Origin of the sequence: Streptomyces sp. NPDC058650, assembly GCF_042717315.1 — a bacterium.
Lineage (GTDB): Bacteria > Actinomycetota > Actinomycetes > Streptomycetales > Streptomycetaceae > Streptomyces.
The window spans coordinates 73549-114507 of the sequence record NZ_JBHXRL010000004.1 but is presented as its reverse complement, the minus strand read 5'-3'; the positions used below and the strand labels follow the sequence as shown (position 1 = coordinate 114507).

Sequence of the window (40959 nt, the reverse complement as noted above, 5' to 3'; positions counted from 1 at the left end):
CATAATGCCCGAGGTAACCCTCGGCGGTGTTCCCCTCTGGGGGGGGCCCCCGGGGGGGCCCCCCCCCCCCCACCACCGGCTGGGGGGCTATCGCTGAGCGAGGGCTCAGTTGGCGAGCGCGGCCACGCCCGCCTGGGCGAACTTCTCGTCCAGGTCGCCGGACGGGGCGCCCGCGACGCCGATGCCCGCGATGGGCGCGCCCTTGGCGGTGACCGGGGCGCCGCCCGCGAGGAAGAGGGTGCCGGGGATGTCCTTCAGGTTCGGCGCCTGGGCGAGGCGGCCGGCGAGGACGGAGGTCGGGGCGTTCCACGAGACGGCGGTGTACGCCTTCTTCTCGGCGGACTCGTAGGACTGCGGGCCGGCGCCGTCGCCGCGCAGGGTCACGAGGGTGTTGCCGTTGCGGTCGACGACGGCGACGGAGACGCGCTGGTTCTCCTTCTCGGCGGCGTCCAGCGTCGCCTGCGCGGCCTTCGTCGCGGCCTCGATCGTCAGGTGCGTCGACTGCTGGAGGTTGTCGTTGCCGGCGTCGGCCCGGACGACGGCGGCGGGGGCGGCGGCCGGGGCGGAGGCGTTCGCGGAGACCGCGCCGAAGGTACCGGCGGCGACGACAGCGGCGGCGGTGGCACCGAAGAGGATCTTCTTCATGAGGAACTCCGTGAGGTGAGGAGGCGGGGAGGACTGCGAGTCCGGGAGGGCGGGGAGGACTGCGAGTCCGGGAGGGCGAGGAGGCGGTTCGTTCGTTCGCTCTGCCATCCATCCTGTGGCCGGAACCGAGGCCTTTCGGTCCACGGTCCGGCTGCCCTCCTCACGCACACTGGAGGACGCCCGGGTCAGCCGATCGGCTGATGCCGGTCTGGTCCCTCCGGGCCAGGATGGACAGATATCCCCAGGTCAGCGACGCATGCCGGAGAGAAGGGAAGGCAGGCAGGTGACACAGCCGCCCACCGAGCAGGACCCGGACGCCCCCTGGCTCGCACGCGTCATGCACATCGCGTTCTTCCTCCTCCTCGGCGCCTCCCTCGTCCGCTTCCTGCTGCGCCACCCCTGGGAGGACCGCAGCCCCTGGATCGTCGCCCTCTCCGGCGCCCTCGCCTCCCTGTACCTCCTCGGCCCCGTCCTCGGCACCCGCGCCGCCCCGCGCCGGATCGCCTGGCTGGGCACGGTCGTCGCCGTCTGGATCGTCCTCGTCGTCCTCGCGCCCAGCTTCGCCTGGTGCGCGGTCCCGCTCTTCTACACGGGTCTGCGCACCCTCCGGCCGCGTGCCGCGCTCGGCCTCGTCGTCCTGCTCACCGCCTTCGTCGTCTTCGCGCAGGTGCAGCTCGCCCACGGCGGCTGGGACCCGAACCTGATCGTCGCGCCGCCGGCCGTCGCCGCCATCGCCACCGGGGTGTTCGTGCACTCCGACCGGCAGGCCGCACGGCAGCGGGCGCTCATCCACGACCTGATCCGCACCCGGCGCGAACTGGCCGCCATCGAGCGCCGCGAGGGCACCCTCGCCGAGCGCCAGCGGCTCTCCATGGAGATCCACGACACCCTCGCGCAGGGCCTGTCCAGCCAGCAGATGCTGCTCCAGGCGGCGGACCGCACCTGGGACAGCGACCCCGGCACCGCCCGGCGCCATGTCCGTACCGCCGAGTCCATCGCCGAGCGCAACCTCGCCGAGGCCCGCCGCTTCGTCCACGATCTCGCCCCCGCCGACCTCGCCGAGGGCGGCGGCCTCGAAGAGGCCCTGCGCGGCCTGGCGGCCCGCGAGTCGGCGGAGTTCCGGGTGGACGGGGCCGCGGTGCCGCTGCCCGACCGGACGCAGTCGGCGCTCCTGCGGATCGCGCAGGGCGCCCTCGCCAACATCCGCGAGCACGCGGGCGCCGAGTCCGCCGCCCTGACCCTCACGTACCTCGACGACCAGGTGGTCCTGGACATCGCCGACGACGGCCACGGCTTCGACCCGGCGCTCGCGCGCGACGCGGGCGAGCGCGGCGACCGGGGCCACGGGCTGCCCGCGATGCGGGTGCGGGCCCAGCAGCTAGGGGGCACGCTGACGGTCGAGTCCACCCCGGGCGAGGGCACGGTGCTCTCGGCCGCGATCCCCCTGACCCCGTGACCCCGTAGCCCCGTGACCCCATGACCCCGCGCCCCCGTGCCCCCGTGCCCCCTTGAACCACCTGACCCCTTGACCCGCTGCCCCCTGACCCCCGCCATCCCCTGACCACCGCCATCCCGCTGCCCCCTCGCTCCTGGAGTCGTGATGTCCGTACGGATCCTCCTCTGCGACGACCACGTCGTCGTCCGCGCCGGGCTGCTCGCCCTCCTCGGCAGCACCCCCGACATCGAGGTCGTCGGCGAGGCCGGCAGCGGCGAGGAGGCCGTCGCCCTGGCGGCCAAGCTGAAGCCCGACGTCGTCCTCATGGACCTCCAGCTCGGCCCGGGCATCGACGGCGTGGAGGCGACCCGCCTCATCGCGCCCACCGGCGTCCACGTCCTCGTCCTCACCACGTACGACACCGACGCCGACATCACCCGGGCCATCGAGGCGGGCGCCACCGGTTACCTCCTGAAGGCCGAACGGCCCGAGGAGCTCTTCGCCGCCATCCACTCCGCCGCGCAGGGCCGCACCGCCCTCTCGCCGCCGGTCGCGAGCCGGGTCATGGACCGGATGCGGGGCGCGGCGGGCCCGAGCCTCACCGACCGGGAACGGGACATCCTCGGGCAGCTCGGCCGCGGCCTCGGGAACCGGGAGATCGCGCGGGCGCTGTTCATCAGCGAGGCGACGGTGAAGACGCACCTCGGCCGGATCTACGCGAAGCTCGGCGTCGACACGCGCTCGGGCGCCGTGGCGGTCGCGAAGGAACGCCGCCTGCTGCCGTAGCGCTTCCCGATTCCGTAGCGCTTCCTGCCTCCGTAGCGCTTCCCACCTCCGTAGGCGCTTCCTACCTCAGTAGCGCTTCCTGCCTCCGAGACACGAGCCTCACTGCTACCGTGCGTTGCTGTCCGAACGCACGGTGTCACATCTCTCTCCGTGGGAGCGCACGTGAAGCTCGCCATCGTCGGCGGCGGCCCCGCCGGCCTCTACCTCTCGATCCTGCTGAAGCGGCAGGACCCGTCCCACGACATCGCCGTGTACGAACGGAACCCCGCGGGCTCCACGTACGGCTGGGGCGTCACCTACTGGGCCGGGCTCCTCGACAGGCTGCGCGCGGGCGACCCCGAGTCCGCCGCGGCCGTCGCCGAGGCCTCCGTCACCTGGACCGACGGCGTCGCGATCGTCCGCGACGAGCGGACCGTCCACCGCGGCGACGCCGGATTCGGCATCGGGCGGCGGCGGATGCTCGCGCTCCTCGCCGACCGGGCCGAGGAGCTCGGCGTACGGGTCGCCTTCGAGCACGACGTGACCGGGCGGGACGCGCCCGAACTCGCCGACGCGGACCTGGTCGTCGCCGCCGACGGCGTCAACAGCGTGCTGCGCGAGGCACACGCGGACCACTTCGGCAGCGAGGTCACCGCGGGCCGCAACCAGTACATCTGGCTCGGCACCACCAAGGTCTTCGACTCCTTCAGCTTCGCCTTCAAGGAGACCGAGCACGGCTGGATCTGGTGCTACGCCTACGGGTTCAGCGGCGAGCGCTCCACCTGCGTCGTCGAGTGCTCCCCCGAGACCTGGACGGGCCTCGGCCTCGACACGAGCGGCGAGACCGACAGCCTGCGCCTCCTGGAGAAGCTCTTCCACGACCTCCTCGACGGACACGAGCTGATCGGGCGGGAGCGGGCCGACGACGCCGCCCAGTGGCTCACCTTCCGCACCCTCACCAACCGGGTCTGGCACCGCGGCAATCTGGTCCTCCTCGGCGACGCCGCCCACACCACGCACTACTCGATCGGCGCGGGCACCACCCTGGCCCTGGAGGACGCGCTCGCCCTCGCGGACGCCCTGCGCGCACCCGAGGCGCTGCGCACCCCCGCCGGCCTCGACACCGCCCTCACCACGTACGGGAAGCGCCGCCGCGCCGAGCTCGTCTCGGCCCAGAGCGCGGCCCGGTACAGCGCCCAGTGGTACGAGAACCTGCCCCGCTACATGCGGCTGGAGCCGGCGCAGATGTTCGCGCTCCTCGGCCAGCGCCACTCGCCGCTGCTCCCGCACGTTCCGCCGCAGCTGTACTACCGGATCGACCGGGCCGCCGGGCAACTGGAGCCCCTGCGCCGCCTCAAGCGCTGGCTGGGCCCCCGCGTCGCCCGCGCGGTCCACGGCCGCCGCTGAGCCCGCCCCTGGTCGCGCGTCACACGTCCCGGCGGTGGACCGCGATCAGGGCCACCGCCACCGCGCCCAGCGACCAGGCCGCGTACACGGTCCACGCCCCGGCCGTCGTCCACGGGTAGTCCACCGGCACCGGCGACTCCCCCACCTGTGTGAGCCGCCGCCACGCGCCCTGGGGCAGGGCGTGCAGGAACGTCGCCGACCAGCGGCTCCGGTCGTCGACGAGCGCGGGCAGCAGGAGCAGGACACCGGTGACGGTGACGATCGTCGTCGACGTGTGCCGCAGGAGCGCCCCGAGGCCGAAGCCGACGAGCGCGCACACCGGGGCGAGCAGGGCGGACGCGGCGACGGCGGCGGGCACGCCCGGGTAGTCGATCGGCATGCCGACGCCCCGGCCGGAGAGCACGGCCTGCGTGGCGGCGAAGGAGACGGCGGCGACGAGGACGCCGTACACGAGCATGACGCCCGTGAGGACCAGCGTCTTCGCGGCGGTCACGGCCCGCCGGTCGGGGACGGCCGCGAAGGTCGTACGGATCTGGCCGGTGCCGTACTCGCCGACGATCACGAGCGCGCCGATGGAGCCGGCCGCGAGCATGAACACCATGGCCCCGCCCAGCGTGAAGGCGTCCCGCATCGCCCAGATGGGCACGAACAGGTCGCGGATGCCCTGCGCGTAGTGCGGGTAGTTCCGGTAGTCGGCGAAGGTCGCGTTGAGGTTGACGGCGAGCACGGCGAACGCGCCGACGCCGAAGGCCCAAGGGGTGGAGCGCAGGGACCACAGCTTCATCCACTCGGCGGCGAGCAGATCACGGAAGCGGGCGCTCATCGGTTTTCTCCCTTCTTCTGGAACTCGACGCTGTCGGCGGTGAGTTCCATGAACGCGTCTTCCAGGGAGGAGGCCCGGAAGGTCAGTTCGGCGAGCGCGGTGCCGTCCCGGAAGGCGAGCACGCCGATCCGGTCCGTGCCCATCCCGGTCACGGTGAACGCCCCGCCCGCCCCGTCCGGGGGCCGTACGCTCGCCCCCTCGCGAGTCAGGGCGGCGGCGAGGCCCGGCGCCGCGGCCGGGTCGGCGGTCCGTACGGTCACCCCGCCGCCGGAGCCGCGCGCGGCGAACTCCGCCAGGCTCTCCGCGGCGATCAGCGTGCCGCGGCCGATGACCACGAGGTCGTCGGCGGTGTGCTCCATCTCGCTCATGAGATGGCTGGAGACGAACACCGTGCGCCCCTCGGCGGCGAGCCGCCGGAACAGGTCGCGCGCCCACAGCACGCCCTCCGGGTCGAGGCCGTTGACCGGCTCGTCGAAGAGCAGGACGGGCGGGTCGCCGAGCAGGGCGGCGGCGATCCCGAGCCGCTGGCGCATGCCGAGGGAGTAGCCGCCGATCCGGCGCCGGGCCGCGTCGGCGAGCCCCACCTCGTCGAGGACCTCGCCGACCCGGCGGCGCGGGATGCCGTTGGTGCGGGCGAGGGCGGCCAGGTGGGCGTCGGCGGTCCTGCCGCCGTGCACGTCGTGCGCGTCGAGCAACGCGCCGACGTGCCGCAGCCCCCGCGGCAGGTCCCGAAACCGCCGCCCGTCGACGGTCGCGGTCCCGGAGGTGGGCTCGTTCAACCCCAGGATCAGCCGCAGAGTCGTGGACTTCCCGGCCCCGTTGGGCCCCAGAAACCCGGTCACCCGCCCAGGCCGCACACGGAAACTGAGCCCGTCGACGGCTGCACGACCGCCGCGGGCGGGGCCGCGACGGTCGCGGGCGGAGCCCGGACCGTCGAGGCCGGAGGCGGGGCCGCCTCGGCCGGAGACGGAGCCACCTCGGGCGGAGGCCCGGTCACCTCCGGCGAAGGCCCGGTCGCCTCCGGCGAAGGCCCGGTCGTCCCCGGCGAAGGCGGGGCCACCCCGGGCGGAGGCCCGGTCACCTCCGGCGAAGGCCCGGTCGTCCCCGGCGTAGGCCGGGCCGCCCCCGCCGGAGACCCGGCGGGTCTGGCCGGGGGCCGAGCCCTCACCACCGGAGCCCACACCGCCCCAGGCGGAGGCCGAGCCCTCCCCGGCGGAGGCCGCACCGCCCCCGGCGCAGGCCGGGCCGTCCCCTCCGGAGCCCGGGCCGTCCCCTCCGGAGCCCCGGCCGTCCCCTCCGGAGCTCGGGTCGTCGTCTCCGCTGCCCGCGCGGCGGGCGAACAGGCGGTTCACGGGGCCGAAGGCGCCGGCCACCGGGCCCGAAGGGCCGATTCGGCGGCGGTCGTGGCCGTAACGTTTGGTCAGTTCTCGGACTTCGATCACCCGGCCAACGGTGCCGGGACGGCACCCCCGCCGGCATCGGCCCGCCGGCCACAAACGGGCCGGTGGGGTGGCCCGGGGGCGTACGCCCGGAGGCCGATGCCCGGTCCCCCTCCCCCTGCCTACGATCGGGCCATGCCCGCCACCGCAGCCGCCACCACCACGACCGCCGCCTCTCCTTCCGCCGCCACCCCGGCCGAGCGCGCGTCGGCGGTCCTGGCGTGGTGTGTGGCCGCCGCCCACCCCTTCGTCCTCTTCTTCGGCGTGCAGGCCGGGCCGTTCCGCTCGACGGAGCTCCGTCTCTTCCTCACCACCGTCGGCATCGGCATGCTCCTGCCCCTGGCGCGGCGGAGACCGGAGGCGGCGCTCGGGCTGCTCCTCGTCGGGCTGTTCGCGGCGGCGACCACCTGGCCGGCCCCCGAGCTGCTGTACTTCCCCGTCCTCGCCGCCGACGCCTGCGTCGGGTGGCTGACCGTCCGGCGCCCGCTCCGGGGCGCGGTGCCCGCCGCCCTGGCGACGCTCGCCGTGCAGCTCGGGGCGGCGACGTACACCACCTCCGGCCGGAACGTCTTCGTCACCACGGCCCTGGCCCTCGCCCTCGCCCTCCTCACCGCCGGGCTGCTCGGCCGTTCGGTACGCGAGCGGCGCGCCCACGCGACCGAGCTGCGGGCGCGGTCGGAGGCGGAGGCCGTCACCGCCGAGCGGCTGCGGATCGCCCGCGAGCTGCACGACGTCGTCGCGCACAGCATCGGCGTCATCGCCATCCAGGCGGGCGTCGGCCGCCGGGTCATCGACACCCAGCCCGCCGAGGCCCGCAACGCGCTCGCCACCATCGAGACCACCAGCCGTGAGACCCTCGCCGGTCTGCGCCGCACCCTGGGCGCGCTCAGGACCTCCACGAAGGACACCCCGGGGCACGCCCCCGGGCACGCGTCCTCCCCCGCGCACGCACCCGCCCCCGCACCGCTCGAACCCGCGCCGGGCCTCGCCGATCTGGACCGGCTCGTCGCGTCCACGGCCGACGCGGGCGTACGGGTCGAGGTGCGGCGGCTCGGCGCCCCCGGCCGCCCGTTGCCACCGGAGGTCGACCTCGCCGCGTACCGGATCGTGCAGGAGTCGCTGACGAACGTCGTACGCCACGCGTCGACGCCCGCCTGCCGGGTGACCGTGGACCGGAGCGAGGACACCCTGCTCGTCGAGATCACCGACGACGGCCCGCCGAAGAACACCCCCGACACAGGCGCCGACACCGAGCACGGACACGGACACGGATACGGCATCGTCGGCATGCGCGAGCGAGCCGCACTCCTCCGCGGCCGCTTCTCCGCGGGCCCCCGCCCGGGAGGCGGCTTCCACGTGACGGCCGCACTGCCCCTGCCGCTGCCGCTGCCCCAGGAAGGCCCCCGCACGCCATGACCCTGCCGATCCCGCCGACCCCGCCGACCCCGCCGATCCGCATCCTCCTCGTCGACGACCAGCCCCTGGTCCGGGCGGGCCTGCGCGTCCTGATGGCCGACAGCCCCGACCTCGCGGTCGTCGGCGAGGCCGGCACCGGCACGGACGCGGTCCAGCTTGCCCGCGACCTCCGGCCCGACGTGGTCGTGATGGACGTCCGGATGCCCGGCATGGACGGCATCGAGGCCACCCGGCTCGTCACCGCGGGCCCCGGCGCGCCCCGGGTCCTCGTCCTCACGACCTTCGACGACGACGAGTACGTGTACGGTGCGCTCCGCTCCGGGGCGAGCGGCTTCCTGGTCAAGGACATGGCCCTGGACGACATCCTCGCGGCGATCCGCGTGGTCGCCGCCGGGGACGCCCTGATCGCGCCGGCCGTCACGCGCCGCCTGATCGAGGAGTTCGCGGCCCGCCCCGAACCGGGCCCGTCGCCCGCCGCCGCCCGGTGCCGTCCGCTCACCGGTGTGACGGCGCGGGAGCGGGAGGTGCTCGTCCTCGTCGGCCGCGGCCTGTCCAATGGCGAGATCGCGGAACGGCTCCACATCAGCGCGGCCACCGCCAAGGCGCACGTCGCCCGGCTCCTCAGCAAGCTGGACGCACGCGACCGGGTGCAGCTCGTGGTCCTCGCGTACGAGGCGGGCCTGGTGCCGTGACACCATCGGTCCCGTGCTCGACATCGGCTACTCCCTCTCCCGTCGCTTCCCCGACCCTCCGCAGACCGACTACCGCCGCGCGGACGTCCACGCGCTGCGCCACGACCTCTTCTGCGGGGACGTCTACCTCGCCGACACCGAGGCCGACCGCGAGGTGTCCACAGCCTGGGGATGGGTCCCGGTCCTCGACTTCGCCTGGGCCCTGTGCGACATCGTCGAGCAGCTCGACCAGGACCCGCGCGGCAGCCGCGCCGCACAGCCGCAGTACGCGGAGCTCGACTTCACCGAGTCCTCGGACCGGATGCTCTTCGAGCGCCGCTTCGGCTGGGTCGACGTCGAGGCCGACTGGATGCCGGGCGACGAGCCGCCGGTCACCTTCAACCACGCCGAACTGCGCCGCGAGGCCCGCGACTTCCTGCACGACCTGATCGCCGACCTCACCGACATGCACGAGGGCCTCGGCGACAACCCGGCCGTCTGGTCCCTCCAGGCCCGCTTCCCCCGCCTCCCGTAGCGGGACCCCTCCTCACCCCTCCACCCGCACCCCCAGCCGGGCCGCGAGCACCGGCGCCAGGTCGAGGAGCTGCGCCGTCGAGATCACCGCGCCCGCCAGCGACTCCACCCCGCGCGCGATCTCCAGACGCTGCACGCCCCGCAGGTCCACGTCCTTCAGCCGCGCCCCGGAGAAGTCCGCCCCGGTCAGGACGCAGTCCACGAACTCGACCCTTTCGAGCACCGCACCCCCGAAGTCCGGCTCGCTCAGCACGCACCCCTCGAAGACGACGTCCTTCAGCTTCGCCGCCCGCAGGTTCAGGTAGTCGCACTTCCCACCCCGCACCACGACTCTCTCCAGCACCGCCCCGTGCAGCTGCACCCCGCCGAGCCGCGCGTCCACGAGCTCCACGTCCCGCAGCTGCGCCGCGGACAGGTCCGTGCCCACCCCCCGTACGCCGCTCAGCACCGAGTCGAGGAACCGCGCGCCCGTCAGCCGCGCCTCGTCGAGCCCGCACTCCCGCAGCGCGCAGTCCAGGAACCGCGCGCCCGCCCCCGACTGCCCCGCCAGGTCGAGGCCGGTCAGTTCGAGCCCGTCGTAGTCCCCGTCCGCCTCGATCCCGCCCTCGTACGCCACGAGGGGAGGCAGCCGCACCTCCGGCCGCCGCGCCCCCGCCACCTTTTTCTTCCTCGCCGTCACCATCCCCCCATAGTGATCCACGCCACTGACAACACCCCCGCCCCGATGTCACAAACGCGGCCCCGCCACCCGTCCCCCGTACAAGACCGAACAGCCACGGCGAGGGAGACGGACATGCGCAAGCTCACGATCATCGGCGGCGGCTTCGCGGGGCTCACCGCGGCGATCACCGCCGCCGAGGCCGGCGCCAAGGTGACCGTGCACGAGGCACACCGGACCCCCGGCGGCCGGGCCCGTACCGCCGAAGGCCCGTACGGCACCAACGAAGGCCCGCACGCCCTCTACGACGGCGGCCCCCACTGGACGTGGCTCAAGCAGCGCGGCCTCCTCGGCCCGCTCGCCCCACTGCCGCCCGCCGAGGCCCTCCGGCTCCGCTTCCACCGCGACGGCGCCCTGCGCCGCACCCCGCCGCTCGGCCTGCTGCGCCAGACCCTCCGGAGCGCCGAGCAGGCCCCCGTCGACCTGGACTTCCGTACGTGGGTCACCGGCCTCGCGGGCGAGCGGACCGCCCGCGAGGCCGCCGCCTACAGCGCGGTCGCCCTCTTCCACCACGACCCGGGCTCGCTGTCGGCCCGCTTCGTGCAGGAGCGCCTGCACCGGGCCGGCTCCCTGCCGCCCGAGGCGCACTACATCCGGGGCGGCTGGGGTCAGCTGATCGAACGGATGGTCGCGCGCGCCTGGGAGATGGGCGTACGGATCGAGACCTCGTCCCGCGTCGACAGCCTGCCGCTCGGCGACGGGCCGGTGGTCGTCGCCACCGCCCTGCCCGCCGCCGCCCGGCTCCTCGGCGACCCGTCGCTGACCTGGGAGAGCGGCCGCACGGTCCTGCTCGACCTGGCGCTGCGGACCCGGAAGGGCGACCCGTTCGCCGTCTCGGACCTGGACGCGCCCGGCTGGATCGAACGGTTCACTGCGCAGGACCCCTCGCTCGCCCCCGCCGGCCGACAGCTCGTCCAGGCCCAGCTGCCCATCGGCCCCGGCGAGTCCAAGGCGGACGGGGTCGCCCACGCCGAGCGGCTCCTCGACCGTGGCTTCCCCGGCTGGCGCGAGCGGACGGTGTGGCGGCGGGAGGCCGTGTCCCAGGGCCGTACGGGTGCGGTGGACCGGCCGGGCACCACCTGGCGCGACCGGCCGGCGGTCGACCGGGGCGACGGCGTGTACCTGGTGGGGGACCAGGTGGCGGCGCCCGGAGTGCTGTCGGAGGTGTCGTTCACGAGCGCGATCGAAGCGGTGTCGCTGGCCGTCCGCACGGAACTGCTTGACCTCAAGCGCGCTTGAGGTCAGAGGCTCTCCCTGTCAGACCACACGACCACCGCACCGCACCGCACCGCGACGACAGGGGACCCGCCATGCACGCCATCCGCCTCCACGCCTTCGGCCCCGCCGAGAACCTCACCTACGAGGAGACGACCGATCCCGTACCGGCCCCCGGCCAGGTCCGTATCCGTGTCGCGGCCGCCGGCGTGCACCTCCTCGACACCGCGCTGCGACTGGGTCACCCCGGCCCCTTCCCCGCCCCCGCCGAACTCCCCACGATCCCCGGCCGCGAGGTCGCCGGCACCGTCGACGCGCTCGGCGAGGGCACCGACCCGTCCTGGCTCGGCAAGCGGGTCGTCGCCCACCTCGGCATGGTCCTGGGGGCACCTCCGAGGCGAAGCTCTGGGGGAGGGTACGCGGAGCTCGCCGTCACCGACGCCGCCCGCCTGCACGCCCTGCCCGGGCACCTCGGCGAGGCGGAGGCCGTCGCCATGATCGGCACCGGCCGCACGACCCTGGGCATCCTCCAGTTCACGGAACTCGGCCCCGACTCGATCGCGATCGTCCCGGCGGCCGCGGGCGGCATCGGCACCCTGCTCGTCCAGTACGCGAAGAACGCCGGCGCGACCGTCGTCGGCCTCGCCGGCGGCCCCGCGAAGGTCGCGCTCGTCGAGGCGAACGGCGCCGACCTCGCCGTCGACTACAAGGAGCCGGACTGGCCGGAGAAGGTCCGCGCCCACCTCGGCGGGCGCTCCGCGACCGTCGTCTTCGACTCGGTCGGCGGCGACACCGGCCGCGCCGCCGTCGACCTCCTCGGCAAGGGCGGACAGCACGTGGTGTTCGGCTGGTCGAGCGCGGGCCTGCACGACGGCGAACCGCTGACGTTCACGCCGGAGGAACTCGCGGAGCGGGGCATCACCTCGGAGTCGGTCCTCGGCCCCGTCATGCTCCAGAAGGCGGGCGGCGACGTCCGCAACCTCGAACTCGCCGCCCTCGCCGCCGCGACCGACGGCAGCCTCCGCCCGGCGATCCACCGCTTCCCGCTGGCGGACGCGGCGAAGGCCCACCGCGCCCTGGAGACCCGGGGCACGACGGGCAAGGTGGTGCTGATCCCGTAAGAAGCACGGATCACGGACTCACCGACTCAGACACCGATGACGTCCCACGAATGCGCCTTGAACTCCTTCTGGAAGTCGGCGTGGTCCTCCCACATCCGGGCGGCGGAGCGCAGCACGTCCCAGTTGTGCTCAAGGGCCTGGTCGACCACGGGCCGCAGCTCCGGCGCCGACTCCCGCTTCTCCACGAGGCCCTTGACCGCCGAGGCGGCCTGCACGGTGTAGCGCAGGGCGCGCAGGGCCCGGGACGTGTCGTCCATCCCGAACCCGTGGTCCTTCCCGTTCGCGGGGTCGAAGAGGGGCGTCAGGCGCGCCTCGATGAAGTCGGTGATCCGCTGAAACCGCTGCTCGATATCGATATTCATGCCCCCTTCCTACAGCACGTCCTACAGCGCTCCCGCCCCACCACCACCGAGCTCCGACAGCGCCCCGTCCGTGAGGCGGTACACCGTCCACTCGTCCTGCGGGCGGGCGCCGAGGGACTCGTAGAAGTCGATCGACGGCTTGTTCCAGTTCAGGACGGACCACTCGAGGCGTTCGTAGCCGCGGTCCACGCAGATGCGGGCCAGCTCGCGCAGCAGGGCCTTGCCGTGGCCGCCGCCGCGCGCCTCCGGACGGACGTACAGGTCCTCCAGGTAGATGCCGTGGACACCGCGCCAGGTCGAGAAGTTGAGGAACCAGAGCGCGAAGCCGGCGACCTCGCCGGACTCCGTCTCCGCGATGTGGGCGAAGGCGGCGGGGCGCTCGCCGAAGAGGGCCTCGTGGAGCTGCTGAGGGGTCGTACGGACCTCGTGGAGGGCCTTCTCGTACTCCGCGAGGTCGCGGATCATGGCGAAGACGACGGGGACATCGGCGGGCGTGGCAGTACGGATCATGGGACCAGCCTGCCCCGGATCACGCCCTCCTGGCCAGCAGGATTCGCGCGAGCGCCACCTGCTCGCCGTCCAGGCCCGGCTCCCCGTCCTCGATGTCCCAGAGCCCGTTCTGCAGGACCCGGCCGAGCGTCCACGCCACCGCCCGCCGCCGGTCGCCGACGACCTCGGCCAGCAGGTCGAACCGCCACAGCATCTCGTCCGGATCGGGATCGAACCGGTCCATCAGCGCGGGCAGCAGATCGAACCCCGGATCCCCGGCCAGAGGCTTGGGGTCGATGGCCAGCCAGGGCTCCCGCTCGGCGGCGAGCACGTTGTCCAGGTGGAGGTCCCAGTGGAGCAGCCGGTCCCCCGGCTCGCCCGCCACGTCCCGTACGGCCGCCGCGCAGTCCCGCAGGACGGCCGCGTCGGCCGCGTCGAGCCGTGCGGCCGCCTCCGGTACGTCGGCGAGCATCCCGGCGGCGATGTCGCCGAGGGTCCGCAGCCCGTCGGGCGCCGGAACGGCCACGAGCCGGTCGAGCAGTCCCGCCACGATCCGCAGCGCCTCCCGGGTGTCGGCGACCGAGGACAGCGGCCGGGCGGCGTCGAGCCACTCGAGCAGCATGGTCCCGGTCCCGGCGTCGTGATCGAGCAGCCGCACCACGCCTGCCCCGTCCCAGACCCGCAGCCCGACGGGCTCCCCCTCGGTCTCGTCGTCCAGGATCTGCATCTTCAGCGCGGCGCGGGTGCCGTCCGCCACCCGCTCCACCGGCAGCACGAGCGAGGCCACCCCGTACATGGAGGGGCCGGTGACCCGCAGCCCCCAGCGGCCGAGGAACTCCTCGGCCCGCGCGGGCAGTCCGGCGACGAATGCCCGCCCCGCCTCACCGTTGTACTTGGCCTGCGAGCGCGCGAGTTCCTCAGGGACGTGAATCACGCACCGAGACTAGACACCGGCGTCGCTCAGCGCCTTCGAGAATGCGCCGGCGTCGTAGAGGGCGCCGGCGTCGTAGAGGGCGCCACCGCCGGGGAGCGCGGCCCCGTCGACGAGCACGGTCGGCGTACCGCCGGCGCCCGCGACCTCGAAGGCCTTCTCCGCGTCCGCGACCCACTGCTTGTACGGCACGCCGGGTCCTGCGTACGGGCGGGGGAGGGTCCTTCCGGAGCAACGAAATCCGCACGGGAACGACGCGGGAAGCAAGCGGGAACCACGCGGGAGGCGCACGGGAGCCGCACGGGAGCCGCCCGCTCGACCCCAGGCCGGGCCCCGCCGGGAAACCGCCGCCGAAGCACCCGTATCCACAGGCCCGAGGCCCCGGGTAACGTCCCGCCCACGCACCCGGCAGACGGACTGAGGAACGACACATGAGTACGGTCAACGGCGGCATCTCGTTCTGGTACGGGCAGGAGGGCGCCCCCGCCCCCCGCGAGCCGCTCCCCGGCGACACCACGGCCGACGTCTGCATCGTCGGCGGCGGTTACACGGGCCTGTGGACGGCCTACTACCTGAAGAAGGCCGTCCCGTTCCTCAACATCACGGTCCTCGAAGCCAAGTTCTGCGGCTACGGCGCCTCCGGACGCAACGGCGGCTGGCTCTACAACGGCATCGCGGGACGCGCCCGTTACGCCAGGCTCCACGGGCACGAGGCCGCCGTCCGCCTCCAGCAGGCCATGAACGCCACGGTCGACGAGGTCCTGGACGTCTGCGAGACGGAGAAGATCGAGGCCGACCAGCACCGCGGAGGAGTGCTCGAAGTAGCCGTTTCCCCCGCCCAACTGGCCCGTCTGAAGGAGTTCCACGCGACCGAGGCCGCCTTCGGCGAAAGGGACCGCGAACTCTACGGCGCCCGCGAGACGGCGGACCGGATCCGCGTCACCGGCGCCGTCGGCTCGTCCTGGACACCGCACGGCGCCCGCCTGCACCCGGTGAAACTCGTCAAGGGCCTGGCGGCGGCCGTGGAGTCCCTCGGCGTCACGATCCACGAGTCGACGCCGGTCACGGAGATCAAGCCGAAGCACGCGATCACCCCGTACGGCACGGTCCGCGCCCCGTACGTCCTGCGCTGCACCGAGGGCTTCACGGCCTCCCTCGCCGGCCAGCGCCGCACCTGGCTGCCGATGAACTCGTCGATGATCGCCACCGAGCCCCTCACGGACGCCCAGTGGGAGTCCATCGGCTGGGAGGGCCGCGAGACCCTCGGCGACATGGCGCACGCCTACATGTACGCGCAGCGCACGGCTGACGGCCGCATCGCGCTGGGCGGCCGGGGAGTCCCGTACCGCTACGGCTCGAAGACCGACAACGACGGCCGCACCCAGCCCCGGACGATCGAGGCCCTTCGCGACATCCTGGTCCGTTTCTTCCCGCAGCTCGCCGGCATCGGTGTCGACCACGCCTGGTCCGGCGTCCTCGGCGTCCCCCGCGACTGGTGCGCGACGGTCACGCTCGACCGCTCGACGGGCCTGGGCTGGGCCGGCGGCTACGTGGGCTCCGGCGTCGCCACCGCCAACCTGGCGGCCCGCACCCTCCGCGACCTGATCCAGCAGGACTCGGGCCAGTCGGGCCCCACGGACCTCACCGCACTGCCCTGGGTGAACCACAAGGTCCGCAAGTGGGAACCGGAGCCGCTGCGCTGGCTCGCGGTCCAGACGATGTACGCGGCGTTCCGAGGAGCGGACCGCCGCGAACTGACGGGCCACAGCGCGGAGACGGACCGCGTGGCGGTCCTGGCGGACAAGGTGACGGGCCGCCACTGACGGACGGAGGGGGGGCCGGGCCCGCGAAACTCGGGCCCGGCCCGGCCGGCCCCGACGAGCCTCTCCGTCGCCGACTCCCCGACTCCGCGATTCCGCGCCCTCCCGACTCCGCGACTCCCCACCCTCCCCGACTCCCCGCCCTCCCCCACCCCCCCGTCACTCCACTTGAATCCCGAAGTCCCCCACCAACTCCTCAAGGCCGCCCCGGTACCCCTTCCCGCCGAGGACGAAGTCCCAGTTGCCGCCGGTGCGCCGCCGGAAGGACCCGAGGACGAGGGCGGTCTCCCCGGGCCGCCCGTCGGACACCTCAAGGCGGTCGAGCTCGCCCCCGGAGTCGTCCCGCAGCCGGATCCCCGCGTCGGTGAAGGCGCCCAGATCGGCGTCGGGATTCACCTCCGGGTCCACCGCGGCCACCAGCACGAGCCGGTCGGCGCGGGCGGGGAGCGCGTCGAAGCCGACGCGTACGGCGGCGCGGTCGCCGGGAGCGGCGGCGACCATGGCCACCGAACCATCGGGTGTGGCGGGGTTGTTGAAGAAGACGAACCACTCGTCGCCGAGGACCTCATTGCCCGCGCAGACCAGTGCGCACACGTCAAGTGCGGCGGACCCCGACCACACCATGCCGAGCAGGTTGAAGTCGTCGTCGGCCTCGGCGGGCGCGGTCACGGCGGTTTCGGCGGGCCGGGCCGGCGCCGCCGCTCCACTCCCCAACCGTCCGCGCAGTCCGTGCTGATGAAGGAGGTCGACGAGCTCGACACCCGAAATCAGCGTCAACGGCTTGCCGTTGGCGAAGGCGTAGGACCCGGGCCCGAACTTCGAGGTCGTGACGAGCACGCCCTTGTTCGCGCCGGCGTCCTGCACGGTCCCGTAAAGATCGCGGACGGCGGTCGGCGGGACGGTGTTCCGGTAGCGCTTGACCTGGACGACGATCGAGCCGCCGCTGATCGGATCGGAATCCAGCGCCTCGACGTCGACGCCGCCGTCGTTGGAGCGGCGCGTGGTGACGGCCTGGAGCCCCCGGGCCCGGAACAGCTCGGCGACAAGGCCCTCGAAGGCGATCGGGTCCATGGCGAGGAGATCGGGCTCGTCCCCGTCCCCCTGCACCACGACATCCGAACCGACCTGCTCGGGCATGCGCAGCGGTGCCACGGCGACCCGCTCGTCGGGCTTGGCGGACAGCCGCCCGCCGAGGGCCCCGGTCAGGCACTCCACGGCCCCGACGAGCTCCAGGTTCAACCGGTCGAAGTCGCGCCGTCCCACGACGACGGTAGCGACGCACACCCGCCCGGCGAGCCCGGTGGCGGGATCGACCCCGCCCACGTACCCGTTGAGGGCGACGCTCTCCAGGACACCGCCGCGATCGGCGACGAACAACTCCCGCACGGCGAGGAGCACGCTCTGCGCGAGCACGTCCCGATAGAGGAGGCGCCGCTGGGCAACGGGCCGCGGCACCTCCTTGTCCTGGTCGGTACTCGGCAGGTACTTGACCCCCTTGGCGGCGGGTACGACCTCGTACGCGGGCAGGTCCCAGTCGAGGACGAACGTGCGCCCGGCAGGGTCGTAGGCGGCGGCAACCTCGCGCGGAAACCCCTCGGGCCAGGCGGTCGAGGCGAAGAGCACGGCCGAGAAGAACTCGACGACGGTCTCGGGCTCCCCCACCCGCAAGGCGTCGGCGGTCCCGGGGACGCCGTCGTTGTGCCGCCGGATCTCCACGATCCGCGCCGCGGCCCAGGAGTCGTACGCCCTCCGGTACGCGTCCAACTGCTCAAGGCGCCGGGCCTCGGCGGCCTGTGCCGCGTACCAGTCGCGCTCGAACCGCGCCCGCCCGCCGTGCTCCTGGTAGTAGCGCTGGTCCGGCATGGCCACGGGCACGCCCAACGCCCCGGGCGCGAACGGCGCCACGTCCTCACTCCGCCGCAACCCCTCCACCCCGAAGCCCGGAGCCCGGCACCCCGCGACGAGCAGCCCCTGGAGCTCGGCGACCCGCGCGTCCAGCTCGTGGGTCCGCCGCAGAGCGTCCTCGTCCCGATGCCGCCGATACGCGGCCCGCTGCTCCTTCTGCATCCGGGCGACATCCCGCTCGTACGCCCGCTGCGCCCCCTCCGCCTCCCTGCGCTGACGCAGCACGGCCTGCTGCTGCCCCTCACGCTCCCGCTGCGCAATCCGCTGCTGCTCGGCCCAGACCCCGATCAGCCCACCGGAACGCCGCCCCATCCGCACACCCCTCCCCGAACGCCACCTGTACGCCCCCGTAACGCACAAGTGTCCCGGACAAGCCCAACCCGGAACACAGGAACGCCGCAGCAGCTACGGTCCGGGTCGGAGCGCGAGCGCCCCGGCATGAGGCGCCGTCGACACCTGGTCACCCGTCCGCGCAAGAGCCCGTCTGGTAGTCGAGTCCTGGATCAGGCGGACCGCAATGCAGGATCGCGTCCCCTACCGGCCACATCGCGACGGGGACGTCGTAGCCGAGAAACACCCAGGGGTCACCCGCATCCCCCACCCGCGGCACCCCCGACTCCCCACCCCAGCCCAACCGTCCCTGACCGTCGCCGTAGATGTCACCCGTAGAAGCCGAAGACCCCAACCAAGATCGGTCGGGGGTCCTCGCCCTGGAGCCCCTGTCAGGTTCGAACCGACGACCCCCGCTTTACAAGAGAGGGTGGGCCATCATGGGCCCGAGCTGCGGGTTCGCTGGCTTGGTGCAGTGCGGCCATGTTGCCCGCTTCGTGCCCCGATTCCCCGTGGTTCCCCGCTCAACCTGGCACGGGTGTGGCACGGGATGCTGGGACGAGTCGATCAGGACACGGACTTCATCGTGTGGCCCAAGGCGACCAAACCGAGCCCGACCACGAACAGCGTTGCGCTGCCGAACCCGATGCACGAGACGAGCACCGCACCGGTTCCCCAGAGTCTTGGTTGCCGGACGTACCTTGGCAGCCGTCGGCCTGGCAGGCGTCCGAGAAGCAGAGCGTGGATGCCGAGCACAACCCCCGTGAGGCAGCCCCCACCGACGACCACAATCAGTGGCAGAAGCACCATCGCGAATGATGTTGACAAGGCTCTCTCCCTGCGGCCCACCAAGCTGCACTTGGTGCCTGACGGCCAGCTTAGAGCCGTAAGCAGCGGGGACAGAGGGCCCAGTGCTGCCCCTGCTGCCCACGGTCTTGAAAACCGTCGTGGCAGCGATGTCACCGTGGGTTCAAATCCCACACCCACCGCAGGTGAACGGCCCCTGACCAGGTAAGTCGGTCAGGGGCCGTCGTGTTGTTTGGTGCCCGCGACTGACCGTTGTTCCCTGATGCTCCCCGCTCGATCGGGCACGCCAGGGGCACGGACCCAGGAGAGCTACTCGTAGATCCGAGCGGCAGTCAGGGCACGAGCGAAGAACGTCCAGTCACCTTCGGAGGGCAGATCATGACCGAAGTTTCGGTACCACCCCGGGGAGGCATCGGTCCAGGCTTGCAGGGCCTCCAAGAACCCTTCCAGCGTTGCGTTCTCCCACTGCTGACTGTTGGCGGCGTGGTCTTCGCGAAGACGGGCTAGGAAGGCGCTGAAGGCCTCCCGATCGCCAAGATGATCGTCGGGTGCCAAGGGGCTCGTCATGGCACCCGATCCTAAGAGGGGCCTCCCAACGACACGCTCATCAGCCACGGTGATACCGGCACCGACGCGGAGCGACCACACCGGCCGGCACCACTTCGCGGCAGCAGCTGCTCCCCGCCCGCCCCTTCCCGGTGGTGCGGTCGCCTCACGCTCTCGTCATCCGTGACGGCGGGGGTACGGCGCCCGGCCCTACTCAGGCCTGGCAGTCGGCCGGCCATGCGCAAGAGGTAACCCCTCCCTGGCTGCTAGCCGTCTTTTGGTCGCCCGTTTTGGCCGCAGTCGGCGGCGCTCGTGGCTACGCGTGCCATGTGACAGTTGCCGCGCCTGAAACCCTGCTTCTGCTGCCCAACCACCCAAGCTGTCAGGCGTGCGGCCGGCGGCCGGGCTGGAGCGGGGCGTCAGACAGGAGCGCAGGCCCGACCGACGGGCCGCGCGCACCGCGCCGTGCGCGGCGAGTGCCTTGATGAGGTGGAGAAACCTGTAACAGCTCCCCCGTTGATCCTCGGCTATGCCGTGGTGAGTGCGTCGGCGATGGCTTGCATGTCCTCGGTGATGACGTCGGCCTGCGCCTCGACGAACTGCTCTGCCTTGTGGGGCTTGTTGGCGTAGCCGATCACCATTGCGCCTGCCGCGTGGGCCGCCTGGATGTCCGTGAGGGAGTCGCCGATCAGGGTGCAGCTCGTGACGTCGATGTGCATCTGCTCGGCTGCCCTGATGAGCGGGAAGGGGTTTGGCTTCATCAGGTGCGGCTGCTCGGAGGGCCGACCCACGATCTTCGTGACGTACTCCTCCAAGCCGTGGAGCCCCAGGAAGAGTCGTACGCACTCCGCAGAGTTGTTGCTCACCACCGCAACGCCTCGACCGGCCGAACATGCTGCCTGGAGTGCTTCGGCTGCTCCTGGCGTCGGCCGGCCTGCCACCGCGACGGCTCGGACCTCGGCGGCCGTGAGGGCCTGTTCGATCCTCTGGCCGAGTTCGGTGTCGGCCTCATGCGCGATGCGCAGCACCTCGATCGGGTCGTCCGTCTGAGCGGCCTTCGCGCCCGCGGCTGCATCCTGGGTGGAGAGGAGAGCAGTCAGCTCCTGTGCGACCTCGGGCGCCGGCAGTCCTGCGAACACGTCACACACAGGGCCGTCGAAGTCGAAGAGGATGACGCGGGCGTTCGCCAGGGTCTCGGTGAGCGGGTCAGCGTGCGTCAAGGTCGAAGTCCCTTCCGATGGTCTCCCAGACACTCTCGAACCACATCCGGGCTTGCTGGACCTGCTGGGTTCCGCTTGAGGACTCGCCCTCGTCGATCGAGAGGTGGAAGAGGATTGTGTCGATACCCATGAGATCGTAGATCTCGATCGTCTCGCCCTGGGCGAGAACCCTGTTGGGGCACATCGGGTAGTACCCGAAGAGCTTGAAGAACTGCGTGCCGCTGTGGACACGGACGTTGGTCCGCGTCTCGGCGACGAGGCCGAGGTGGCGCAGTTCTGTAATGGCATCCGAATGCTGCGGGTGTAGCCGACCATGATGTCGTGGTTGCGGTCCCGGAGCCGCTTGTCGTCGGCGCCATCCTCCATGCCATGCGCACAGGCGCGGCCTGCGGCACGGACATGTCAGGGACGAGTATCCGCATGATGATGCTCGACGGAGTGAGCCTGCCGATCCGGATCTTGTCGAGCGGCTCTCGAAGAGCACCATGCAGGGTCCTCCTCACCGCCTTCACCACGCTCCGCTTCGGCGAGCCATCCTCGCTCCGCCGCCGGCGTCCGGCCGGCCGCCTTCCCGGCCGAACTCGTCCCGAGCTCGCTCACCACCTGGAGACCTTCGCCGGGGTGGCCGGACAGGACGGGCCTTCTGGCACGTAGATGGCACGGCCGTGATCATGCGAAAGGGCCAGCGCCGGGGAAACATGCCCCTGCGCTGGCCCTTTGCCGTGAGCCCCCTGTCGGGTTCGAACCGACGACCCCCGCTTTACAAGAGCGGTGCTCTGGCCAGCTGAGCTAAGGAGGCAGCGAGTGCAGTGTAACCAACCCAGCCCGGGCGGCGGCCGGAAATCTCACGTGCTCTGGGAGGCTGACAGATCGGGCAGGGGCAGGTAGCGTCACTTGCGGTTCACCCAGGTGGACTAGACCTCAATCCTTCCTTTACTCGGATCGTCCGGCACGTTCCTGCCGGTGAAGGGATACACCACCATGGCTTCCGTCACTTTCGACAAGGCGACCCGGGTCTACCCCGGTGCCACCAAGCCCTCCGTCGACCAGCTCGACATCGAGATCGCCGACGGCGAGTTCCTCGTCCTCGTCGGGCCCTCCGGCTGTGGCAAGTCGACCTCGCTCCGCATGCTCGCGGGGCTCGAGGACGTCAACGCCGGCTCCATCCGCATCGGTGACCGCGACGTCACGCACCTGCCGCCGAAGGACCGGGACATCGCGATGGTGTTCCAGAACTACGCGCTGTACCCGCACATGACCGTCGCCGACAACATGGGCTTCGCCCTCAAGATCGCCGGCGTCAACAAGAGCGAGATCCGCGCCAAGGTCGAAGAGGCCGCGAAGATCCTCGACCTCACCGAGTACCTGGACCGCAAGCCGAAGGCCCTCTCCGGCGGTCAGCGTCAGCGTGTCGCCATGGGTCGCGCCATCGTGCGTGAGCCGCAGGTCTTCCTCATGGACGAGCCGCTGTCGAACCTCGACGCGAAGCTCCGTGTCTCGACCCGTACGCAGATCGCCGGTCTCCAGCGCCGCCTCGGCATCACCACGGTCTACGTCACCCACGACCAGACCGAGGCCCTCACCATGGGCGACCGCGTCGCCGTGCTGAAGGACGGTCTGCTCCAGCAGGTCGACTCCCCGCGCAACATGTACGACCGCCCCGCCAACCTCTTCGTCGCCGGCTTCATCGGCTCCCCCGCCATGAACCTGATCGAGGTCCCGATCACCGACGGCGGCGTGAAGTTCGGCAACAGCGTCGTCCCCGTCTCCCGTGACGCCATCGCCGCCGCCTCCGCCAACGGCGACACCACGGTCTCCGTCGGCATCCGCCCCGAGCACTTCGACGTGCAGGGCTCGGAGAGCGACCAGGGCCTGGCCGTGACGGTCAACGTCGTCGAGGAGCTCGGCTCGGACGGCTTCATCTACGGCTCCGCCCGCGTCGGCGGCGAGGACAAGGACCTGGTCGTCCGCGTCGGCGGCCGTGACGTCCCCGCCAAGGGCTCCACGCTCCACGTCGTCCCGCGCGCGGCCGAGCTGCACGTCTTCTCCACCTCCACGGGCGCCCGCCTCAGCGACTGACCCACGGCGCTTCGCTGAACGGCCCCGCATCTCTTGCAGATGCGGGGCCGTTCGCCTAAGAGGTCCAAGTCGTGGTTTACCCCGGAAAACCCCGGCATTCAGGGCCCGCCCACGACCCCCGCGTCAACACGGAATTCGAAAAGCCGCCTCGAACCATCCCCCGCGAGAGTGACTAAATGTCGCCATATCACTACCGGCCGCTACGCTCGCCTGCGTGACGCACACTGCCCGCCGAATCGGCCGCTCTCTCGCCCTCGTCCTGCCCGTCGTCCTGGTGCTCTCGGGAACGCTCGCGGTGTCCGCGGTTCCGTGGGCCGGCCAGGACTCCACCACTCAGCTGACGGCCTCCTCCACGGACGTCTCCGTCCGCGCCAAGTCCCGTGCCCCGCAGGATATTCTCCGCGACCAGCTCCTCGCAGAGCTTCAGGAGAAGGACCCCGGCACGGCCCTCACGCACCTCCAGCGCGAGGTCGAGAACCGGCCCTCCCTCGCCGAGCACTGCATGTCCATCGCCCGCGCCCTCGGCCGCGCCGCCGTCAAGCACTATGGCCCCTCCCGGGCCCAGTCCTTCTCCCGCCCGGTCTGCGACACGTCGTACGCGACCGGCGTCATGCGCACGAGCTGAGCCGGGAGCTGAGACGTAAGCCGAGCCACAAGACGAGCCACAAGCCGAGCACCGTCGCGCGCCCAGCCGCCGTCGCGCATCCGGCCGTCGGGCGCCCAGCCACCGTCGCGCATCCGGCCGTCGGGCGCGCGGGGCGCCTATCGTTCCCCGTATGCACACCAATCCGACGCAGGCCGTGGTCCTGGCGGGCGGCCAGGGCTCGCGGCTGCGCCCCTACACCGACGACCGCCCCAAGCCGATGGTCGAGATCCCGGGCACCGGGACCCCGATCATCGGCCATCAGCTTTCCTGGCTCGCCGCCGAGGGCGTGACCGACGCGGTCGTCTCCTGTGGCCACCTCGCCGAAGTCCTCCAGGAGTGGCTGGAAACCGCCGACCTCCCCCTCAAGGTGACGACGGTCGTCGAGTCCGAGCCCCTGGGCCGCGGTGGCGGCCTCAAGTACGCCGCCGCGCATCTGCCCTCGCCGGACCAGCCCTGGTACGCGACCAACGGCGACATCTGGACCCGCTTCTCGCTCCGCGAGATGGCCGCGTTCCACGACGAGCGGGACGCCCTCGCGACCCTCGCCCTGGCCCGCCCCCGCATCCCCTGGGGCGCCGTCGAGACCGACACCTTCGGGCACATCACCGACTTCGTCGAGTCGCCCCCGTCGCCGTTCCTCATCAACGCCGGCGTGTACGTCTTCTCCGCGGCCTTCACCGAGCTCCTCCCGGACCTCGGCGACCACGAGCGGACCACTTTCCCCCGGCTCGCCCGCGAGCGCCGCCTCGCCGGCTTCCCGCTGCCCCAGGGGGCGTACTGGCGGGCCATCGACACCGCCAAGGACCTCACGGAGGCAGCCAAGGAGCTCGCCGCCCAGCGGGCCTGAAGCCCCGGAGGAGTTCCTCCGTACGCGTACGAGAAGGGCGGCTACCGCGTATCGGCGGTGCCGCCCTTCTTCCGCTGCCCGCCTCAGCCCAGGAGGCCGCCGATCGGGTTCCTGGCGCCGCCCGTCGTCGAGCCGCTCTCCGTCGGCGTGCTGCTGCCGCCCGTCGAGCCCGTCGACCCGGTGGAACCGCCGCTCGACGTGCCGCCCGTGCTCGTCGGGGCGTCGCTGGTGGTCGGCGGGGGCGCCGGGTCCGACTGCGTCGGCGGGCGGGTGGTCGTGGAGGAGCCCGTGCTGCCGCTGCCCCGCGTGGCCGTCGGGCGCTGCTCCTGCGTGCGGGGGGCCTCCCGGGTCGTCTCGGTCGGCCGGGTCGCCTCCTCGGTCTCCTCGGTCTCCTCGCGCCCGGCGGTGGCCTCCGTCGTCTCGGAGGTCGCGGCCGGCTCGGGCGCGGTGGAGGCGCTCCTGGAGGGGGCCCGGCGCGTCGGCTCCGTGGGGAGCGGCTGACCGGGGAGGTGGTTGATCGGGTCGTCGTTGGGGCCCGGCACGGTGACCATCTCGGTCGAGCGGACCGCGCCGCCGAGGACGGAGCCGATGAGGAGGGTGAGGCCGACGACGACCGAGGCGAGGAGGGTGCTGCGGCGCGTGACGCGGCGGCGCAGGGCCCAGAGTTCGGCGCGGGGGCCGAGGGTGCGCCAGGCCTCGCCCGCGAGGCGGCCGTCGATCGAGTACACGGGGGCGCCGGCGATGATCAGCGGGGACCAGGCGGCCAGGTAGATGATGTCGGCCGAGTCGTAGACCGGGACGGTCTTCCAGCTGACGGTCAGGATGAGCGCGGCGGAGAGCAGGGCGCCGACGACGGCGGCCGCCCGCTGCCAGAGGCCGAGGACGGTGAGGACGCCGACGACGACCTGGAGGAACGCGACGGTGAGCCCGGCGCCCACGGGGTGCTGGAGGGCGAAGTCGCGGAGCGGTTCGGCGAGGGCCCACGGGTGCAGCGAGTTGAGCCACTTCACCATGGAGCCGCGCTCGCCGCCGTCGAAGTAGACGGGGTCGCAGAGCTTGCCCATGCCCGCGTAGATGGAGATGAAGCCGAGGAAGACGCGGAGCGGGAGGAGGACGACGCCGAGGTTCATCCGGCGGCCGGGGTAGTACGCGTGCCGGACGGGGTCGTGCGCCTGGCGCCGGCCGTCGCGGCCCTCTCGGCCGTCCGCCGTGTCGTCCTCGTACGGCCCGGGGGTCTCGGGCCGGAGCTCGTACACGTCGTCGTAGGCGCTCTCGGCGCGACGCATCGGCGGCAGCAGCGGCACGGCGGCCTCGGCGGGCACCATCGGGGTGGGCATGGTGTCGTCGATGCGCGGGATCGCCTGGGTGGCGCCCGCGTCGAGCCCGGCGTCGAGCCCCGCGCCCAGCCCGGCGTGTCCCGTGTGCCCGAGATGTCCATCCGGTGCACCATGGCCGCCATGCCCGCCGTGACCGCCGCGACCGACGGCCGGGTCCAGGGTGGAGACGGCGGAGGAGTCGCGTACGGCCTGGAGGAGGCCCGTCGCACCCGGCGCGGACTTCCCCGTCCACACGACGGGACGGCGGCGCGGCGCGCGCCCTCCCGCACCGGCTCCCGCACCCGCGAGTGCGGCGACGCGCGGGTTCGCGGCGAACGTCGGCGCCTGTGCCGGCGCGAGCCGCACGCGGAAGCTGGCGTGGTTCACGATCACCTGGGCGGGATCTGAGTCCACTTTGACCATGCTCAGCGCGGGCTGATCGTCGAACCCCGGCCGGGGCGTTCTGGTGTCCACACTCATCTAACCGAGTGATCTGGGTTTAGGACACTGCCTTGACAGCTCGCAAATGTCCGAGACCCGTCAAGATCAACGCCGCGGCCGAGGCCGGGTCGTGCGATGAGTGGTGCGAGGAAGTGTTACGCCATACGGCGGCGGGCCGCCTCGTACAGCACGACACCCGCGGCCACACCCGCGTTGAGCGACTCGGCGCCGCCCGGCATGGGGATGCGGACGAGGTAGTCGCAGGTCTCGCCGACGAGGCGCGACAGGCCCTTGCCCTCGGATCCGACGACGATGACGACCGGGCCGGACAGCGCCTCCAGCTCGTGGACCTCGTGGTCACCGTCGGCGGCGAGGCCGACGACCGTGAGACCGGCCTTCTGGTACTGCTCCAGGCAGCGGGTCAGGTTGGTGGCGCGGGCGACCGGGGTACGGGCGGCGGTGCCGGCCGAGGTCTTCCACGCACCGGCCGTCATGCCGGCGGCGCGGCGCTCGGGGACGACCACGCCGTGGCCGCCGAAGGCCGCGACGGAGCGGACGACGGCGCCGAGGTTACGCGGGTCGGTGATGCCGTCGAGGGCGACGATCAGCGGGTCCTCGTTCTCGTCGAAGGCGGCCGCGGCGAGGTCCTCGGGGTGCGCGTACTCGTACGGCGGGACCTGGAGGACGAGGCCCTGGTGGTTCAGGTTGTTCGTCATCCGGTCGAGCTCGGGGCGCGGCGCCTCCATGATGTGGATGTTGCCGCGGCCGGTGGCGAGGTTCAGGGCCTCGCGCACGCGCTCGTCGTTGTCGATGAACTGCTGGACGTACAGGGTCGTGGCGGGCACACCGTCGCGCAGCGCCTCGAAGACCGGGTTGCGGCCGACGACCATCTCGGACGTGCCCTTGCCGCCGCGGCGCGCGACGGGCTTGCGCTTGGCCGCGTTCCGGGCCATCGCGTTGGTGACGCGGAACGCCTTGTGGCCCTTGCGGTTCTCGGCCTTGGGTGTCGGGCCCTTGCCTTCGAGGCCCTTGCGCCGCTGGCCACCGCTGCCGACCGTCGCACCCTTCTTGTTGGACGTGCGACGGTTCCTGCGCTGGCTGTTCCCGGCCATGACTACCTGTTTCCTCTATTGCCTGCGTACACAAGTCTGTAACTGAAGTGTGCCGCCCGGAGCCCCGAGCGGCACGTCTTCTAACGGTTGCCCAGCGTCCAGCGGGGGCCGTCGGAGCTGTCCTCGATGGCGAGACCGGAGTGGCTCAGCTGATCGCGGATCGCGTCCGCGGTCGCCCAGTCCTTCCGCTCGCGGGCCGACTCGCGCTGCTGGAGCACGAGCCGTACGAGGGTGTCGACGACGCCATGGAGCTCCTCGCCGCCGCCGGACTCGTCGGCCCAGTGCGGGTCGAGCGGGTCCAGGCCGAGGACGCCGAGCATGGCACGGACCTCGGCGAGGCGGGCGATGGCCTCGTCCTTGTCGTCCGCCGCGAGGGCGCTGTTGCCCTGACGGACGGTGGTGTGGATGATCGCGAGCGCGTGCGGCACGCCCAGATCGTCGTCCATGGCCTCGGCGAAGGCCGGCGGCACCTCGGCGGCGGGGGCGACGGTCGTCCCCGCCTTCTCGGTGGCGCGCTGGACGAAGCCCTCGATACGAGCGAACGCCGACTCGGCCTCGCGCAGGGACTCCTCGCTGTACTCGATCATCGAGCGGTAGTGCGGGGTGCCCAGGTAGTAGCGGAGGACGATGGGGCGCCAGTTCTTGACCATCTCCGACACCAGCACGCTGTTGCCGAGCGACTTCGACATCTTCTCGCCGGCCATGGTGACCCAGGCGTTGTGCACCCAGTACTTCGCGAAGTCGTCACCGTAGGCCTTGGCCTGGGCGATCTCGTTCTCGTGGTGCGGGAAGATCAGGTCGAGGCCGCCGCCGTGGATGTCGAAGGCGGAGCCCAGGTACTTGTGGGCCATGGCCGAGCACTCCAGGTGCCAGCCGGGGCGGCCGCGGCCCCACGGGGTGTCCCAGTCGGGCTCGCCCGGCTTGGTCGCCTTCCACATCGCGAAGTCGCGCGGGTCACGCTTGCCGGTGATGCCGTCCTCGGCGGGCTGCCGCAGGTCGTCGATGTCCTGGTTCGACAGCTCCAGGTAGCCCGGGAAGGAGCGCACGTCGAAGTAGACGCTGCCGTCGGCCTCGTACGCGTGACCGCGCTCGATGAGGCCGCGCATCATCTCGATCATCTCGGGGACGTGCCCGGTGGCGCGGGGCTCGTAGGTGGGCGGCAGGCAACCGAGCGCGTCGTAGCCCGCGTTGAACGCGCGCTCGTTCTCGTAGCCGATGGACCACCAGGGGCGGCCCTGGTCCGCGCCCTTGGCGATGATCTTGTCGTCGATGTCGGTGACGTTCCGGATGAACGTGACGTCGTAGCCGCGGTAGGCGAACCAGCGGCGCATGATGTCGAAGTTCAGCCCCGACCGGATGTGGCCGATGTGCGGGGCGGCCTGCACGGTCGCGCCACAGAGGTAGATCGAGACGCAGCCCGGTGTGAGCGGGGTGAAGTCACGGATCTGCCGGGCGCTGGTGTCGTACAGGCGAATAGTCACCACTCCAGGGTAGTGGGCGTGTGGTAGTGCCCCGCGACCCTGTCGGCTGACGCGGGACACCTTTTTCACGGCCTCTGCCGCGATACGGGGTAGACGAGGGCGGTCGCGAGGGCGGCGAGGCCCTCGGCGCGGCCCGTCAGGCCGAGCCCGTCGGTGGTCGTGCCGGAGACGGAGACGGGTGCGCCGGCCGCCGTGCTCAGCGCCTTCTGGGCCTCGTCGCGGCGCTTGCCGACCTTGGGGCGGACGCCGACGACCTGGACGGCGATGTTGCCGATCTCGTACCCCTCGGCGCGGACGATCCGGGCGGCCTCGGCGAGGAGGGTGACGCCGGAGGCGCCGGACCACTCGGGGCGCGAGGTGCCGAAGTGGGCGCCGAGGTCGCCGATGCCGGCGGCCGAGAAGAGGGCGTCGCAGGCGGCGTGGGCGGCGACGTCACCGTCGGAGTGGCCGGCGAGGCCGTATCCGTCGGAGTCCTCCCAGAGGAGGCCGGCGCACCAGAGTTCGCGGCCCTCCTCGAAGGCGTGGACGTCGGTGCCGATGCCGACGAGCGGGATGAGGGGGATCTCAGAAGCCATCGTTGGCCCTCCTGCGGGCGAGTACGGCCTCGGCGAGGACGAGGTCGAGCGGACGGGTCACCTTGAACGCCTCCTCGTGGCCGGGCACGACGACGACGGGCGCGCCGAGGCGCTCGACCATGCCGGCGTCGTCGGTGGCGCCCTCACCGGTGAGGGCGATGGTGGCGTGGGCGTTGACCAGCGTGTCGTGGTCGAAGCCCTGCGGGGTCTGGACGGCGCGGAGGCGGGCGCGGACCGGTGTGGCGACGACCTGCTCGGGGTCGCCGGGCTTCTCGGCCGGCTCGACCTCCTTGACGGTATCCGCGACGGGCAGCGCGGGGACGACGGCGACGGCCCCGTCCCGTACGGCCTCGATGACGGCGTCCACGGTGTCGACGGGGACCAGGGGGCGGGCCGCGTCGTGGACGAGGACCGTGGTGATGCCCTCGGGCAGCGCCTGGAGTCCGAGGCGGACGGACTCCTGGCGGGTGTCGCCGCCGGGGACGACGACGTAGTCGGTCCGCTCGGGGAGGGCGTGGGCGTCGAGGAGGTGCTTGACCTCGGTGGCGCCGACAGGTCCGTCGGGCGGTGCGACCACGACGACGAGCGAGACCGCGCGGGAGGCGGCCATCGCGCGGACGGCGTGGATGAGCATGGGGGTGCCGTTCAGCGCGCGGAGCGCCTTGGGGGCGCCCGGGCCGAGGCGTACGCCCCGTCCGGCTGCCGGGATCACCACGGCGGTACGAGGAGGACGCGCTTCGTCTGACATCGGTTGCACTCCGGCAGGTTTGTTTCCGCGGCCGACATGGGTATGGCCTCACCGTGCCGGACGCGACGCCTTGACCGGGCCCTTTCCGTGACGACGGTCGAGGCGTTACCGCGTGAGCACAGGGGTTCGGACGTAACAGGGGGTGCGGGTTCTCTTCAGCGGTACGCACGGGGTTGCCCGGCTCTGCCCGGCCTCAGCCCGCGTGTGTACGGTCGCGCGTACGCTCCGCATACGTACGCGAACATGCCGCAGCGCCCGGCGACAGCGCTGTGTGGTTCACAGCGCGCCAGCGGGCACCGCGGCATCGCTTCACTTGGAGGCACGCTCGGAACGAATCGCCCGGAAAGATCCGGTTGCCGGGCAGGACCCGGGCACCCGGAAAAGACCGGAGCGATTCAGAGCGCGCTCACTCAGGACGCGAGGACCTCGTCGAGGAGAGCCTCGGCCTTGTCCTCGTTCGTGTTCTCCGCGAGAGCCAGCTCGCTCACCAGGATCTGCCGAGCCTTGGCAAGCATCCGCTTCTCACCGGCGGACAGCCCGCGCTCGCGCTCCCGGCGCCACAGGTCGCGTACTACTTCGGCGACCTTGATGACATCGCCGGAGGCGAGCTTCTCGAGATTTGCCTTGTAGCGACGGGACCAGTTCGTCGGCTCTTCGGCGTACGGCGCGCGCAGCACCTCGAAGACCCGGTCCAGCCCGTCCTGACCGACCACGTCGCGAACACCGACGAACTCCGCATTGTCCGCCGGTACACGAACCGTCAGGTCGCCCTGCGCGACCTTGAGCACCAAGTAGGTCTTGTCCACGCCTTTGATCTGGCGAGTTTCGATGGCCTCGATCAGCGCGGCCCCGTGATGGGGATAGACCACGGTGTCGCCAACCTTGAACGTCATGTGACAGGTACCCCTTCCGTGGCTATCCAGGGTAACACGGATACGGCTTCTTCTGAATGGCGTTTTCGCAGGTCAGAGCATATCTCGGGGCTTGACAACAGCATCACGAACGTGCTGCGGAGGGCTTCCGGAAGGCGGTATTCGCAGGTCGGAGCCACTGCGCGGACGAAGAGAAACGCGCACGTTACACGTACCAGGAGCCCCTCCAGAGAGGGGTGATGTCCTGGTTTGTCGGGTTCGGCGAGCCCTTCTTCACGTACTCCGTTCGAGGATCGACCACCCGTACGGATGCATGGCGGGGTGATTCCGGAATTGATCAGGTCGACGACGGTCCGTGATTTTCCGGAGCGGGGCCGCGGGTAATGCGCGGCGGCCCTCGAATTGATCAAGGCGGTTATGTGAACAACGGGTCAATGGGTTGCGATCCGGCCAAGGGTGCCTGCTCGCGAGCCCGCTCACGGCGGCGGCCGGAGGGCCCCGCGGGGCGGGTCCGGGAGGCTCCCGGCAACTGCCGCGGCCCGTTAGGGGCGGGTCGGGTGCGGGACGGAGAGTGCGGCTCGGTAACCTAAGCGCGCTGACACACCTTTAGCTGTTCCTTAGTCCCCCAGCCTGTCCGTTCGTCCTAGGAGATGCCGCCGCCGTGAGCCGCAGCCTTCGACGCGGCGCCCTCGCCGCCACTGCCATCGTGTTCTCCATCGCCGCGCTGTCCGCCTGTGGTGCGGGCAACGACGCGCAGACCCTCGGCGTCAAGCCGGACAACGCGGCCGTCACCGTGGACGACGTCAAGATCCAGAACGCGCTCGTCATCACCCAGCCCCACCAGGGCGTGAAGGGGCCGGCCGTCGTCTCGGCCACCGTCTTCAACAACGGCAGCGCGCCGCAGACCCTCGACGCGATCACCCTGCCGGGTACGAAGGCGACGGTGAAGCTGACGCCGGCCGCGGGCAGCACCGGCCCGATCACCGTCCCGGCGCTCGGCTCCGTCGTGATCGGCGGCGCGGGCAACGCGACCGCCACGATCGAGAACGGCACCGAGGCCGCCAGGAAGGGCGACGCGCAGGAGGTCGTCTTCAAGCTCAGCAAGACCGGCGACGTCGGCCTGGAAGCCTTCGTCGTCCCGGCGACGAGCTACTTCAAGGACTTCGGCCCGTCGATCGTCCCCGCTCCCCCGGGCTCCTCGCCGACCGCCTCGGCGCCGGCCGAGGGCGAGCACGGCGGCGAGGGCGAGCACGGCACCGAAGCCTCGGCCGAGGCGACGACCGCCGGTCACTGACCGAGCGGCAGCAGGACATACGTGTGAAGGGGCGCCCCCGGTCGGGGGCGCCCCTTCACACGTATGTCCGACTCGTTTTCGGCTCGCGCTCGTAGCCCCGGCTCAGGCTTCGGGGCGCTGGGCCGGGCTCCGTCCGGCCCCCTCGGTCGGGGGGTCGGCCTACGGCTCGAACTTGTACCCGAGGCCGCGGACCGTCACCAGGTAGCGCGGGGCGCCCGGGTCCGGTTCGATCTTGGCGCGGAGGCGCTTCACGTGGACGTCGAGGGTCTTCGTGTCGCCGACGTAGTCCGCGCCCCACACCCGGTCGATGAGCTGCATACGGGTCAGCACACGGCCCGCGTTGCGCAGCAGCATCTCCAGGAGGTCGAACTCCTTCAGCGGCAGGTCGACCTTGCCGCCCGAGACCGTCACCACGTGGCGGTCGACGTCCATGCGGACCGGACCGGCCTCCAGGGCCGCCGGGGTGACCTCCTCCGGCTCCCCGCGGCGGCGGAGCACCGCGCGGATGCGGGCGACCAGCTCCCGCGAGGAGAAGGGCTTGGTCACGTAGTCGTCGGCTCCTATTTCCAGGCCGACGACCTTGTCGATCTCGCTGTCCTTGGCGGTCACCATGATCACCGGGACGTTCGAGCGGCCGCGCAGCTGGCGGCACACCTCGGTACCGGGCAGGCCCGGAAGCATCAGGTCGAGGAGGACGAGGTCGGCTCCGTTGCGCTCGAACTCGTCGAGGCCGTCGGGTCCGGTCGCCGCCACGGCGACCTCGAAGCCTTCCTTGCGGAGCATGTACGACAGGGCGTCGCTGAAGGATTCCTCATCCTCGACGACGAGCACTCGGGTCACGGAAGGACCTCCGGGGCGGGAAGCGGTTCGGTCATGAGATCTGGGGTGGGAGAAGAGACGGGCCGGCGGTCCCGTGCGGAGCCCGCCTCGGGCAGCCGCAGGGTGAAGGTGGAGCCCTGACCCTCGGTGCTCCACACGGTGACCTCGCCACCGTGCGAGGCGGCCACGTGCTTGACGATGGCGAGGCCGAGCCCCGTACCGCCGGTGGCACGGGAGCGGGCCGGGTCGACGCGGTAGAAGCGCTCGAAGACGCGCTCCTTGTCCTTGTCGGGGATGCCGATGCCCTGGTCGGTGACGGCTATCTCGATCAGGTCGCCGCCGGGCGCGGCGATCTTGCGTGCCGCGACGCCGACGCGGGTGTGGGCCGGTGAGTAGTTGACCGCGTTCTCGACGAGGTTGCCGAGGGCGGCGGCGAGCTGACCGCGGCTCCCCCAGACGCGCAGGTCGGCGGCGCCGCCGGAGACCATGGTGATCTGCTTGGTGGAGGCGGCGTGCCGCGAGCGGTCGATCGCCTCGGCGACGAGCTCGTCCACGGACACCGGCTCGGAGTCCTCCAGCGGGTCGTCGTTCTGCACGCGGGAGAGGTCGATGAGCTCCTGTACGAGGTTGGTGAGGCGGGTCGCCTCGATCTGCATGCGGCCGGCGAAGCGGGTGACCGCCTCGGGGTCGTCCGAGGCGTCCATGACCGCCTCGGAGAGCAGGGAGAGCGCGCCCGTCGGCGTCTTGAGCTCATGGCTCACGTTGGCGACGAAATCGCGCCGCACCGCTTCGATACGACGGGCCTCGGTGAGGTCCTCGACCAGCAGCAGCACGAGCCGCGAGCCCAGCGGGGCGACCCGGGCGGAGACGGCGAGGGCTTCGCCGCGTCCGGTGCCGCGCCGGGCCAGGTCCAGCTCGACCTGTCGTATCTCGCCGTCGCGACGGGTGTCGCGGGCCATGTTGAGCATGGGCTCCACGGCCAGCTTGCCGCCCCGGACCAGGCCGAGGGCGTACGCCGCCGAACTGGCCTTGACCACGGAGTCGCTCTCGTCGAGGACGACCGCGGAGGAGCGCAGTACGGACAGCACGGTGTCGACGCCGGGCGGGAGCACGGCGTCGGTGTGCAGGGAGGTTCGGGTGGGCCGCGCCTGGTCGCGCTCGCTCCAGCGGAACGCCAGCATGGCGATCACGCCGGTGCACACGCCGGCGATCGCTGCCAATGCGGCGACCGCCGCGTTCACGTCCATGCCCTCAAGGTTATGCGGCCCGACGGACTCTCTCCCAGCCGTCCGAGTGGCTCCTCGAACAGTCGTCGCCCAGAGTTCACCGTGGAGACGGTGGTGATTCATTTGCTGCGACGGCGGAGGTGGCGCGTGTCGCCCAGAGTTCACCTAGAGGAAAGTGTCGATTCACATGAGGGGGTGGAACCGGACGCGTAAGGGGCCGAACGTGGAAGCGTGGGGGTCCGAAGCCCCACCCGGACCCCGGAGCTTTGCGTAGAGAGGGACATCCATGCGGGACGCGTACCACGAGGAACTGGACTCGATCGGCGAGAGCCTGGTCGAGATGGCCCGACTCGTCGGATCGGCGATCGGGCGCGCCACGACGGCGATGCTCGACGCGGACCTGAAGCTCGCGGAGAGCGTGATCGCGGCGGACCAGAAGGTCGACGACCTCCAGCACGATCTGGAGGCCCGGGCGATAGCGCTGCTCGCCCGGCAGCAGCCGGTGGCGACGGACCTGCGGATCGTGGTCACCTCGCTGCGCATGAGCGCCGACCTGGAGCGTTCGGGCGACCTGGCGCAGCACGTGGCGAAGCTGGCGCGGCTGCGGTTCCCGGACACGGCGGTGCCGGGTGACCTGCACGCGACCATCCTGGAGATGGGGCAGCTGGCGCAGCGCCTGATGGCGAAGGCGGCGGAGGTCATCATCACGAAGGACGTCGACCTGGCGCTCCAGCTGGAGCAGGACGACGACGAGATGGACCTGCTGCACCGGACGCTGTTCCAGCACCTGATGGACGACCGCTGGCGGCACGGCATCGAGACGGCCGTGGACGTGACGCTGCTCGGCCGGTACTACGAGCGGTTCGCGGACCACGCGGTGTCGGTGGCGAAGCGCGTCGTGTACCTGGTGACGGGTGAGCACGCGGACGAGCTGCAGGCGGCGGACTCGCCGGTGGAGGGCGCGTAGGCCCTGTCCGGCGGATCAGGGCCCCGGTCGTGATCCGCCGGACAGGCCCTGAGCGCACGGGCTCCGATGCGCCGTTGATGCGCCGGTCCGAGTGGGCATGCAATGGGGGGAGGCGACGCGCGCCTCGAAAGGGAGGGACCCCATGGCCGAATCCCCTATGACGACCGATCCTCAGCAGGAGGCCCCGCGCGGGACGGAGTTCCTGCCCGTACTCGGCGCCTGCGGCTGCGGCTCGGGCTGCGGCTGCGGCTGCCAGTCGGGCTCGCCGTGCCAGTGCGGGGGCTGCTCGGGCTGACCGGTGTGAGGAGGAGGGGGTCGGGGCCGAGGCCCCGGCCCCCTCGTTCCTCTTCCTCAGATGTCGAGTACGCCGACGGTCTGAGCGCCGCTGACCTCGCCGGTCGTACGGAAACCGAGCCGGCGGTAGAACTCGCCGGGCCCGTCCTCGCCGGGCTCCCAGGTCACGTACAGCTGTCCCGTGCCGCGCCGCCGGAGCTCGTCGCGCACCGCCTCGACGGCGAAGCGCCCGTACCCCTTGCCCTGTCCGGTGGCGGCGATGTTGAGCCGCCAGAGGCCGCTGCGGCGGTCGGCGGGGTCCCGCGCCTCGTTCCACGGGATGTCGAGGAAGGCCATGAGGAAGCCGACGAGCTCGTCCCCGTCGAAGATGAGCCGGGGCCAGGCGGTCTCCCCGAAGGCGTACGCCTCGGCGAGGGATTTCACGACGGGGGAGACGTTGCGCTCCTGATGGGGGTGGACGCGCAGCTCCAGGGCGGCGTCGACGTTCTCGGGAGTGACGCGCTCCAGACGGAGTGACGTACGGGGCTGTGGCGTGCTCATGACCTGGAACGTTAAAGGATGCGGCGCGGCGCCCGCCCGCGAATATCGCGGCACGACGGCCCCCTGACCGCCGGCGAGCAGCGGTCGGGGGGCCGTCAGGCGCGCGCCGTCCCTAGTGGGGGAGGAACACGACCGAGCGGAGCTGGAGGCGGTCCGTGGCGGGGTGGCCGTGGGGGCGGAGGGTCCAGGAGTCGCCGGTGCAGCCGGGCTCGGTGAAGACGATCGCGAACTCGTCCGTGTCGTTGTGCGGCGCGAACGCGGGCGCGGAGGCGTCCGGGTCGGCGGCCTCGGGGATCGTGACGCACTCGCCGCTCGCCGGGTCGTGCAGGGTGACGGCCTGCGGCTCGCCGTTCAGCCCGACGAAGTGGTAGCCGAAGTCGCCGGTCGCGGCGTGGGCGGGCGTGGCGAGGGCGGCGGTGAGGGCAAGGGCGCCGCAAGCGGCGGCGACGGAGTGCCGGAGACGCACGAGGACTCTCGTTTCGTGAGACGGAAGGGTGTCACCGGCACACCTACCGCGCCGCCCGCCCCGTATGCGCCACCCCCGAGCCGTAAGGTTTCGCCCTCACTCGTCCGGCCCAGCACAAAGCCCCCATCAGCGGAAAGTCCGCCGACGGGGGCTTGATGACGCGCTGTCAGGCTGCTGTCAGGGCTACTTCTTGCCCTGGTTCTTCACGGCCTCGATGGCCGCCGCCGCCGCGTCCGGGTCGAGGTAGGTGCCGCCCGGGTTGAGGGGCTTGAAGTTCTCGTCGAGCTCGTAGGACAGGGGGATGCCCGTCGGGATGTTCAGGCCCGCGATGTCGGCGTCCGAGATGCCGTCCAGGTGCTTGACCAGGGCGCGGAGGCTGTTGCCGTGGGCCGCGACCAGGACCGTGCGGCCGGTGAGGAGGTCCGGGACGATGCTGTCGTACCAGTACGGGAGCATCCGGTCGACGACGTCCTTGAGGCACTCGGTCCGCGGGCGCAGCTCCGGCGGGATCGTCGCGTAGCGCGCGTCGTGGGCCTGCGAGTACTCGTTGTCGTCGGAGAGGGCCGGCGGCGGGGTGTCGTAGGAGCGGCGCCACAGCATGAACTGCTCCTCGCCGAACTCGGCGAGCGTCTGGGCCTTGTCCTTGCCCTGGAGGGCACCGTAGTGGCGCTCGTTCAGCCGCCAGGAGCGGTGGACCGGGATCCAGTGGCGGTCCGCGGACTCCAGCGCGAGCTGCGCCGTGCGGATGGCGCGCTTCTGGAGGGAGGTGTGCAGCACGTCGGGCAGCAGGCCGGCGTCCTTGAGCAGCTCGCCGCCGCGCGTCGCCTCCTTCTCGCCCTTGGCGGTGAGGTTCACGTCCACCCAACCGGTGAACAGATTCTTCTCGTTCCACTCGCTCTCGCCATGGCGGAGGAGGATCAGCTTGTACGGTGCGTCGGCCATGCGTACGAGCCTAATCGACCGCCGACGATTGACGCGCGTCGTCAATTCGCTGGCGTCCGGCACCTGAGATACGTAAGTTACGGGAGCCGTGACAGGGGCTTACAGACACCAGGGGGCCGGCCACACATGTCCATCGACTCGCTCAGACGATCAGCTCGCGCGACCGTTTCCGGTTTCCCCCGGGGGTTCTGGTGGCTCTGGCTGTCGACCCTGGTCAACCGGACCGGGGCCTTCGTCCTGACCTTCCTGTCCTTGTACCTGACGCAGGAGCTCGGGCACTCCGCCTGGTTCGCCGGCCTCGTCGTCGCCCTCCACGGCCTCGGCGGCGTCGCCGGCTCGCCGCTCGGCGGCGCGCTCACCGACCGCTGGGGCCGCCGCCCCACCATGGTCACGATGCACCTGGCCGCCGCCGCCTGCGCCGCCGCCCTCGCCGTCGTCACCAGCGCCTGGGCCATCGCCACCGTCGTCCTCCTCATGGGCGTCGCCATGCAGGCGGTCCGGCCGTCGATCAACGCGACGATTGCCGACATGGTCCCCGCCCACGACGTGCGCCGGGCGTACGCCCTCAACTACTGGGCCCTCAACCTCGGCTTCGCCATCGCCTCCATCGGCGGCGGCGCCGCGGCCTTCCTCGGCTACCGCACCCTCTTCGTCGTCGACGCCGTCGCCACCGTCCTGTGCGCCGTGATCGTCTTCCTGCGGCTCCCCGAGACCCGCCCCGAGGCCGCCGTCGACAAGCAGGGCGAGCCCGTCGCCGAGGCGAAGGTCAGCATGCTGACCGTGCTCCGCGACGCCCCCTTCCGCACGCTCGTCCTCCTCAACCTCCTCGTCTGCGTCGTCTTCACGGCCCCCTGGATCGGCCTCCCCCTGACCATGGCGCACCAGGGTCTGCCCCCGTCCTCCTTCGGCATGGTCATCGCCGTCAACGGCATCGTGATCGTCGGCTTCCAGCTCCTCGTCAACAAGCTGACCGACAAGCGCTCCCCCGTCCTCCTGCTGACCCTCTCCTCCCTCCTCTTCGCCCTCGGCACCGGCGCCACCGCCCTCGCGGGCTCCTCCGTCGCCTTCGCCGTGACCGTGGTCGTCTGGACGGTCGGCGAGATGATCCACGTCCCGACGAACGCCGCCGCCACCGCCCGCCTCGCCCCCGAGCACGCCCGCGGCCGCTACCAGGGCGTCATGGGCATGTCCTGGGCGGTCGCCGGCTTCGTCGCCCCCATCACGGCCGGCGCGATCGTCGACGGGCCCGGCCCCGACGTCCTGTGGCTGGCGACCGCCGCCATCGGCGTCGTCGCCGCCGTCGGGTACTACACGCGGCTGCGGAAGGCCCTGACGGAGGAGACCTCGCCGCAGGACGCCCCCCGCGTCCCCAAGGGGGAGAGCAGCGCCGACACCTCCGCCCCCTCCGTCAACGCCTGAGCCCCCGGCCCGGCCCGGCCCCGCCCCTTTACTCCGTCCCTTCACCCCGCCCCTTCACCCCGTCCCGTACGCCGCCCACCGTACGAGGCCGAACCCCTCGCCCTCCCTGCGCACTTCGGCGGCACCCGCCCCGCCGAAGTGCGCGGGCACGACCAGCTCCCGCTCGTCGGCGGCCCGTTCGAGGATCCGGCGGCGGCTCACCGCGGCCCCGCCGGCGTCCAGGCAGAAGCAGCTGGCGCAGGACGGTTCGAGGAGCTGTACGGGGCTGTGCACCAGGTCGCCGACGAAGACCGCCCGGTCTCCCCCGGACGCGAGCCGCAGGACCGCCGAACCGGGCGTGTGGCCGGGCGCCGGCTCCAGGGTCAGGTTCCCGTCGATGCGGTGGGCCCCGTCCCACAGCCGGACCTGCCCGGCGCGGTGGACCGGCGCGACGCTGTCCTCGTAGACGAGCCGGTCCTCCTCGTGGCGCCCGTTGCCGTAGCCGTTCTCCGGGCCGTAGTGGAAGTCGTCGGCGGCCGGTACGAGGTACTCGGCGTTCGGGAAGGTCGGCACCCATTCCCCCTGGACGTCCCGCGTGTTCCAGCCGACGTGGTCGGCGTGCAGGTGGGTGTTGACGACGACGTCGACGTCCTCGGGACGGACCCCCGCCCGCTCCAGCCGGCCCAGGAAGTCGCCCTCCTGCCGGTGGAAGTGCGGCGAAAGCGGCCGCTCGCGGCCGTTGCCCACCCCCGTGTCGACCAGAACCGTCCGGCCCCCGCTGCGCAGCACCCAGCTCTGCAGCGCCATGACCGCGCTGTCGCTCTCCGGCGCCCAGTGGTCCGGCGCGAGCCACTCCTCGTTGTCCTTCCACACCTCGGCCCGTACGCCCGGGACGATGCCGCGGGCCGGGCCGAACGGTCCCTGCCACTCGACGACCCGGATGACCTCGACGTCTCCCAGCACGATGCGCTGCGCGCTCTCCGTGTTCATGTCGTCGAGCCTAGGGAGAGGGAATGAGCTTCTCGATGCTTCCTCTGCTCTTCCCCATACGCGTACGGCTCATCCACGAGGGTCTGGCGTCTACGCTGGCGTCATGGACCTGGTGAGCGACGCGATCTCGGCCGTACGCGTCGGGCGGCCCTCCTCCGACCGCGTACGGGTCGGCGGCGTCTGGTGCGCCCGGCTGGACCCGTACGACGGCGCCGGCTTCCACGTCGTCCTGAAGGGCGCCTGCTGGCTGCTGCCCGACGGCGGCGAGCCGGTCGCGCTCGGCGCCGGGGACGCGGTGCTGCTCCCGCACGGTACGGGGCACGTCATCGCCGACTCGCCCGCCGACGCGGCGACCGTGGCACGGGCGGTGCCGTTCGCCCGGTGGGCCGACCGGACCCTGCCGCAGCCTCGCCTGCCCGCGTTCCACGCGCGCGAGCGCGAGGTGGAGATGCTCTGCGGCAAGTACCGGCTCGACCACGGCCGCGCGCACCCGCTCCTCGCCGAGCTCCCCCCGCTCGTCCACCTGCCGAACCGCGTCGGTCACCACCCCGAACTCCGCGCCGCCGTCGACCTCCTCGGCGGCGAGCTCGACGCCCGGCGGCCCGGCTCCTCCGTCGCCCTGCCCAGCCTGCTCGACCTGCTGCTCGTCTACATGATCCGGTCCTGGCTGGCCGAGACCACGGACGAAGCGGCGGGCGGAGCTGCGGGCGGAGCGGCGGGCGGAGCTGGGGGCGGCGGAAGGTGGCCCGCCGCCCTCGGCGACCCCGTGACCGCCGCCGCCCTGCGGGCACTGCACTCCGACCCGGCCGCGCCCTGGACCAACGACCGGCTCGCGGCCGAGGCGGGCGTCTCCCGGCCCACCCTGGCCCGCCGCTTCACCGCGCTGGTCGGCCGGCCCCCGATGGCGTATCTGACGTGGTGGCGGCTGACGCGCGCCGCCGCCCTGCTCCGGGACACCACGGACCCGCTGGCCACAGTCGCCCGCCGCGTCGGCTACGCCAGCCCGTACGCCCTCTCGCACGCCTTCCGCCGGGAGTTCGGCACGACGCCGGGCCAGTACCGGAGCGACCAGGGGGCCGCTACCTCGGGCTGAGCGCCCGCAGGGAGCGGTTGGGCCTTGTCCCGCAGGTCAGTCGGCGGGGCGCTGCGTCAGGTTCTTGAACGCGTCGAGGTTGCGGGTCGACTCGCCGCGCGAGACCCGCCACTCGTACTCGCGCCGGATCGCCGACGCGAACCCCAGCTCCAGGAGCGTGTTGAAGTCGCCGTCCGCCGCTTCGAGGACCGAGCCGAGCAGCCGGTCCAGCTCC

General features: G+C 72.2%; 41 protein-coding genes, 2 tRNA genes and 1 pseudogene (1 of these 44 only partly in view). 18 read left to right on the top strand and 26 right to left on the bottom strand.

Annotation, left to right across the window (positions count from 1 at the left end):
- Nucleotides 1-105 precede the first annotated feature (105 nt).
- The gene (locus ACFWWU_RS08725; protein WP_384140997.1) at nt 106-645 is read right to left on the bottom strand and encodes a heme-binding protein; all 540 of its coding nucleotides are present in this window, start codon (nt 643-645) and stop codon (nt 106-108) included.
- Between the two features lie 256 nt (nt 646-901).
- Between ACFWWU_RS08725 and ACFWWU_RS08720 the strand changes: the two genes are divergently transcribed.
- The 3 genes from ACFWWU_RS08720 to ACFWWU_RS08710 all read left to right on the top strand — a co-directional run bounded on the left by ACFWWU_RS08720 (nt 902) and on the right by ACFWWU_RS08710 (nt 4252).
- Nucleotides 902-2101 (top strand): sensor histidine kinase, encoded by a 1200-nt coding sequence (locus ACFWWU_RS08720; protein ID WP_384140994.1) that lies wholly within the window; start codon nt 902-904, stop codon nt 2099-2101.
- A 144-nt stretch (nt 2102-2245) separates the two neighbouring features.
- Nucleotides 2246-2866, top strand: coding sequence for a response regulator (locus ACFWWU_RS08715; RefSeq protein WP_384140991.1), 621 nt, complete (start codon nt 2246-2248; stop codon nt 2864-2866).
- 162 nt (nt 2867-3028) lie between these two features.
- Entirely contained in the window at nt 3029-4252 is a 1224-nt protein-coding gene (locus ACFWWU_RS08710) for an FAD-dependent monooxygenase (RefSeq protein ID WP_384140988.1), read from the top strand.
- A gap of 19 nt (nt 4253-4271) precedes the next feature.
- On the opposite strand, the gene ACFWWU_RS08705 is transcribed toward ACFWWU_RS08710, so the two are convergent.
- Together ACFWWU_RS08705 and ACFWWU_RS08700 are read right to left on the bottom strand one after the other, a co-directional pair.
- Nucleotides 4272-5075 carry an ABC transporter permease gene (locus tag ACFWWU_RS08705; protein ID WP_384140985.1) on the bottom strand — a complete coding sequence of 268 codons (804 nt, stop codon included), beginning with the start codon at nt 5073-5075 and terminating at the stop codon, nt 4272-4274.
- A pseudogene (locus tag ACFWWU_RS08700) lies at nt 5072-5968 on the bottom strand (ATP-binding cassette domain-containing protein); the annotation flags it as partial. The pseudogene ACFWWU_RS08700 and the gene ACFWWU_RS08705, both read right to left, overlap by 4 nt.
- Nucleotides 5969-6649: 681 nt before the next feature.
- Here ACFWWU_RS08700 and ACFWWU_RS08695 point away from each other — a divergent pair.
- The 3 genes from ACFWWU_RS08695 to ACFWWU_RS08685 are packed head-to-tail and all read left to right on the top strand — an operon-like array spanning nt 6650 to nt 9136.
- On the top strand, nt 6650-7930 hold the full coding sequence (locus tag ACFWWU_RS08695) for a sensor histidine kinase (RefSeq protein WP_384140982.1): 1281 nt from the start codon (nt 6650-6652) through the stop codon (nt 7928-7930).
- Nucleotides 7927-8622, top strand: a complete 696-nt coding sequence (locus ACFWWU_RS08690; protein ID WP_384140979.1) for a response regulator — start codon at nt 7927-7929, stop codon at nt 8620-8622. The genes ACFWWU_RS08695 and ACFWWU_RS08690 overlap by 4 nt, the downstream gene beginning before the upstream one ends.
- A 13-nt stretch (nt 8623-8635) precedes the next feature.
- Nucleotides 8636-9136, top strand: a complete 501-nt coding sequence (locus ACFWWU_RS08685; RefSeq protein ID WP_376411199.1) for a hypothetical protein — start codon at nt 8636-8638, stop codon at nt 9134-9136.
- Nucleotides 9137-9148: 12 nt separating this feature from the next.
- Here the strand turns inward: ACFWWU_RS08685 and ACFWWU_RS08680 are convergent, their stop codons facing one another.
- A complete protein-coding gene (locus ACFWWU_RS08680; protein WP_384140976.1) occupies nt 9149-9817 on the bottom strand; it encodes a pentapeptide repeat-containing protein in 669 nt (222 codons plus the stop codon).
- A 111-nt stretch (nt 9818-9928) separates the two neighbouring features.
- On the opposite strand from ACFWWU_RS08680, the gene ACFWWU_RS08675 reads away from it, so the two are divergent.
- Nucleotides 9929-11092: an FAD-dependent oxidoreductase gene (locus ACFWWU_RS08675; RefSeq protein WP_384140973.1), complete on the top strand. Its 1164-nt coding sequence runs from the start codon at nt 9929-9931 to the stop codon at nt 11090-11092.
- Nucleotides 11093-11163: 71 nt separating this feature from the next.
- Nucleotides 11164-12189 (top strand): zinc-binding dehydrogenase, encoded by a 1026-nt coding sequence (locus ACFWWU_RS08670; RefSeq protein ID WP_384140970.1) that lies wholly within the window; start codon nt 11164-11166, stop codon nt 12187-12189.
- Between the two features lie 26 nt (nt 12190-12215).
- Here the strand turns inward: ACFWWU_RS08670 and ACFWWU_RS08665 are convergent, their stop codons facing one another.
- The 4 genes from ACFWWU_RS08665 to ACFWWU_RS08650 are packed head-to-tail and all read right to left on the bottom strand — an operon-like array spanning nt 12216 to nt 14163.
- Complete coding sequence (locus tag ACFWWU_RS08665) at nt 12216-12551, bottom strand: hypothetical protein (RefSeq protein WP_384140967.1); 336 nt, start codon at nt 12549-12551, stop codon at nt 12216-12218.
- Nucleotides 12552-12572: 21 nt separating this feature from the next.
- Complete coding sequence (locus ACFWWU_RS08660; RefSeq protein WP_384140964.1) at nt 12573-13061, bottom strand: GNAT family N-acetyltransferase; 489 nt, start codon at nt 13059-13061, stop codon at nt 12573-12575.
- Nucleotides 13062-13080: 19 nt separating this feature from the next.
- A complete protein-coding gene (locus ACFWWU_RS08655) occupies nt 13081-13974 on the bottom strand; it encodes an aminoglycoside phosphotransferase family protein (protein ID WP_384140960.1) in 894 nt (297 codons plus the stop codon).
- A gap of 9 nt (nt 13975-13983) precedes the next feature.
- Nucleotides 13984-14163, bottom strand: a complete 180-nt coding sequence (locus tag ACFWWU_RS08650; RefSeq protein ID WP_384140957.1) for a hypothetical protein — start codon at nt 14161-14163, stop codon at nt 13984-13986.
- A gap of 239 nt (nt 14164-14402) precedes the next feature.
- Here ACFWWU_RS08650 and ACFWWU_RS08645 point away from each other — a divergent pair, with 239 nt between their 5' ends.
- Complete coding sequence (locus ACFWWU_RS08645; protein ID WP_384140954.1) at nt 14403-15794, top strand: NAD(P)/FAD-dependent oxidoreductase; 1392 nt, start codon at nt 14403-14405, stop codon at nt 15792-15794.
- Between the two features lie 156 nt (nt 15795-15950).
- Here the strand turns inward: ACFWWU_RS08645 and ACFWWU_RS08640 are convergent, their stop codons facing one another.
- Nucleotides 15951-18008 (bottom strand): restriction endonuclease, encoded by a 2058-nt coding sequence (locus ACFWWU_RS08640; RefSeq protein ID WP_384140951.1) that lies wholly within the window; start codon nt 18006-18008, stop codon nt 15951-15953.
- Between the two features lie 911 nt (nt 18009-18919).
- Here ACFWWU_RS08640 and ACFWWU_RS08635 point away from each other — a divergent pair.
- Nucleotides 18920-19017: transfer RNA gene (locus ACFWWU_RS08635), tRNA-Ser, on the top strand.
- A gap of 125 nt (nt 19018-19142) precedes the next feature.
- On the opposite strand, the gene ACFWWU_RS08630 is transcribed toward ACFWWU_RS08635, so the two are convergent.
- From ACFWWU_RS08630 to ACFWWU_RS08615, 4 genes are all read right to left on the bottom strand, one after another.
- Complete coding sequence (locus tag ACFWWU_RS08630; RefSeq protein WP_384140948.1) at nt 19143-19400, bottom strand: hypothetical protein; 258 nt, start codon at nt 19398-19400, stop codon at nt 19143-19145.
- Nucleotides 19401-19906: 506 nt separating this feature from the next.
- Complete coding sequence (locus tag ACFWWU_RS08625; RefSeq protein ID WP_384140945.1) at nt 19907-20599, bottom strand: HAD family hydrolase; 693 nt, start codon at nt 20597-20599, stop codon at nt 19907-19909.
- Complete coding sequence (locus ACFWWU_RS08620; RefSeq protein WP_384140942.1) at nt 20586-20783, bottom strand: hypothetical protein; 198 nt, start codon at nt 20781-20783, stop codon at nt 20586-20588. The genes ACFWWU_RS08625 and ACFWWU_RS08620 overlap by 14 nt, the downstream gene beginning before the upstream one ends.
- A 541-nt stretch (nt 20784-21324) precedes the next feature.
- Nucleotides 21325-21398: transfer RNA gene (locus ACFWWU_RS08615), tRNA-Thr, on the bottom strand.
- 182 nt (nt 21399-21580) lie between these two features.
- Between ACFWWU_RS08615 and ACFWWU_RS08610 the strand changes: the two genes are divergently transcribed.
- The 3 genes from ACFWWU_RS08610 to ACFWWU_RS08600 all read left to right on the top strand — a co-directional run bounded on the left by ACFWWU_RS08610 (nt 21581) and on the right by ACFWWU_RS08600 (nt 24171).
- Nucleotides 21581-22678: an ABC transporter ATP-binding protein gene (locus ACFWWU_RS08610; RefSeq protein ID WP_384140939.1), complete on the top strand. Its 1098-nt coding sequence runs from the start codon at nt 21581-21583 to the stop codon at nt 22676-22678.
- 214 nt (nt 22679-22892) lie between these two features.
- A complete protein-coding gene (locus tag ACFWWU_RS08605; protein WP_329622062.1) occupies nt 22893-23303 on the top strand; it encodes a hypothetical protein in 411 nt (136 codons plus the stop codon).
- 151 nt (nt 23304-23454) lie between these two features.
- Nucleotides 23455-24171, top strand: a complete 717-nt coding sequence (locus ACFWWU_RS08600; RefSeq protein ID WP_384140936.1) for an NDP-sugar synthase — start codon at nt 23455-23457, stop codon at nt 24169-24171.
- An 83-nt stretch (nt 24172-24254) separates the two neighbouring features.
- Here ACFWWU_RS08600 and ACFWWU_RS08595 read toward each other — a convergent pair whose 3' ends face one another.
- The 6 genes from ACFWWU_RS08595 to ACFWWU_RS08570 form a co-directional block, all read right to left on the bottom strand.
- Nucleotides 24255-25967: a DoxX family membrane protein gene (locus tag ACFWWU_RS08595; protein ID WP_384140933.1), complete on the bottom strand. Its 1713-nt coding sequence runs from the start codon at nt 25965-25967 to the stop codon at nt 24255-24257.
- A gap of 116 nt (nt 25968-26083) precedes the next feature.
- Nucleotides 26084-27040 (bottom strand): 23S rRNA (guanosine(2251)-2'-O)-methyltransferase RlmB, encoded by a 957-nt coding sequence (gene rlmB / locus ACFWWU_RS08590; protein WP_384140930.1) that lies wholly within the window; start codon nt 27038-27040, stop codon nt 26084-26086.
- Between the two features lie 80 nt (nt 27041-27120).
- Nucleotides 27121-28521: a cysteine--tRNA ligase gene (gene cysS / locus ACFWWU_RS08585; RefSeq protein WP_384140927.1), complete on the bottom strand. Its 1401-nt coding sequence runs from the start codon at nt 28519-28521 to the stop codon at nt 27121-27123.
- Nucleotides 28522-28586: 65 nt separating this feature from the next.
- The gene (ispF, locus tag ACFWWU_RS08580) at nt 28587-29096 is read right to left on the bottom strand and encodes a 2-C-methyl-D-erythritol 2,4-cyclodiphosphate synthase (RefSeq protein WP_384140924.1); all 510 of its coding nucleotides are present in this window, start codon (nt 29094-29096) and stop codon (nt 28587-28589) included.
- The gene (gene ispD, locus ACFWWU_RS08575; RefSeq protein ID WP_384140921.1) at nt 29086-29844 is read right to left on the bottom strand and encodes a 2-C-methyl-D-erythritol 4-phosphate cytidylyltransferase; all 759 of its coding nucleotides are present in this window, start codon (nt 29842-29844) and stop codon (nt 29086-29088) included. The genes ispF and ispD overlap by 11 nt, the downstream gene beginning before the upstream one ends.
- Before the next feature lie 410 nt (nt 29845-30254).
- Nucleotides 30255-30737, bottom strand: coding sequence for a CarD family transcriptional regulator (locus ACFWWU_RS08570; protein WP_003953493.1), 483 nt, complete (start codon nt 30735-30737; stop codon nt 30255-30257).
- 640 nt (nt 30738-31377) lie between these two features.
- Between ACFWWU_RS08570 and ACFWWU_RS08565 the strand changes: the two genes are divergently transcribed.
- Nucleotides 31378-32010 (top strand): DUF461 domain-containing protein, encoded by a 633-nt coding sequence (locus tag ACFWWU_RS08565; protein ID WP_384140917.1) that lies wholly within the window; start codon nt 31378-31380, stop codon nt 32008-32010.
- A gap of 159 nt (nt 32011-32169) precedes the next feature.
- Here the strand turns inward: ACFWWU_RS08565 and ACFWWU_RS08560 are convergent, their stop codons facing one another.
- On the bottom strand, nt 32170-32850 hold the full coding sequence (locus tag ACFWWU_RS08560) for a response regulator transcription factor (protein ID WP_017242433.1): 681 nt from the start codon (nt 32848-32850) through the stop codon (nt 32170-32172).
- The gene (locus ACFWWU_RS08555) at nt 32847-34076 is read right to left on the bottom strand and encodes a sensor histidine kinase (protein ID WP_384140914.1); all 1230 of its coding nucleotides are present in this window, start codon (nt 34074-34076) and stop codon (nt 32847-32849) included. The genes ACFWWU_RS08560 and ACFWWU_RS08555 overlap by 4 nt, the downstream gene beginning before the upstream one ends.
- A gap of 265 nt (nt 34077-34341) precedes the next feature.
- Here ACFWWU_RS08555 and phoU point away from each other — a divergent pair, with 265 nt between their 5' ends.
- A complete protein-coding gene (gene phoU / locus ACFWWU_RS08550; RefSeq protein ID WP_384140911.1) occupies nt 34342-35022 on the top strand; it encodes a phosphate signaling complex protein PhoU in 681 nt (226 codons plus the stop codon).
- A gap of 142 nt (nt 35023-35164) precedes the next feature.
- A complete protein-coding gene (locus ACFWWU_RS08545; RefSeq protein ID WP_189507046.1) occupies nt 35165-35317 on the top strand; it encodes a hypothetical protein in 153 nt (50 codons plus the stop codon).
- A gap of 56 nt (nt 35318-35373) precedes the next feature.
- On the opposite strand, the gene ACFWWU_RS08540 is transcribed toward ACFWWU_RS08545, so the two are convergent.
- The 3 genes from ACFWWU_RS08540 to ACFWWU_RS08530 all read right to left on the bottom strand — a co-directional run bounded on the left by ACFWWU_RS08540 (nt 35374) and on the right by ACFWWU_RS08530 (nt 37264).
- Nucleotides 35374-35856 (bottom strand): GNAT family N-acetyltransferase, encoded by a 483-nt coding sequence (locus tag ACFWWU_RS08540; protein WP_384140907.1) that lies wholly within the window; start codon nt 35854-35856, stop codon nt 35374-35376.
- A 112-nt stretch (nt 35857-35968) separates the two neighbouring features.
- Nucleotides 35969-36322, bottom strand: coding sequence for a hypothetical protein (locus ACFWWU_RS08535; RefSeq protein ID WP_384140904.1), 354 nt, complete (start codon nt 36320-36322; stop codon nt 35969-35971).
- Nucleotides 36323-36505: 183 nt separating this feature from the next.
- Entirely contained in the window at nt 36506-37264 is a 759-nt protein-coding gene (locus ACFWWU_RS08530; RefSeq protein WP_384140901.1) for a phosphoglyceromutase, read from the bottom strand.
- Between the two features lie 126 nt (nt 37265-37390).
- On the opposite strand from ACFWWU_RS08530, the gene ACFWWU_RS08525 reads away from it, so the two are divergent.
- Nucleotides 37391-38683 (top strand): MDR family MFS transporter, encoded by a 1293-nt coding sequence (locus tag ACFWWU_RS08525; RefSeq protein WP_384140898.1) that lies wholly within the window; start codon nt 37391-37393, stop codon nt 38681-38683.
- 54 nt (nt 38684-38737) lie between these two features.
- On the opposite strand, the gene ACFWWU_RS08520 is transcribed toward ACFWWU_RS08525, so the two are convergent.
- The gene (locus ACFWWU_RS08520) at nt 38738-39652 is read right to left on the bottom strand and encodes an MBL fold metallo-hydrolase (RefSeq protein WP_384140895.1); all 915 of its coding nucleotides are present in this window, start codon (nt 39650-39652) and stop codon (nt 38738-38740) included.
- A gap of 103 nt (nt 39653-39755) precedes the next feature.
- On the opposite strand from ACFWWU_RS08520, the gene ACFWWU_RS08515 reads away from it, so the two are divergent.
- Complete coding sequence (locus ACFWWU_RS08515; RefSeq protein ID WP_384140892.1) at nt 39756-40745, top strand: AraC family transcriptional regulator; 990 nt, start codon at nt 39756-39758, stop codon at nt 40743-40745.
- Nucleotides 40746-40781: 36 nt separating this feature from the next.
- On the opposite strand, the gene ACFWWU_RS08510 is transcribed toward ACFWWU_RS08515, so the two are convergent.
- Nucleotides 40782-40959, bottom strand: the end of a protein-coding gene (locus ACFWWU_RS08510) for a YbjN domain-containing protein (protein ID WP_384140889.1). 434 nt of this gene lie beyond the right edge of the window; 178 of the gene's 612 nt are visible here — the last part of the coding sequence; its start codon lies off the right edge, out of view — the gene reads right to left on this strand; it ends in the stop codon at nt 40782-40784.

Excerpts from the sequence above, each read along its gene's own strand:
- ACFWWU_RS08690 (WP_384140979.1), top strand. The coding sequence starts at position 7,927 with ATGACCCTGCCGATCCCGCCGACCCCGCCGACCCCGCCGATCCGCATC.
- ACFWWU_RS08680 (WP_384140976.1), bottom strand. The coding sequence starts at position 9,817 with ATGGTGACGGCGAGGAAGAAAAAGGTGGCGGGGGCGCGGCGGCCGGAG.
- ACFWWU_RS08620 (WP_384140942.1), bottom strand. The coding sequence starts at position 20,783 with ATGTGCCCCAACAGGGTTCTCGCCCAGGGCGAGACGATCGAGATCTAC.
- ACFWWU_RS08645 (WP_384140954.1), top strand. The coding sequence starts at position 14,403 with ATGAGTACGGTCAACGGCGGCATCTCGTTCTGGTACGGGCAGGAGGGC.
- ACFWWU_RS08630 (WP_384140948.1), bottom strand. The coding sequence starts at position 19,400 with ATGACGAGCCCCTTGGCACCCGACGATCATCTTGGCGATCGGGAGGCC.
- ACFWWU_RS08595 (WP_384140933.1), bottom strand. The coding sequence starts at position 25,967 with ATGAGTGTGGACACCAGAACGCCCCGGCCGGGGTTCGACGATCAGCCC.
- ACFWWU_RS08670 (WP_384140970.1), top strand. The coding sequence starts at position 11,164 with ATGCACGCCATCCGCCTCCACGCCTTCGGCCCCGCCGAGAACCTCACC.
- ACFWWU_RS08540 (WP_384140907.1), bottom strand. The coding sequence starts at position 35,856 with ATGAGCACGCCACAGCCCCGTACGTCACTCCGTCTGGAGCGCGTCACT.
- ACFWWU_RS08640 (WP_384140951.1), bottom strand. The coding sequence starts at position 18,008 with ATGGGGCGGCGTTCCGGTGGGCTGATCGGGGTCTGGGCCGAGCAGCAG.
- ACFWWU_RS08695 (WP_384140982.1), top strand. The coding sequence starts at position 6,650 with ATGCCCGCCACCGCAGCCGCCACCACCACGACCGCCGCCTCTCCTTCC.
- ACFWWU_RS08555 (WP_384140914.1), bottom strand. The coding sequence starts at position 34,076 with ATGGACGTGAACGCGGCGGTCGCCGCATTGGCAGCGATCGCCGGCGTG.
- ACFWWU_RS08705 (WP_384140985.1), bottom strand. The coding sequence starts at position 5,075 with ATGAGCGCCCGCTTCCGTGATCTGCTCGCCGCCGAGTGGATGAAGCTG.
- ACFWWU_RS08720 (WP_384140994.1), top strand. The coding sequence starts at position 902 with ATGCCGGAGAGAAGGGAAGGCAGGCAGGTGACACAGCCGCCCACCGAG.
- ACFWWU_RS08520 (WP_384140895.1), bottom strand. The coding sequence starts at position 39,652 with ATGAACACGGAGAGCGCGCAGCGCATCGTGCTGGGAGACGTCGAGGTC.
- ACFWWU_RS08715 (WP_384140991.1), top strand. The coding sequence starts at position 2,246 with ATGTCCGTACGGATCCTCCTCTGCGACGACCACGTCGTCGTCCGCGCC.
- ACFWWU_RS08665 (WP_384140967.1), bottom strand. The coding sequence starts at position 12,551 with ATGAATATCGATATCGAGCAGCGGTTTCAGCGGATCACCGACTTCATC.
- ACFWWU_RS08660 (WP_384140964.1), bottom strand. The coding sequence starts at position 13,061 with ATGATCCGTACTGCCACGCCCGCCGATGTCCCCGTCGTCTTCGCCATG.
- ACFWWU_RS08570 (WP_003953493.1), bottom strand. The coding sequence starts at position 30,737 with ATGACGTTCAAGGTTGGCGACACCGTGGTCTATCCCCATCACGGGGCC.
- ACFWWU_RS08515 (WP_384140892.1), top strand. The coding sequence starts at position 39,756 with ATGGACCTGGTGAGCGACGCGATCTCGGCCGTACGCGTCGGGCGGCCC.
- phoU (WP_384140911.1), top strand. The coding sequence starts at position 34,342 with ATGCGGGACGCGTACCACGAGGAACTGGACTCGATCGGCGAGAGCCTG.
- ACFWWU_RS08525 (WP_384140898.1), top strand. The coding sequence starts at position 37,391 with ATGTCCATCGACTCGCTCAGACGATCAGCTCGCGCGACCGTTTCCGGT.
- ACFWWU_RS08675 (WP_384140973.1), top strand. The coding sequence starts at position 9,929 with ATGCGCAAGCTCACGATCATCGGCGGCGGCTTCGCGGGGCTCACCGCG.
- ispD (WP_384140921.1), bottom strand. The coding sequence starts at position 29,844 with ATGTCAGACGAAGCGCGTCCTCCTCGTACCGCCGTGGTGATCCCGGCA.
- rlmB (WP_384140930.1), bottom strand. The coding sequence starts at position 27,040 with ATGGCCGGGAACAGCCAGCGCAGGAACCGTCGCACGTCCAACAAGAAG.
- ACFWWU_RS08545 (WP_189507046.1), top strand. The coding sequence starts at position 35,165 with ATGGCCGAATCCCCTATGACGACCGATCCTCAGCAGGAGGCCCCGCGC.
- ACFWWU_RS08530 (WP_384140901.1), bottom strand. The coding sequence starts at position 37,264 with ATGGCCGACGCACCGTACAAGCTGATCCTCCTCCGCCATGGCGAGAGC.
- ispF (WP_384140924.1), bottom strand. The coding sequence starts at position 29,096 with ATGGCTTCTGAGATCCCCCTCATCCCGCTCGTCGGCATCGGCACCGAC.
- ACFWWU_RS08610 (WP_384140939.1), top strand. The coding sequence starts at position 21,581 with ATGGCTTCCGTCACTTTCGACAAGGCGACCCGGGTCTACCCCGGTGCC.
- ACFWWU_RS08725 (WP_384140997.1), bottom strand. The coding sequence starts at position 645 with ATGAAGAAGATCCTCTTCGGTGCCACCGCCGCCGCTGTCGTCGCCGCC.
- ACFWWU_RS08600 (WP_384140936.1), top strand. The coding sequence starts at position 23,455 with ATGCACACCAATCCGACGCAGGCCGTGGTCCTGGCGGGCGGCCAGGGC.